This is a genomic window from Corynebacterium sp. UMB10321 (assembly GCF_030228725.1).
Lineage (GTDB): Bacteria > Actinomycetota > Actinomycetes > Mycobacteriales > Mycobacteriaceae > Corynebacterium > Corynebacterium pseudogenitalium.
In genome coordinates this window covers 57672-115342 of sequence record NZ_JASOZC010000005.1, presented here as the reverse complement: position 1 = coordinate 115342, position 57671 = coordinate 57672, and the positions used below count along the sequence as shown (strand labels likewise).

Annotated in this window: 53 protein-coding genes and 3 tRNA genes (2 of these 56 cut by a window edge); 20 read left to right on the top strand and 36 right to left on the bottom strand. The window is 58.5% G+C overall.

Features of this window, described 5'->3' with window-relative positions:
* The 3 genes in view from QP752_RS06630 to QP752_RS06620 are tightly spaced (at most 11 nt apart) and all read right to left on the bottom strand, a layout consistent with a single transcriptional unit that may run on beyond the window.
* On the bottom strand, nucleotides 1-808 hold the 5' portion of the coding sequence (locus tag QP752_RS06630) for a DAK2 domain-containing protein (protein ID WP_284804981.1). Its footprint begins 755 nt before the window's first position; the window shows 808 of its 1563 coding nt (coding positions 1-808); it begins with the start codon at nucleotides 806-808; its stop codon lies beyond the left edge, outside the window.
* A gap of 11 nt (nucleotides 809-819) precedes the next feature.
* Entirely contained in the window at nucleotides 820-1464 is a 645-nt protein-coding gene (locus QP752_RS06625) for a uracil-DNA glycosylase (RefSeq protein ID WP_070362555.1), read from the bottom strand.
* On the bottom strand, nucleotides 1461-2426 hold the full coding sequence (locus QP752_RS06620) for a thiamine-phosphate kinase (protein ID WP_252931524.1): 966 nt from the start codon (nucleotides 2424-2426) through the stop codon (nucleotides 1461-1463). Before QP752_RS06620 ends, QP752_RS06625 begins: the two co-directional genes overlap by 4 nt.
* Before the next feature lie 31 nt (nucleotides 2427-2457).
* Here QP752_RS06620 and QP752_RS06615 point away from each other — a divergent pair, with 31 nt between their 5' ends.
* Nucleotides 2458-3429, top strand: a complete 972-nt coding sequence (locus QP752_RS06615) for a DUF3515 domain-containing protein (protein WP_252931523.1) — start codon at nucleotides 2458-2460, stop codon at nucleotides 3427-3429.
* Here the strand turns inward: QP752_RS06615 and QP752_RS06610 are convergent.
* Together QP752_RS06610 and QP752_RS06605 are read right to left on the bottom strand one after the other, a co-directional pair.
* On the bottom strand, nucleotides 3426-4499 hold the full coding sequence (locus tag QP752_RS06610; protein WP_284804979.1) for a D-alanine--D-alanine ligase family protein: 1074 nt from the start codon (nucleotides 4497-4499) through the stop codon (nucleotides 3426-3428). The genes QP752_RS06615 and QP752_RS06610 overlap by 4 nt on opposite strands.
* Nucleotides 4500-4511: 12 nt before the next feature.
* On the bottom strand, nucleotides 4512-5510 hold the full coding sequence (locus tag QP752_RS06605) for an NAD(P)H-dependent glycerol-3-phosphate dehydrogenase (protein WP_070363533.1): 999 nt from the start codon (nucleotides 5508-5510) through the stop codon (nucleotides 4512-4514).
* 128 nt (nucleotides 5511-5638) lie between these two features.
* Between QP752_RS06605 and QP752_RS06600 the strand changes: the two genes are divergently transcribed.
* From QP752_RS06600 to QP752_RS06590, 3 genes are read left to right on the top strand one after another with little or no spacing between them, the layout of a single operon-like run.
* Nucleotides 5639-6646 (top strand): NUDIX hydrolase, encoded by a 1008-nt coding sequence (locus QP752_RS06600; protein WP_284804977.1) that lies wholly within the window; start codon nucleotides 5639-5641, stop codon nucleotides 6644-6646.
* 35 nt (nucleotides 6647-6681) lie between these two features.
* Nucleotides 6682-7128, top strand: a complete 447-nt coding sequence (locus QP752_RS06595) for a YbjN domain-containing protein (protein ID WP_070976395.1) — start codon at nucleotides 6682-6684, stop codon at nucleotides 7126-7128.
* Between the two features lies 1 nt (nucleotide 7129).
* Nucleotides 7130-7591 carry a hypothetical protein gene (locus QP752_RS06590; RefSeq protein WP_070362560.1) on the top strand — a complete coding sequence of 154 codons (462 nt, stop codon included), beginning with the start codon at nucleotides 7130-7132 and terminating at the stop codon, nucleotides 7589-7591.
* Here QP752_RS06590 and leuD read toward each other — a convergent pair.
* Entirely contained in the window at nucleotides 7575-8171 is a 597-nt protein-coding gene (leuD, locus tag QP752_RS06585) for a 3-isopropylmalate dehydratase small subunit (RefSeq protein ID WP_284804976.1), read from the bottom strand. The genes QP752_RS06590 and leuD overlap by 17 nt on opposite strands.
* A 19-nt stretch (nucleotides 8172-8190) precedes the next feature.
* On the bottom strand, nucleotides 8191-9633 hold the full coding sequence (gene leuC, locus QP752_RS06580) for a 3-isopropylmalate dehydratase large subunit (RefSeq protein WP_284804975.1): 1443 nt from the start codon (nucleotides 9631-9633) through the stop codon (nucleotides 8191-8193).
* Between the two features lie 60 nt (nucleotides 9634-9693).
* On the opposite strand from leuC, the gene QP752_RS06575 reads away from it, so the two are divergent.
* Nucleotides 9694-10386: an IclR family transcriptional regulator gene (locus QP752_RS06575; protein WP_284804973.1), complete on the top strand. Its 693-nt coding sequence runs from the start codon at nucleotides 9694-9696 to the stop codon at nucleotides 10384-10386.
* Here QP752_RS06575 and QP752_RS06570 read toward each other — a convergent pair.
* The 7 genes from QP752_RS06570 to gltX all read right to left on the bottom strand — a co-directional run bounded on the left by QP752_RS06570 (nucleotide 10367) and on the right by gltX (nucleotide 14944).
* Nucleotides 10367-10666, bottom strand: coding sequence for a hypothetical protein (locus QP752_RS06570; RefSeq protein ID WP_070362564.1), 300 nt, complete (start codon nucleotides 10664-10666; stop codon nucleotides 10367-10369). The two genes, QP752_RS06575 and QP752_RS06570, sit on opposite strands and share 20 nt — an antisense overlap.
* A 30-nt stretch (nucleotides 10667-10696) precedes the next feature.
* Nucleotides 10697-11497, bottom strand: coding sequence for a carbonic anhydrase (locus tag QP752_RS06565; protein ID WP_284804970.1), 801 nt, complete (start codon nucleotides 11495-11497; stop codon nucleotides 10697-10699).
* 130 nt (nucleotides 11498-11627) lie between these two features.
* Nucleotides 11628-11700: transfer RNA gene (locus QP752_RS06560), tRNA-Glu, on the bottom strand.
* A gap of 39 nt (nucleotides 11701-11739) precedes the next feature.
* Nucleotides 11740-12999 carry an alpha/beta hydrolase family protein gene (locus tag QP752_RS06555; protein ID WP_168161638.1) on the bottom strand — a complete coding sequence of 420 codons (1260 nt, stop codon included), beginning with the start codon at nucleotides 12997-12999 and terminating at the stop codon, nucleotides 11740-11742.
* Nucleotides 13000-13082: 83 nt separating this feature from the next.
* Nucleotides 13083-13155 (bottom strand) — tRNA-Glu (locus tag QP752_RS06550).
* Between the two features lie 28 nt (nucleotides 13156-13183).
* Nucleotides 13184-13255, bottom strand: a tRNA-Gln gene (locus QP752_RS06545).
* Nucleotides 13256-13444: 189 nt separating this feature from the next.
* Nucleotides 13445-14944 carry a glutamate--tRNA ligase gene (gltX, locus tag QP752_RS06540; protein WP_070362568.1) on the bottom strand — a complete coding sequence of 500 codons (1500 nt, stop codon included), beginning with the start codon at nucleotides 14942-14944 and terminating at the stop codon, nucleotides 13445-13447.
* 91 nt (nucleotides 14945-15035) lie between these two features.
* On the opposite strand from gltX, the gene QP752_RS06535 reads away from it, so the two are divergent.
* On the top strand, nucleotides 15036-16151 hold the full coding sequence (locus QP752_RS06535) for an isochorismate synthase MenF (protein WP_284804967.1): 1116 nt from the start codon (nucleotides 15036-15038) through the stop codon (nucleotides 16149-16151).
* Nucleotides 16152-16157: 6 nt separating this feature from the next.
* Here QP752_RS06535 and QP752_RS06530 read toward each other — a convergent pair whose 3' ends face one another.
* From QP752_RS06530 to QP752_RS06500, 7 genes are all read right to left on the bottom strand, one after another.
* On the bottom strand, nucleotides 16158-16949 hold the full coding sequence (locus tag QP752_RS06530) for a fumarylacetoacetate hydrolase family protein (protein WP_083329507.1): 792 nt from the start codon (nucleotides 16947-16949) through the stop codon (nucleotides 16158-16160).
* A 36-nt stretch (nucleotides 16950-16985) separates the two neighbouring features.
* Nucleotides 16986-18449: a cell wall-binding repeat-containing protein gene (locus QP752_RS06525; RefSeq protein ID WP_252931513.1), complete on the bottom strand. Its 1464-nt coding sequence runs from the start codon at nucleotides 18447-18449 to the stop codon at nucleotides 16986-16988.
* A 64-nt stretch (nucleotides 18450-18513) separates the two neighbouring features.
* On the bottom strand, nucleotides 18514-19530 hold the full coding sequence (locus tag QP752_RS06520; RefSeq protein WP_256008511.1) for a 3-isopropylmalate dehydrogenase: 1017 nt from the start codon (nucleotides 19528-19530) through the stop codon (nucleotides 18514-18516).
* A gap of 72 nt (nucleotides 19531-19602) precedes the next feature.
* A complete protein-coding gene (serA, locus tag QP752_RS06515; RefSeq protein ID WP_070362573.1) occupies nucleotides 19603-21189 on the bottom strand; it encodes a phosphoglycerate dehydrogenase in 1587 nt (528 codons plus the stop codon).
* Nucleotides 21190-21245: 56 nt separating this feature from the next.
* Nucleotides 21246-22160 carry a hypothetical protein gene (locus QP752_RS06510; protein WP_256008510.1) on the bottom strand — a complete coding sequence of 305 codons (915 nt, stop codon included), beginning with the start codon at nucleotides 22158-22160 and terminating at the stop codon, nucleotides 21246-21248.
* The gene (locus tag QP752_RS06505) at nucleotides 22126-24009 is read right to left on the bottom strand and encodes a DUF262 domain-containing protein (RefSeq protein ID WP_256008509.1); all 1884 of its coding nucleotides are present in this window, start codon (nucleotides 24007-24009) and stop codon (nucleotides 22126-22128) included. Before QP752_RS06505 ends, QP752_RS06510 begins: the two co-directional genes overlap by 35 nt.
* A gap of 21 nt (nucleotides 24010-24030) precedes the next feature.
* A complete protein-coding gene (locus QP752_RS06500; RefSeq protein ID WP_070362575.1) occupies nucleotides 24031-24939 on the bottom strand; it encodes a cation diffusion facilitator family transporter in 909 nt (302 codons plus the stop codon).
* A 99-nt stretch (nucleotides 24940-25038) separates the two neighbouring features.
* On the opposite strand from QP752_RS06500, the gene QP752_RS06495 reads away from it, so the two are divergent.
* A complete protein-coding gene (locus tag QP752_RS06495) occupies nucleotides 25039-25443 on the top strand; it encodes a hypothetical protein (protein WP_070362576.1) in 405 nt (134 codons plus the stop codon).
* 71 nt (nucleotides 25444-25514) lie between these two features.
* Here the strand turns inward: QP752_RS06495 and ilvC are convergent, their stop codons facing one another.
* From ilvC to QP752_RS06480, 3 genes are read right to left on the bottom strand one after another with little or no spacing between them, the layout of a single operon-like run.
* Nucleotides 25515-26528 carry a ketol-acid reductoisomerase gene (ilvC, locus tag QP752_RS06490; protein ID WP_070362577.1) on the bottom strand — a complete coding sequence of 338 codons (1014 nt, stop codon included), beginning with the start codon at nucleotides 26526-26528 and terminating at the stop codon, nucleotides 25515-25517.
* A gap of 60 nt (nucleotides 26529-26588) precedes the next feature.
* Nucleotides 26589-27107, bottom strand: a complete 519-nt coding sequence (gene ilvN / locus QP752_RS06485) for an acetolactate synthase small subunit (RefSeq protein WP_070362578.1) — start codon at nucleotides 27105-27107, stop codon at nucleotides 26589-26591.
* Between the two features lies 1 nt (nucleotide 27108).
* Nucleotides 27109-28983, bottom strand: a complete 1875-nt coding sequence (locus QP752_RS06480) for an acetolactate synthase large subunit (protein WP_256008507.1) — start codon at nucleotides 28981-28983, stop codon at nucleotides 27109-27111.
* A gap of 241 nt (nucleotides 28984-29224) precedes the next feature.
* Here QP752_RS06480 and QP752_RS06475 point away from each other — a divergent pair, with 241 nt between their 5' ends.
* From QP752_RS06475 to ilvD, 3 genes are read left to right on the top strand one after another with little or no spacing between them, the layout of a single operon-like run.
* A complete protein-coding gene (locus QP752_RS06475; protein WP_256042138.1) occupies nucleotides 29225-30658 on the top strand; it encodes a mechanosensitive ion channel family protein in 1434 nt (477 codons plus the stop codon).
* A 23-nt stretch (nucleotides 30659-30681) separates the two neighbouring features.
* Nucleotides 30682-31209: a PH domain-containing protein gene (locus QP752_RS06470; RefSeq protein ID WP_256008505.1), complete on the top strand. Its 528-nt coding sequence runs from the start codon at nucleotides 30682-30684 to the stop codon at nucleotides 31207-31209.
* A gap of 3 nt (nucleotides 31210-31212) precedes the next feature.
* A complete protein-coding gene (ilvD, locus tag QP752_RS06465) occupies nucleotides 31213-33051 on the top strand; it encodes a dihydroxy-acid dehydratase (protein ID WP_070362582.1) in 1839 nt (612 codons plus the stop codon).
* 13 nt (nucleotides 33052-33064) lie between these two features.
* On the opposite strand, the gene QP752_RS06460 is transcribed toward ilvD, so the two are convergent.
* Entirely contained in the window at nucleotides 33065-33880 is an 816-nt protein-coding gene (locus tag QP752_RS06460; RefSeq protein WP_070479172.1) for a DoxX family protein, read from the bottom strand.
* A gap of 165 nt (nucleotides 33881-34045) precedes the next feature.
* On the opposite strand from QP752_RS06460, the gene QP752_RS06455 reads away from it, so the two are divergent.
* Both QP752_RS06455 and QP752_RS06450 read left to right on the top strand, forming a co-directional pair.
* Complete coding sequence (locus QP752_RS06455; RefSeq protein WP_070362584.1) at nucleotides 34046-34507, top strand: MarR family winged helix-turn-helix transcriptional regulator; 462 nt, start codon at nucleotides 34046-34048, stop codon at nucleotides 34505-34507.
* Nucleotides 34508-34855: 348 nt separating this feature from the next.
* Nucleotides 34856-36289 (top strand): hypothetical protein, encoded by a 1434-nt coding sequence (locus QP752_RS06450; RefSeq protein ID WP_070479174.1) that lies wholly within the window; start codon nucleotides 34856-34858, stop codon nucleotides 36287-36289.
* A 77-nt stretch (nucleotides 36290-36366) separates the two neighbouring features.
* Here QP752_RS06450 and gatB read toward each other — a convergent pair whose 3' ends face one another.
* The 5 genes from gatB to gatC form a co-directional block, all read right to left on the bottom strand.
* Nucleotides 36367-37866, bottom strand: a complete 1500-nt coding sequence (gatB, locus tag QP752_RS06445) for an Asp-tRNA(Asn)/Glu-tRNA(Gln) amidotransferase subunit GatB (protein ID WP_070479176.1) — start codon at nucleotides 37864-37866, stop codon at nucleotides 36367-36369.
* Between the two features lie 22 nt (nucleotides 37867-37888).
* Nucleotides 37889-38893, bottom strand: coding sequence for a bile acid:sodium symporter family protein (locus QP752_RS06440; RefSeq protein ID WP_070479177.1), 1005 nt, complete (start codon nucleotides 38891-38893; stop codon nucleotides 37889-37891).
* 90 nt (nucleotides 38894-38983) lie between these two features.
* A complete protein-coding gene (locus tag QP752_RS06435; RefSeq protein ID WP_070479179.1) occupies nucleotides 38984-40015 on the bottom strand; it encodes a 6-phosphofructokinase in 1032 nt (343 codons plus the stop codon).
* Between the two features lie 199 nt (nucleotides 40016-40214).
* Nucleotides 40215-41696 carry an Asp-tRNA(Asn)/Glu-tRNA(Gln) amidotransferase subunit GatA gene (gene gatA / locus QP752_RS06430; protein WP_256006515.1) on the bottom strand — a complete coding sequence of 494 codons (1482 nt, stop codon included), beginning with the start codon at nucleotides 41694-41696 and terminating at the stop codon, nucleotides 40215-40217.
* A 2-nt stretch (nucleotides 41697-41698) separates the two neighbouring features.
* Entirely contained in the window at nucleotides 41699-41998 is a 300-nt protein-coding gene (gatC, locus tag QP752_RS06425; protein ID WP_070362590.1) for an Asp-tRNA(Asn)/Glu-tRNA(Gln) amidotransferase subunit GatC, read from the bottom strand.
* Between the two features lie 189 nt (nucleotides 41999-42187).
* Here gatC and QP752_RS06420 point away from each other — a divergent pair, with 189 nt between their 5' ends.
* Complete coding sequence (locus tag QP752_RS06420) at nucleotides 42188-42853, top strand: amino acid-binding ACT domain protein (RefSeq protein ID WP_070362591.1); 666 nt, start codon at nucleotides 42188-42190, stop codon at nucleotides 42851-42853.
* Here the strand turns inward: QP752_RS06420 and ligA are convergent.
* The gene (ligA, locus tag QP752_RS06415; protein ID WP_070362592.1) at nucleotides 42850-44898 is read right to left on the bottom strand and encodes an NAD-dependent DNA ligase LigA; all 2049 of its coding nucleotides are present in this window, start codon (nucleotides 44896-44898) and stop codon (nucleotides 42850-42852) included. The genes QP752_RS06420 and ligA overlap by 4 nt on opposite strands.
* A gap of 50 nt (nucleotides 44899-44948) precedes the next feature.
* Between ligA and QP752_RS06410 the strand changes: the two genes are divergently transcribed.
* On the top strand, nucleotides 44949-45632 hold the full coding sequence (locus tag QP752_RS06410; RefSeq protein WP_070363535.1) for a 3'-5' exonuclease: 684 nt from the start codon (nucleotides 44949-44951) through the stop codon (nucleotides 45630-45632).
* Here QP752_RS06410 and QP752_RS06405 read toward each other — a convergent pair.
* Complete coding sequence (locus QP752_RS06405; RefSeq protein WP_284804957.1) at nucleotides 45629-46474, bottom strand: methionine synthase; 846 nt, start codon at nucleotides 46472-46474, stop codon at nucleotides 45629-45631. The genes QP752_RS06410 and QP752_RS06405 overlap by 4 nt on opposite strands.
* Nucleotides 46471-47562 (bottom strand): tRNA 2-thiouridine(34) synthase MnmA, encoded by a 1092-nt coding sequence (gene mnmA / locus QP752_RS06400; RefSeq protein ID WP_256060357.1) that lies wholly within the window; start codon nucleotides 47560-47562, stop codon nucleotides 46471-46473. Before mnmA ends, QP752_RS06405 begins: the two co-directional genes overlap by 4 nt.
* Before the next feature lie 100 nt (nucleotides 47563-47662).
* Between mnmA and QP752_RS06395 the strand changes: the two genes are divergently transcribed.
* From QP752_RS06395 to QP752_RS06370, 6 genes are all read left to right on the top strand, one after another.
* Nucleotides 47663-48844 (top strand): sensor histidine kinase, encoded by a 1182-nt coding sequence (locus QP752_RS06395; RefSeq protein ID WP_284804954.1) that lies wholly within the window; start codon nucleotides 47663-47665, stop codon nucleotides 48842-48844.
* Nucleotides 48841-49545 carry a response regulator transcription factor gene (locus QP752_RS06390; RefSeq protein WP_070362596.1) on the top strand — a complete coding sequence of 235 codons (705 nt, stop codon included), beginning with the start codon at nucleotides 48841-48843 and terminating at the stop codon, nucleotides 49543-49545. The genes QP752_RS06395 and QP752_RS06390 overlap by 4 nt, the downstream gene beginning before the upstream one ends.
* A gap of 82 nt (nucleotides 49546-49627) precedes the next feature.
* Complete coding sequence (locus QP752_RS06385; protein WP_070362597.1) at nucleotides 49628-50542, top strand: ABC transporter ATP-binding protein; 915 nt, start codon at nucleotides 49628-49630, stop codon at nucleotides 50540-50542.
* Nucleotides 50539-51285 carry an ABC transporter permease gene (locus QP752_RS06380; RefSeq protein ID WP_070479188.1) on the top strand — a complete coding sequence of 249 codons (747 nt, stop codon included), beginning with the start codon at nucleotides 50539-50541 and terminating at the stop codon, nucleotides 51283-51285. The genes QP752_RS06385 and QP752_RS06380 overlap by 4 nt, the downstream gene beginning before the upstream one ends.
* A 2-nt stretch (nucleotides 51286-51287) precedes the next feature.
* Nucleotides 51288-52037 carry an ABC transporter permease gene (locus tag QP752_RS06375; RefSeq protein WP_083290951.1) on the top strand — a complete coding sequence of 250 codons (750 nt, stop codon included), beginning with the start codon at nucleotides 51288-51290 and terminating at the stop codon, nucleotides 52035-52037.
* Between the two features lie 16 nt (nucleotides 52038-52053).
* Complete coding sequence (locus QP752_RS06370; protein ID WP_284804950.1) at nucleotides 52054-52863, top strand: spermidine synthase; 810 nt, start codon at nucleotides 52054-52056, stop codon at nucleotides 52861-52863.
* Here the strand turns inward: QP752_RS06370 and QP752_RS06365 are convergent.
* The 3 genes from QP752_RS06365 to QP752_RS06355 form a co-directional block, all read right to left on the bottom strand.
* Nucleotides 52860-53921 (bottom strand): glycoside hydrolase family 25 protein, encoded by a 1062-nt coding sequence (locus tag QP752_RS06365; RefSeq protein ID WP_070362600.1) that lies wholly within the window; start codon nucleotides 53919-53921, stop codon nucleotides 52860-52862. The two genes, QP752_RS06370 and QP752_RS06365, sit on opposite strands and share 4 nt — an antisense overlap.
* Before the next feature lie 305 nt (nucleotides 53922-54226).
* The gene (locus QP752_RS06360) at nucleotides 54227-56494 is read right to left on the bottom strand and encodes a hypothetical protein (protein ID WP_284804947.1); all 2268 of its coding nucleotides are present in this window, start codon (nucleotides 56492-56494) and stop codon (nucleotides 54227-54229) included.
* Between the two features lie 633 nt (nucleotides 56495-57127).
* Nucleotides 57128-57671: the final stretch of a cysteine desulfurase family protein gene (locus QP752_RS06355; protein ID WP_070363537.1), read on the bottom strand. It continues 581 nt past the right edge of the window; the window shows 544 of its 1125 coding nt (coding positions 582-1125); its start codon lies off the right edge, out of view; it ends in the stop codon at nucleotides 57128-57130.

The following is a 57671-nucleotide window of genomic DNA, read 5'->3' as shown; positions in this document are numbered from 1 at the left end:
TGCCACTGCGCTCGTTATTGCGAGCGATCACAAGGCAGTCGCCCATGGTGCTCAGTTCGCCCTCAAGGACATCCATGTCGCCTTCGAAGAAGAACATGACTTCCAGGTTTGCCTTGCCACTTGCGTGTGAGATCACGTGAGACGTTCCGTGTGTGGCAGGCTGCGCTACCTCGTAGGGTTGGCCGTCGAGTTCGTATACAAGTGATTCCAGGAGGATAACGAGGCCGGTGCCTCCTGCGTCGACGACGCCCGCTTCCCGTAGCGCTTCCAGCTGTGACGGGGTACGTGCGAGTGCAGTTTGCGCAGCGTCGGCGGCAGCCTGTGCGATGCTCAACGCGGGTGCTTCTCCCCCTGTTTCCTGCAGCGCTTGCGTTGCCGCAGTCGACGCTGCCCGCAGCACCGTGATCACGGTGCCCTCTACCGGCTCGGCAATTGCGCGGTCAACAAACTGCACTGCTTGGGCAAGCGCGTTCGCGATGAACTGCCCGCTTCGAGTATCTTCATCGGCGGTTTGCGCGACGCCTCTGATGACCTGGGACAGCACAACACCCGAGTTGCCACGCGCGCCGCGAATGGCGCCAACAGCAAGCGCTTCGGCTACTTCCTGCATCGACTGAGCATCAGACCTTTTCGACGCCTCTTCGACAGCCGCCGCCATCGTCTGCGCCATGTTGGAACCAGTGTCCGCGTCCGGGACGGGAAACACATTGAGCTGGTTGATCTCGTGTCGGCGACGTTCGAGTTCTGCCGCTGCCCGACGAGCCCAGGACAGGAGCCGTGGTCCATCGAGTGCAGTTGCTGTTTCCATGGTCAGACAGTCTACAGTGCCCAGTCGACAGGTGAGGCACCCTGTGCAATGAGCGCCTGATTTGCCCGACTGAATGGCCGCGACCCGAAAAATCCCCGGCGCGCCGACAGCGGCGACGGATGTGGGGACTCAATCGTTGGCGTACTCCCGAGGAACTGTTTCGCCGTTTGTGCGTCTCTGCCCCACAGGATCGCAACCAACGGAGTATTACGCTGAGCGAGCTTTGCGATTGCGTGTGCGGTCACTGCTTCCCAGCCCTTCCCGCGGTGTGACGCCGGCGCGCCGGGCCGGACTGTGAGTACTCTGTTGAGCAGCATGACTCCGTTTCGCTGCCAGGAGGTCAAGTCCCCGTCGGCTCGTGGGGGGATACCGAGGTCATCGTTGAGCTCCTGGTAGATGTTTACCAACGATCGGGGCGGTTTCACGCCTGGCTGCGTCGAGAATGAGAGACCCATGGGGTGGCCGGGCGTCGGGTACGGATCTTGGCCCAAGATGAGCACACGGACATCTTCAAATGGGGTCGAAAACGCACGGAGAATGTCTTTTCCGGCAGGCAGGTACGCGGGTTCACCGCGGAGAAAGTCTCCCATCGCGTGGATGGCAGGTTCTACTTCCGCCAGCGGTTCCTGCCAGGAAGGGTGGACGGGTAAGTTCATGAAAAAGGCTCCCATTCATGGCGCGCGGTGTGTGCGACGCCGTCGATTTCCACGCCGACTTTGCGTGTGACCGTACCGATCGAACGATACCCCACGGGTGCGTCCCCATCGATCGTGCCCAGCAATGTGTGGTCTTCTCCCCCGTTGAGTACCCAGTCCCATGGGTCGACGCCTAGGAACTCACCGGCTTCTCGCAGCTGATCACTTGGGGCTACAGCGGCGCGCGAGATGTTAATCCCCACGTTCGAGGCCCGGGCTATCACGCCCAGATCGTGCAGTAGCCCGTCGGAGTTGTCTGTCATGGCTGTAGCCCCTGCTGCTCGTGCAACAACCCCGCGCCCAGGAGTCAGTTGCGGGCAACGGTGCGCATGTACGATATCCGCAAGCCGTTCCGGGATTTCCCGTCCGGACTCCAGTAGTGCAAAGCCTGCAGCAGAATAGCCGATTTTCCCGTGCGCTATCACTCGCTGCCCCGGACGCGCTTGGCTCAAGCGCAGTGGCGGCAAACTGCCTCCTAACGAACCAATCGCGGTAATCGCGATCGTCAGTTGGTTCCCACTCGTGATGTCCCCGCCGACGAGTTCGCTCGAGTATCGCTCCAATTCGAGATGGATCCCTCGTGCAAGCTCACTCACGACGGCGAGCGGGGTGTCCGGAGGCGCCGAGAGCGCGAGTAGCGCGGCAACGGGGCGAGCACCCATCGCCTCGATGTCGGCGAAGTTTTGCACGATGGCTTTGCGCCCCAACAAAGCAGGGGTGGTCGTCGAAAAGCGAAAGTGCTGTCCCTCCACAAGCATGTCCGTTGTTACGACTGCGCGGCTATTCGGCGTGTGCGATTCGAGCACTGCTGCGTCATCACCGTTGAGCGGCGATGGCGATGCACCAACGATGGCGTCAATCGTTGCTTGTTCTCCCACCTCCCGGAGCGTCGGGCCGTGCGTGGGAAAGCCGACGTTACTCACCAAAGTGCGCCTTTCAGTAGACTTGTACGCCATGAAAGATTCCACTGGCGCGTTGCATGATTCACAGATTAACCGTACAGCGGTCTACATCAGTTTGGGCCTCGCAGTGGCGCTTGTTCTGGGCGTCATTGTGGGTGCTCGGTATTTTTTCCAGCAGGTGGCACTGCAGCCTGTGGCGATGACTGAGCTGCCTTCCCCCGAGGCTGATTCACCCGAGTGCGCTGCGCTCGTGGACAGCCTTCCTGAAAAGGTGCTTGGGCACAAGCGTGCGGAGCTCGCCGCCCCGGCTCCGGCAGGTGCTGCCGCGTGGCAGTCCTCTTCAACTCGACGCGTCACGCTGCGCTGCGGCGTGGAAATGCCCCTGCAGTACACCGAGTACACCCCGGTGTCCTCCCACAATGGTGCAGAGTGGATCAGAATTGACGACGCCACCCCAGGCTCAAGCATGGTCACGTGGTTTAGCGCGGACCGTTGGCCGGTAGTCGCCGTGACTACCGACGCGGAGGGACTCGGCAGGGCAGATACGCCAGTGGACGAGATTAACGTGAGTGCGCTGCCGCAGCGCGATCTTCCCCGCAACCCGGCGCCGCTCTCTGAGCTGCAGCCAGCGACGCATTCAACGGACGGGAGTGGAGCAAACGCATGCGGCGGATTGCTTGCTGCGCTTCCTGAATCGCTCGTCGAAGGCTATAAACGGCTTCCTGAGAACAAAGTGGCTTCGCCGCAAACTGCAGTCTGGACGCAGCTCGGCCACGAACCGATTGTGCTGCGTTGTGGTGTGAACGACCCGGAGCACTACGAGGCCGGAGCGACCTTGCAACAGATCAACGGGATCCCTTGGTTTGAGGACACCATCACTGCAACTGGTACCACCTCGTCGACGTGGTACGCGCTCGGGCGAGAGGTCAACGTTGCGGCCTTTGTGCCCTCAGGTGAGGGCAATGAGGTCATCACCACGCTGACCGAGCTCGTCGAGAAGCACGTCCCCGAACGCAAGTCTTAGTCCGTTGCGCCGTCGGCTGCCCGCAGCGCAGTGCGGACCAGAGTGTCGAGCAGTTTCGGGTAGTCGATGCCGCTTGCGTTCCACACCTGTGGGTACATCGAAATTGCGGTGAACCCCGGCATGGTGTTGATCTCGTTGAGCACAGGACCCTTGTCGGTGACGAAGAAGTCCACGCGTGCCAATCCCTTACAGTTCAGTGCATTGAATGCACGGACTGCTTGGTCCTGCAGGGTAGCTATCAAAGAGGCGTCGTAAGGCGCGGGGATTGTTGCTGTAACTCCCTCTTCCATGTACTTCGTTTCGAAGCCGTAGAAGCCTTCTGCGGAGGCATCAGTTCCATTGAGTTTGGCCGGCACGGAAGCCTCGATGCGGCCATCGGGAAACTCCAGAACTCCAACCTCGACTTCGTCGCCGACCTGCTCCGATTCGACGATCACTTTCGAGTCGCACTCGTACGCTTGATGCAGTGCGGCATCGAAGTCTTCCCACGTGGTCACCTTGGACACACCAATCGACGATCCACCGTTAGCGGGCTTGACGAACACTGGAAGGCCTAGGCGCTGCTTATCCTCATCGAGCAGCAGTTCACCTCCGCGGAGAATCACTTCCGGAGTCACTGTAATTCCGGCAAGTGCCACGAGCTTCTTCGTGTACTCCTTGTCCATGCCACTCGCGGACGCCAAGACGCCTGGCCCCACGTACGGGATTCCCGAAAGCTCGAACATGCCTTGGATTGTGCCGTCTTCACCAAACTGCCCGTGCAGGACCGGGAAAACAACGTCGACCTGCGCGACGGTCTCGCCGGTGGCGACATCAGTAAACTCACCGCGGCGCGAAGGGTTAATGCTCAACGCGATCTCTGCACCACCACGAACTTCGGGAAGCGCCTCTCCGCCAACTGGGTCGATTTCCCCGCGCACCCAAGTACCATCCCAGCGAATACCTACTGGAAACACCTCGTACACCTCGGGGTCGAGGTGGGCCATGATGGAGCCGGCAGAAATACAAGAAATTGAATGCTCGGTGGAACGACCACCGTAGACTACTGCAATACGAATCACAGCTGACACATTACCTGGTGTCTACTCCGACTTTTTCGACCGACCCATCAACGCAGCAATCGTCTCCTCCACCGTCACACCCTGGTGACACACCGCGAAAACGGCTTGTGTCAGCGGCATGTCCACGCCGTGGCGCTCGGCGAGCTGATAAATGCTGCGTGAGGAAATAACCCCCTCAGCAACCTGGCCCTTCGTCGCAGCCTTCGCTTCTTCAATCGTGGCACCCTTCCCCAGCGCAGAACCGAAAGTTCGATTACGAGACAGCGGCGAGGAGCACGTGGCAACCAAGTCCCCCATGCCCGCCAGGCCTGCGAACGTCCGGGCGTCGGCACCCAACTCCTGGCCTAGACGCGTACTTTCAGCCAAACCACGGGTAATAAGCGTTGCCAGCGTGTTCTCCCCTAGCCCCTGGCCAGAAGCCATGCCACAGGCAAGCGCGATGACGTTCTTCGTCGCACCTCCGATCTCACAGCCGACAACATCAGTGTTCGTATACGGGCGCAGGTACGACGTCGCACACGCCGCCTGCACGAGCTTCGCACGGTTGATGTCACTGCAGGCGATGACGGTGGCCGCCGGCTGCTCCTCAGCAATCTCGCGGGAAAGGTTTGGCCCGCTGAGCACCGCGATTCGGTTCTCCTCTGCGCCGGTAACCTCAGCGATGATCTCCGACATTCGCATGTATGTGCCGGTCTCAATGCCTTTCGAAATGGACAACAGCGTGGTGTCAGTACGCAGCAGCGGGGCCCACACTTCCAGGTTCTGGCGCATGGTTTGGCTCGGCACAGCAAAAATAGCGATATCGGCAGCCTGCAGTGCCGCTTCCGCGTCAGACGTTGCGAAGACCCCGTCCGGCAGCGCAATCCCCGGCAGGTAATCGGGGTTCTCCCGACTCTCCTGCATGGTCTTCGCCAGCTCATCCCGGCGTGCCCACAGCTGCACCATGTTGCCGGCATCGGCAAACACTTTGGCCAAGGTTGTCCCCCAGGAACCTGCACCCATTACCGCTACGTTTACCACTTGTGCCACCGCCATTCCTGTCTGCATGAACCGTTTCACGCTAGCACTTTTCTACCGCCAATATCCACAATCAGCCCGCTGACCTGTCGCTGCAGCGAAAACCTGCAAAGTGCGTAAAGATAGAAAGTATGTCACGTTCAACGAAGCTCCACGAACAACACAAAGACCAATTCGGAGAAATGTTCATTACCGGACGCCACCAAGAAGTCCCCCGCCATCCGCGTCGAGAGTTCAAGAAGACAACACTCGCCGCGGGTGCTGTGCTGTGGCGTGGCGATCTCGAGCATCCGGATTCTATAGAAGTCGCTTGTATCCACCGCCCACACTACGACGACTGGTCGCTCGCCAAAGGCAAGGTGGATCCGGACGAGTTCCTTGTTACCACCGCCGTTCGCGAAATTCAGGAGGAAACTGGCTACGAAGTCCGGCTGGGAAAGTTGATTGGCAAAACCGTGTATCCAGTCAAGAACACGACGAAGGTTGTGTACTACTGGACCGGCAAGGTAGTCGGCGGCGAGTTCACCCCTAACAATGAAGTCGACGAGATTCGCTGGCTCAAGATCGACGATGCGACGCAGGTGATGAGCTACGAGCTCGACAGGCAAGTATTGCTGAAAGCTGCGAAGCGCTTCGCCACCCCCGCTGACACCCGAATTCTGTACGTGCGCCACGCTCGTGCGAACTACAAGGAGGCCTGGAAGCACGACGATAGTCGTCGGCCGCTCGATAAGAAGGGCAAGCGCCAGGCGAAGGCGCTTGTGCCGCTGCTGCAGGCGTTCGCTCCTGAGTCTCTGTATTCTGCCGAGCCGTTGCGTTGCGAGCAGACACTGATCCCACTTGCGAAGGCACTCGGTAAAGACATCACGATTGACGCCACCTTCGGTGAAATCGCGTGGCAGGAGAACCAGGTAGCCGCCCGCGCAGATTTTGATGCGCTCATCAAACGCGGTGGCACACACGTTGTGTGCTCGCAGGGCGGGGTCATCCCTGAGATGATTGCTGCGCTTTCGGCCGACGGTCGTCTGCCGATCGATTCGCCGATCCTGGCGAAGAAGGCGTCGGTATGGGTACTGTCCTTTAACGATGGGCAACTCATCGGCGCCGACTACATGCCATCTCCACTACCGGTGCTCTAAGGACACTTCGCCTAGAAAAAGAAAGGACTGCCCAGTTGCAGCCAGTTACCCAAGAACGAATCGAAGCGGCACTCGATGCGCTTGAATTGCAGTATTTCCGCAGTTCCGAGGACGGCCTCACCCGCACCGCGTTTCCGTCGATCATGTGCTTCTTTGAAGTCAAGGACATCGGATTCAAGATCACCAGCCAGTGGCTTGGAACCGCGAAGATGAATGCAGATAAGAGCAATCTTCGTCTCAGCATCAATGAGTTGAACCGCTCACTGCCCCTCGTTCGTGCACATCCGATTCAGCGCGAGGACGGTGCTCTGGTTGCGCTATTTGAGGCACCGTTTTTCTCCTCCGACGGTTTCAGCGACGAGCAGCTGCAGTCAATGCTGCAGTTTTACTTCTCCATCATGCACTACGCGGTGGAAGCGCTCGACGAAAACTTCGCGCATCTCAAAGACAAGCACCCGTACAAGCAGGAGAAGGAACAGTAAAATGCAACAGCTACAGCCGTTAAGTCTTGATCGTCTTCGCAAGCTGTTTGACCAACGCGGTTGGGAGTACCGGGAGCCTACGCAGTACAACTCTCTCATTACAGCATTTTCCGGTATCGGCTTTGAGATGAAGCTGGTCGATACAAGTCTGCATTTCGTCTCTACTGTCTCAATCGATGCTGTCGACGCAAGTCGTTTCGACGAAGTGCTCACGTGGTGCGAGGACTACAACAACGCCCACGCATTCCCATCGCTCGTCGTAATGAAAGACGAGAAGCGCGATGTCTCCGCTCTGGGCGTTGCGTATGTCATGCCGGGCTATTGGGAGTACAGCGACCAGCAGTTCGCGGACCACGTTTCGTCTGCTATTCACGGCATCACAACGTCGGTCCGCGACTTCTTATCGACGTTCGCACCTTCAGCTCTCGAACGTCTCGGCACCCCTGCTACCGAAGAGAAGTAGCGGGGTAAAACGGGCGACGCTGCTGTTCGTATTCCTCGATGGCTTGCTCGTTTCGCAGCGTCAGCCCAATATCGTCGAGGCCTTCGCTCAGGCGCCAACGCGTGTAGTCGTCGACGTCGAACGAGTAGGTACTCTCCCCGACTGTGACGGTGCGGTCCGGCAATGAAACAGTAGCGACAGTGCCTGGTGCCTGCTCGAGCTGCTTCCAGATCAGTTCGATGTCAGACTCCGACATGATGCCAGCTAGAAGGCCCGCCTTGCCCGCGTTGCCTCGGAAGATATCAGCAAACCGTGGGCTAAATACCGCCCGGAACCCGTAGTCCTGCAGAGCCCACACCGCGTGTTCGCGGGAGGAGCCAGTGCCGAAGTCAGGGCCGGCGAACAGTACCGACCCTTCCTTGTATGCCTCGTTGTTCAGCACAAAGTCAGGTTCGTTGGTACGCCAGTTTGAAAACAGGCCGTCCTCGAACCCCGTGCGGGTCACGCGCTTGAGGTAGCGGGCGGGAATAATCTGGTCGGTGTCCACATTTGACCGCGTCAACGGAACTGCGACGCCACTGTGGGTTGTGAATTTTTCCATGATCGTGTTCAGCTCCTGACTACTGTGCGTTGGCGGTGGAAGTGATGTCTGCGGGTGCGGCGAGGTGACCGAGTACTGCTGTAGCTGCCGCAACTTCGGGCGAAACTAGGTGCGTCCGACCCCCAGGTCCTTGGCGGCCTTCGAAGTTTCGGTTGGACGTCGAAGCGCTGCGCTCTCCAGGGGCAAGCTGGTCGGGGTTCATACCCAGACACATAGAGCAGCCCGCGGTACGCCACTCTGCACCGAACTCATCAAATATTACGTGCAGGCCTTCTTCTTCCGCCTGCTGCTTGACCTTGGCAGAGGACGGCACAACCAGCATGCGGGTCCCCTCTGCGATTTTTTGGCCGCGCACAACCTCTGCAGCGGCGCGCAAGTCTTCGATGCGCGCGTTCGTGCACGATCCCAGAAAGACTGTATCAATCTTGATGTCACGCAACGGCGTGCCGGGGGTCAACCCCATGTACTGCAATGCTTTTTCCGCGGCCTGCTTCGCGCTGTCATCTCCGAAGTCCTCAGGGTCAGGAACAGAGGCGCTCAGCGGCAAGCCCTGGCCGGGATTGGTACCCCAGGTGACGAACGGGGTGAGCGTCGAGGCGTCGATCTCTACGACGGTGTCGAACTTCGCGCCGGGGTCAGTTGGCAGCGTCTTCCAGTACGCCACTGCGTCGTCCCAGTCCTTCCCCTTCGGCGCGTAGGGACGTCCCTTAACGTACTCAAATGTCGTCTCATCGGGTGCCACCATGCCGGCACGGGCGCCTGCCTCGATGGACATGTTGCAGATGGTCATGCGCGCTTCCATTGAAAGTTTCCGAATGGCTTCGCCGCGGTATTCGATGATGTGCCCTTGGCCACCGCCAGTACCAATCTTGGCGATGATTGCCAGGATCAAATCTTTCGCACTCACCCCAGGTTGCAGCGTTCCACTGACCTCAATCGCCATCGTCTTGAACGGTGCCAGCGGCAGCGTCTGGGTCGCCATGACGTGCTCTACCTCAGAGGTACCGATACCCATGGCGATCGAACCGAACGCGCCGTGCGTCGACGTATGCGAGTCGCCGCACACAATCGTCATGCCCGGCTGGCTAATGCCCAGCTGCGGACCAACGGTGTGGACGATGCCCTGTTCCTCATCGCCCATTTCGTGCAGCACAACGCCGAACTCTTCACAGTTCTTTCGCAGCGTCGAGACCTGGGTGCGCGAGGTCGGGTCGCTAATTTCTGTCAGCTCGCCAGAAACGATGCCCGTGGTTGGCACGTTGTGATCTTCGGTAGCAAGGTGCAGCTCGGGGTGTCGCATGCGGCGCCCGTTGAGGCGCAAACCATCAAATGCCTGCGGTGACGTCACCTCGTGCAGGAGTTGAAAATCGATGTAGAGAAGATCAGGCTGACCGTTCTCTCCACGGGTGACCACGTGGTCACGCCACACTTTTTCCGCCAGCGTTAATGGCTTTTGGCCCATCTTGCTCCTCCTCAACAGTCGCAACCACCTCCCACCGAGTGAGATGGTAGAATCCATGACGTGAGACAGTATAGCGAAGACTCTGGAATTAAAGTGCTCGATCGCTCGATTTCCATCGTACGAGCGGTCGCAGGCGGCGACAAAACCCTCGCCGAGCTCAGCGAAGCAACCGGACTGCCCCGAGCGACGACTCACCGAATAGCCACTGCACTGGAAGTGCATAACGTCCTAGCAAGGACAGAGGACGGACAATGGACGATCGGCCGCGCACTCTCCCACTTTTCAGGGCACTCCTCCCCCCGTTTGCTCTCTGCCGCCGCACCAATCATGCGCAACCTCGTTGAAGTCACTGGCGAGTCCGTGCAGCTCTACAAGCTCAGCGGAGACACTCGCACCTGCATCGCGGCAGAAAAGCCCGAGAGCGGCCTCACCTACACAGTTCCCGTGGGCTCGCAGCTCTCACTCACCGCAGGCTCAGCTGCCCGTGTGTTCGCCGCCCACTCACTTATCGACGCCTCTCCGTTTCCCTCGCAAGACCTCGAGGCGATCCGTGAAACCGGACTCGCTGAGTCAATCGCAGAGCGTGAAGTTGGGCTGGCGAGCCTGTCTGCGCCCATCACCAACCCAGACGGATCAGTCATCGCTGTCCTTTCCGTTTCCGGGCCGGCCGAGCGGCTCACCCCCACCCCAATCGAAAAGTGGGGCCCCGAGCTGTATGAGGCTGCTCAGGAGCTCACCGAGGCCCTGCGGTAACCCTTGATTGCTGGCGGCGCTGCCCGCCAGCAACAAGTCCAGCACGCTTCGCTCTCACCGTTCTCATTCCGAGATACACCCAGGCGGCCACAGCACACCCCGACAGAACCGCCGGCAACGGTTGGTGCAGCAACGTATTCGACGTCGTGGCCGCTGCAAACGCTGCGAGGTTGAGCCACACGTCATACACAGGGGCGATGAACTGGTGGTTCAACACATGCAGGGCTGCGATGATCAGCCCGCACGCGAACGTGATGGAGAGCAACACTGTAATCAGCACGTGACCAGCGTACTCCCTATCACTACTTTGTTAGCTCGTGGCGTCCAACGTGAGCTCACGGCCATTTTGGTCCTGAACAGGACGAGCATTCTTGCCGATCAGCGATTCGAATGCTTGCAGTTGCTCAGCTGAGGCAGTTACCGGCTGCGTCATTACGATCCAGCGAACGTTTTCAGAGCAAGGTGGCGTCGTCAAAGAGCCTCCATACGTGATGTACTCATGTGATGCTGGAAGAGCATTCGCGATGTTGATCTCCTCCTGAGAGATATGTGAGGTATCCACGTTCTCTGGCGCATTATCAAGCAGATACTGCACTAGCTCGTTCGGTGCACCTTCCTCAAGCAGAATTCCGAGGACTGTAATGTCACCTGCCGCATTCTTGTGTACAAAGTGGATCTCGCCAGGAAGCTGCTTACCGTCGACCTCGTGCTCTGCAGGAGTGTGCATGTGCAGCTGCGCGAGCTCCAGATCTTCACCGTCGAGAGTTACCTTCTGCGTTGTCGACGGCGTGTACTGCAACGTGTGTCCGTTATTCAGAACTTCACCCGTGCTGGCAGCATATGCAAACTCTATGTCTGCCAAGTCTTCAGGGGTAGCGTCACTCAAGTTGATTGGGCTTTGCTCCTTGCCATTTCCACAGACCTCGAATTCGGTCGAAAGGTCGCCCCAGTGCTCTGGAGCACCGTCTCCTTCGTACCCCCAATGGACCTCACTCGTGGCAGCCGCCTCAGTTGAAGTCGACGGCGCATCCGTCCCAGCTTCAGAGCAGCCTGTCAGCGCTAAAACGCTGGCGCTCATAGCGGCGAGCACAGCATACTGTGTTTTTCTCATTCTATGTTCACGTTCCTTTCATCTTTGAGTTTGGCCTCCGATGATACGTGAATCCCATAGCGTGTAAACTGCATGCCTTTGAGGTACCGAAAAAGAAAAAGCAGCCAGTGCTTGCACTGACTGCCATTTGTACCCCGTACGGGATTTGAACCCGTGTTACCGCCGTGAGAGGGCGACGTCCTAGGCCGCTAGACGAACGGGGCGCGCTCGCTTTTTGCGACTCGTTAACAATAAACGTCGCCCTATGAACTCTCCAAATCTGCAGGCCACGCGCCGCTTTCCCGCAACGCGCCCTCGATGGTTGGCCATGACGCTCGCAGCATATGCTCAAACACTCCCCACGTATGGGTTCCCTCAACGATTTCATGCCACGTCACGTTGAGCCCTTGCTGCTGTGCTGTCTCAGCGAAGTACTTCGAGCATGCATACGAAGTTGCTTCGATTACCATGGGCGCTCCGAGCCTCTTTGACGATGCCTCCTCGTCAATCGCGCCGGGCACGCCCTGTGCAGCCCCCAGCCATAGCGTGGTCCCGCGTAGTCGCTCCAGGTTAAGAATTGGCGAGTGCCGCCACCACGCCCTGTTCGACGACGTCCCCCACATATTGACCGGGTTCCCCTTGTTCATTGTCACCCCTGACGATGTGTAGATACCGCCGAGCACGCCGGTGGTCGCCGGGCAGCCCGAGTAGGATGCGGCCGCCACGAACCGATCCGGAGCATTCACGGCGATGTCCAGCGCAGGGCCACCAGACATCGAGATGCCGGCGATGGCGTCGTGCCCGTTGCCGTGGAACTGGGCGTCGATAAGTGGCGGTAACTCACGAGTCATGTAGGTGAGCCACTTGTTCGTACCTGTAGCCGGGTCCTCTCGATACCAGTCGGCCTGCATTGAAGACACTGACCCCTTCGGTGTCACCACATTGACGAGCTTGCCAGCGAAGAACGCTTGATAGTCCGAGGAATTCGCCCAGCTGTAGCCGCCCGCAGCGCCGTCTGCCCCCATCATGAGGTAAAACGTTGGTCGAGGCGCGGTGCCACGCGGCAGCAGCACATCATTCGTCACCTCTCGCTGCATCGACGGCGACCACACCGTGAGTTCCCACAAGTCCCCTTCAACTTGGCGCATAGACCGCAGCTCAGCGGGCGGCGCTTCATGCGCTGGAAACGTTGCTGATGCATCTCCTCTCGACGAACCAGTGGAGCTTCCCGGATACAGCTGGTACATCGATGACCCCAGCTCTCCCCTGCCTAACGCAACCAACACCGCTGCGGGGATGGCGAGCAATGGCACTGCGGAACTCAGGCTGAGAACCGCCAACACCACGCTTGCGGCATCAAGCACGCTCGACCCTGACCGCGAAGGCTCGCCTGTGAAGATCGACGACAGCGGATTGTTCTGGGCTGAACTGGCCTCCGCTTCAGCTGGCGGTACCTGCGCCTGGGCAAGCAGTACTACCACCGAGACTGCTAGGACACAGCGTTTTCGTACAGGGATCGGCATAGGGAAACTGTACCAACCATACTGACGGACCGACCAAGGTAAACAAAGCAAAACAGCCAGTGCAACGCACTGGCTGTTACTTGTACCCCGTACGGGATTTGAACCCGTGTTACCGCCGTGAGAGGGCGACGTCCTAGGCCGCTAGACGAACGGGGCATTAGGACACAGAACCAAAGTTCTGTAGCTGGCCTACCTGGACTCGAACCAAGAATGACGGTACCAGAAACCGTTGTGTTGCCAATTACACCATAGGCCATTGTTTTTCTTCACCCACAAGACTAAACTGTTTCTTTCGTTTTGTCTTGCTCGCTCTGAACAACGATGACTACTATAACCATAAAGCCCAATACGGCACAAATCGCCTGGTCATAATAGAAAAAGAGGTATCGCAAACCATGCGATACCTCTTCAACTTCGCCAATGCTCGTTAGGCCCGTTAGGCCCGTTAAGCCTCCGGCGCAGTGTACGGAGTAACCTCACGCGCAGCGCGCAAGCGCGCCATCGTGGACTGCTTACCCAGCAGCTCCATCGACTCGAAGAGTGGTGGAGAAACCTGCTCCCCGGAGATTCCAACACGGAGCGCACCGAACGCAACGCGTGGCTTCAACTCCAGTTCTTCGATCAGCGCGGTGTGCAGAGCCTTCTCAATAGACTCAGTAGTCCAGTCATCTTCGGCAACGGCGTCGAGTGCCGCAATGCCGGCGTCGAGAGGCTGAACAGCAGTGTCCTTGAGGTTCTTCTTCGCCGCTTTCTCGTTGAGGACAAGATCTGCATCCGGAGTAACAAGGAACTTCAGCAGTCCATACGCATCTGACAGGACCTTGATACGGGTCTGAACCAACTCGGCGGCGAGTGCGAACTTGTCAGCCGGGTAGTCGGCTGGGAAGTCGGTGAACTCGGTCAAGTAGTCGCGCAGACGCTGTTCAAAGTCTTTCGGCTCGAGTAGGCGGATGTGGTCAGCGTTGATCGCTTCCAGCTTCTTCTGGTCAAAGCGTGCGGGGTTGCCAAGCACATCAGAAACGTCAAATGCCTCAACAAGCTGATCAACGCTGAAGATGTCTTCATCAGAAGACAGCGACCAGCCCAGCAGCGCGAGGTAATTGATCATGCCCTCCGGGATGATGCCGTTGTCGCGGTGATTAAACAGGTTCGATTCCGGATCGCGCTTGGAAAGCTTCTTATTGCCCTGCCCCATCACAAACGGCAGATGCGCAAACTCAGGAGTGAACTCAGCGACGCCGATACGCTGGAGCGCCTCATACAGAGCAAGCTGGCGCGGAGTCGAAGAAAGCAAGTCTTCGCCACGCAGGACGTGCGTGACCTGCATCAGCGCGTCATCAACTGGGTTGACCAGCGTGTACAGCGGCGCACCGTTCGAACGTGCAACAACGTAGTCTGGCTGCGTCTGCGACTTGAACGTCACTTCGCCACGCACCAAGTCGTTCCAGGTCCAGTCCTTGTCCGGCATGCGCAGACGCCAAACTGGCTTGCGGCCTTCAGCCTCATATGCAGCGATCTGTTCTTCAGTCAGGTCGCGGTCGAAGTTGTCGTAGCCAAGCTGGGGGTCGCGCCCTGCCGCCTTGTGCCGCGCCTGAACCTCCTCGTTCGTGGAGTAGGCCGGGTAGACCTCTCCGGCTTCGATCAGCTTGTCCAGGACTTCCTTGTAGATATCCATTCGCTGCGACTGGCGGTAAGGCTCGTGTGGGCCGCCTACCAAAACGCCTTCATCCCAATCCAGGCCCAGCCACTTCAAGGAGTCGATGATTGCCTGGTAGGACTCTTCCGAGTCACGTGCGGCGTCGGTATCTTCAATGCGGAAAATCAGCGTACCGCCACTGTGTCGTGCCTGTGCCCAGTTGAACAAGGCCGTACGCACCATACCGACATGGGGCGTACCTGTTGGAGACGGACAAAATCGGACACGCATCTTTGCTGGTTTATTCATGTGCTTTATCGTAGCGCCCCTGCCCCATCAAGGCGCATATGGCAGGCCCTTAGTACGGGCTACGGGACTGCGCCTAGTAAAATATGACCACATGTGTTCAGCCCGCCCCACCACTGCGCCCGACTTTCTGCTTTCCCGAAGCACCGGTTCAGTGCGCACGCAAGGTGCCAATCAAACGTTCTCAGACGCATGGAAAGCTATCGACGCCCTCGAGTCCGGCGACGTCGAGATGGTGGTAGGCGCCCTCCCATTCGATAAAGACACGCCCGCGGCGCTGACAGTGCCCGAATCCATAGTCCGGGAATCTGGCACGCTCGAGCCTCATCCCTACTATCGAGTCGGCCCAGGCTCAAAGCTGCACGCGTCGCTTATCGACGTCGATCCCACCCCGGAAGAACACCTGCGCCGGGTTGAAGCAGCGGTCTCCACGATCCAGGGGTCCATGTTGGACAAGGTGGTCCTTGCTCGTGCAGTGGACATCGCATTCGATCCACCCGTCGATCCTCGCCTGGTCGCCGCGCGCCTGATTGACCTTTCTTATACCCGCGACGGGTTCATTGCAGACCTCACACCGAGCGGGCGTGTCGGCCACTTCTTCGTGGGCTCATCACCTGAGGTTTTGGTGCGCCGCAAAGGCAATATCGTGAGTTCGTATCCGCTAGCAGGATCAGCTGCCCGTGTCCCACACGACCCTGCGGCTGATGAGGCGAATGGTCAGGCACTCTTTGCTTCCGCCAAGGATCGCGACGAGCACGCGTACGTGGTCGAGCACATCCGCGAGATTCTGGCGCCACTGTGTTCCCAACTCGACATTCCAGACGGACCACAACTGGATAAGACTTCAGAAATGTGGCATCTTGCCACCCCAATCCGCGGCGTTCTGAAAGACCCTGCGCCAACAGCGCTCGACCTTGCGCTTCGCCTCTACCCCACCCCAGCTGTTTGCGGTACCCCGCAAACCGCGGCGGAGGCGCTCATCACCACCGCAGAGACCGACCGAGGGTTCTATGCTGGCACCGTCGGCTATACCGACAAGAACGGCGATGGCGAATACATGGTTGCGATCCGCTGCGCGGAGGTCAACGCCGCGGGCACTCAGGCTCGCGCCTGGGCTGGCGGCGGGCTCGTCGCAGATTCCGTCCCGCAAGATGAGCTCGACGAGACCACAGCCAAACTGCGCACCATCATGCGTGCGCTCGGCCTTTAGCCCCAACTAGGCGCGCGCCACCGGGTTAGTCAGCGAGCCGATACCTGGGATCTCAATCTCAATCACGTCGCCCGGGACCATTTCCGCGGTCCCCGCAGGTGAGCCAGTTGCGATGACATCGCCCGGAAGCAACGTGAATGACTCGCTGACCCACTCGACGATTTCGCCGATCGACTTAATCATCTGGTCCGAGTTGGAATCCTGCTTTGTCGCAGTCTCCCCCTCATGTGTGAGGTGCGCCTTGATCGGCAGCGAATCAAAATTGAAGCGCTCAAGATCTGTCTCAATCCATGGCCCTAGCGGAGCGAAGGTATCCATGCCCTTCGCGCGTGCCCACTGCCCATCGGAGAACTGGAGATCGCGCGAGCTGACGTCGTTAATAATGGTGACACCACGCACTACCGACTTCCACTGGTCCGCTTTCACGTTCTTACACGGCACGCCGATGACGAGTGCAAGCTCTCCCTCGAACTCAACGCGGGTAGCGAACTTGGGGATGCGAATTGGCGCGCCGGGACCGACAACTGCTGTCGGCGGTTTGATGAAAATCGTCGGCGGCAAATCATCCGCGGTCTGTTGAAAGACTTCCTTGACGTGGTCCGCATAGTTGCGGCCGACTGCCACAATTTTCGACGGCAACGTCGGTGCAAGCAGCCTCACCTCTTCAAGCTTCCACTCTTTGCCGGTGAACTCAGGGTCGGTGAATGGCGTACCAGCAATAGCACGCGCGGTCGTCGCCGCTTCATCAATGACAGCGAAGGTCATGCCTTCGGGTGTAGCAATTCGTCCAAAACGCATAGGGACGAGCATACAACCCCGAAGGCTGCTCGCACTTTATTGGTAGCTCACGAACCACGGCCGAGGTTGGACGTCGTTGTATGTCTGCTCCGGGCTAAAGGTTGGGGTGTCCTCGTCGATAAAGTTCTTCCACGCCATGAAGTAATCAGGACTCAAACCTTGACGCAGGACGTTCCAGGTATCAAACTTCTGCTCCGGCACGCCATGACCGTCCGCATGGAGCACCCACGCCAATTCCGGCTGGTCAGTTCGGATATTTTCACGATCCGGGTACATATCCAGCCTGAACTGGTGCAGGATGAGCATCTTTTGTGGCAGTTTGTGCTCTCGAACGAGGGCCGCAAGCCAATCAGCAACAGCATTAATCTCGCCCGAAGTTGCCGACCCGATACGGGACAATGGCTGCTCGCCGGGATTCAGCTTCCACTCGGCATCGAGGGCCAACCCCACGTTCGGCCGAAGCAGGAGCTCTTCGTAGAGGCGGGCCTGGTGAAGGAAATCACCCTGACCGGGTTGGAGGTCGAGCACTGCGTAGCCACCAGCCTCAGTGATCGCATCGATGTATGGTACGAGGTCCTCGATCGCTGTCTCGTTGGAGTAGTCGCCGTCAGCGCCGGGAGATTGCGAAGCCACCGTGACAATAATCTCGAACGCAGGGATCACCGGCTGCCCGTCCAACGGTTGGTACTGTTGCGCATACGATGTTGCTAGCTGCGCCGCTTCAGCGGGAGGCTGCTCCCCCATAACGCCGAGTGCTGGGCCCGACGGGTGCCCGTACAGCGCAATCATGCGCCGTCCGGGAAAGACAAGACCGCCACCTCCAGGTAATTCACCGTGGGTCGCGAGCGTGATCTTGTCCCGGTACATTTCGGTGTTGCCCCATTGCAGTCCAAGGGCGAGCGTGTCTTGCTCCAGCACTGTGCGCATAGCATCTGAGGTGACACGTGGATCCGGGAACTGCAAGACTTCGAGTTCCGCACCTGCCGCCCGCGCGGACACGGCGGCTCCAAGCGACGTCTCCTCCGTCACCAGGACCGGTGGCAGTGTGAGTGCCCCAGGTTGCTGTGGCTGCGTAGCCGCAACTGTGGCGATATCACGCTCAGGGTTGTCGCTTTGCAGCGGCTCCACGCCCGCTTCCTCTGATGGCGTGATGACTTCGGTGGCGCCTAGTCGTTGAATCTCTGCATCAACGGCCTCGTCTGTACCTGGCCAACGCACTAACAAAGGGATGCCACGTTCCAGGGCGATTGCCGCACCAAGCAGTTGCGACTCCCGCTCCTTACCCGCGACAACCACAGCGTCCGACGCTGGATACAACCGCTTCGAAACTTCCGCGCCGGTCCCGTCTGGGTCTTGAATAACCTCGGCACCGGACATCTCCAAGGCTTGCGCGCCCTGCGCTCCTTTTTCGGCGTCGCCAGTTGCGCACGCACTCAAGCTTGCCGTTGCAACACCGAGCGCAACGATGACGCTGCCAACACGATGCCGGGTCGAAGCCATCTTCAATGTCTCCCGCCTTTCCTACACGGAGGTCCTGTTTGAATCTGGCCTCAACCCTACGTGGTTACCTCAGCGCGGCAGCAATCCGGTCGCCAACCTCAGTCGTCACAATGTCAGCCCCTTCGCGGCCCGTCACTTCCTTTTCCACGGCCGCTTCAATTTTCTGGGCATTGTCTTCATCGCCGAGGAAGCGCAGCATCATCGCGACGGAGAGAATCATCGCGCACGGGTCGGCGATCCCCTGACCTGCAATATCCGGTGCAGAACCGTGGACTGGCTCAAACATCGAAGGCGTGACCTTTGCCGCGTTGATATTGCCCGAGCACGCAAGGCCCACACCACCTGCAACTGCGCCGGCCAAGTCAGTCAAAATATCGCCGAACAGGTTATCCGTCACAATGACGTCGTACTGCGAAGGGTCGCTGACCATGTAAATAGTCGCCGCGTCGATGTGGTGGTAGTTCGTGGTCACCTCTGGGAACTCCTGCGCGACCTCGTCGAAGACTCGCTGCCACAAACCACCAGCGTTGACCAGGACGTTCGTCTTGTGCACAAGAGTCAACTTCTTGCGGCGCTGCTGAGCAAGCTCAAAGGCGTAGCGCACGACGCGCTCAACACCGTAATAGGTGTTTTGAGAAACTTCGGAGGCAACCTCATGCTCGGTACCTTCGCGCAGCGTGCCACCATTGCCGGCATAGAGCCCCTCGGTTCCCTCGCGGACAACTACAAAGTCAATGTCACCCGGCCGTGCCAGCGGCGAGGTCACACTCTTGTACAAGCGCGACGGGCGCAGGTTGACATAGTGATCCAGCTTGAAGCGCAGTGGCAACAGGAGCCCGCGCTCAAGCACACCAGCGGGAACCTTTCGCGGGTCCCCGACTGCGCCGAGCAGGATTGCGTCATGTTCACACAGCGCCTCGAGGTCACCGTCGGTGAGTAGCTCGCCGTTACGCAGGTATCGACGCGCGCCAAGGTCAAAATCCGTGGTCTCTACGTCCGAGCGAACAGCATTCAGAACTTTGAGCCCCTCTGCCATCACTTCAGGGCCGATGCCGTCCCCACCAATAACAGCAACCTTCATTTTTGGGATTCCTTTCTCACCAGACGGACAGTGCGTTTAGTGTAACACTGTCCGCCCGTGAGGGAACCGCCTTTAGGAATCCAAATCGAGCTGGATCGAAGTGGCGTCGATAGACTGCGCGATCTGCTCCTCGAGCTGCTCTGGAACTTCCTTATCCACGCGCAGGATGAGCACTGCACCGTCGCCCTTCGTGGTGCGAGTCAGCGCGGCAGCATCGATATTGATATCGTGCGCACCAAGCTGCGAACCCACCTTTCCGAGCGCTCCAGGGACATCGGTGTAGCGGAAGAACAAGTTGCGGCCTTCCGCACGCATGTCTACACCGCGACCATTGATGCGAACGATCTTCTCAACGCCCTCCAGGCTCGTCAGCGCGCCAGTCACCGTAGCGGTCTGCCCTTCTGCCCCAACGGCCTGGACCTCGAGCGCACTGCGGTGCGTCAGTGCTTCAGTCTCTGTCTCGACCGTATAGCTCAATCCGCGGGCCTCAGCGATAGCAGGTGCGTTCACAAACGTCACAGGCTCATCGACGATGCCCGAGAACAGACCGCGCACAGCAGACAGGCCCAGCAGGTTGACTTCCTCCGTGGACAGCTCACCGCGAGCCGTCACCTTCAGCGATACCGGAGCCTCTTCCAGTAGCTTGCCTGCAAGCAGCCCAAGCTTGCGCGACAAGTCGAGCCAACGAGCTACCTCCTCGCCCGCGTTGCCACCAGCAACGTTGACAGCATCAGCGACGAACTCGCCGGCCAGTGCCTTCAACACAGAATCCGCAACGTCAGTACCCGCGCGGTCCTGCGCCTCAGCCGTAGATGCGCCAAGGTGCGGCGTTACGACGACCTCTTCGAGTTCGAACAGCGGCGAATCCGTGCACGGCTCGGTTGCATACACGTCGAAACCTGCACCACGAATGTGGCCAGACTTGATGGCGTCAGCAAGCGCCTGCTCATCAACGAGGCCACCGCGGGCCGCATTGATAATGATCTGTCCCGGCTTGGCCTTAGAAAGCAGCTCCGCATTGAACATGCCTGCAGTTTCTTTCGTCTTTGGCAAGTGGATCGTCACAAAATCTGCACGAGCCATCAGCTCCTCGAGCTCGACGAGCTCGACACCCATCTGCGCTGCACGCGCAGGGTTCGCGTAAGGGTCGTATGCGACGATCGTGGTTTCGAACGCAGACAGACGGTGCGCGAACAGCTGGCCAATGTGCCCGAAGCCGACAATGCCTACGGTCTTGCCGAAGATCTCGGTGCCTTTAAACGCCGAACGCTTCCACTCACCATTACGCAGCGTGGAATCAGCTGCCGGAATCTGGCGAGCGGTAGAAAGCAGCAGTGCGATTGCGTGCTCACAGGCTGAGTGAATATTCGAGGTCGGGGCGTTAGCAACCATCACACCGTGCTCGGTTGCCGCCGGAATATCAACGTTGTCAAGACCAACACCAGCGCGGCCGATAATCTTAAGGTTTGCACCTGCTTCGATCACCTCACGATCGACCGTCGTTGCGGAGCGAACAAGCAGTGCGTCCGCGGCGGGGACTGCCGCGAGCAGCGCCTCACGGTTTGGGCCATCTACCCACTGGACTTCCACCGCGTCGCCAAGTGCGTCAACGGTTGACTGGGAAAGTTTATCGGCGATGAGGACAACAGGTTTCGACATAAGAATGGGGTCTCCTGAGAATCAAACAGAGTGGATACCCCGAACACCTTAATAGGTCAGTTACCGGTTGTCCTGCGGTTAGCCTGATACTTTTCTTCCGCTTGCGAAATCCTGCGCGATAGCTCGTCGCTGGTCCCGAAATCGGTTCCAAGTGCAACGAGCGGGCCGTCCGCTAACCCTGCAAGAGCAAATAGTGTTTCAAAGGATGCTCTCGGGTCCGGCTCATCCACGAAGACAACCTTCGCCCCAAAGCTGCGCGCATTCGCAATCGCGGCAATCGAAGTATTCGCCGTCGCCACAACCAACGGAGCCATATCGGCATCCCTGCGGGAGAGAATCGGGAATGGTCTTGCCTGCGCCCCCTTCATCACGGCAGGGTCCGCCCATGCGGCTCTCAGCCAGGTCGGCTCACGCGAGCGCAACTTCGCCACTTCCTGCGCAGCAGACTCGGGTGAGGATATCAATCGTTCCTCAAACATCAGCGACGTCATCGGGCCTAAAGCTCCCCGCCCACCCGGGTCGCGGTACACACGCATCCGTCCAGTGGTTTGCGCCAGTGGCACATCACCAACCGTAAGCACCGTATAGGTATGTAAACGCTCGGTTTCTTGCAGAATCTCGTTGTGTCGGTTCGGGTCGTAGACCAACATCGGGGCGTGGGCAACAACGGCGATTGAGGCAGCTCGCAGCTGTGCTTCTACTGAAGGATCCGACACCACTAGCGTCTCGGAAGCACGGAAGAAATACTGCAACGATGCAAGCCCCGTCCGGTCTGCTAACACGACAGGATGCTGCTCAAACATCGCTGATACATGGCGCGACTGGTTGACTTTCCTCGCCTCTCCCAGCGGGCCTAATTGTTGCTCTGGCGAGCAAGCAACAAGCAGCGTTGCCGCGCACAACAATGCGAGGCAACGCTGCCGTATCCCAACCTGCTTAATCCTCTTCGCCTTCCGGCTCTTCCTGCTCAACTTCTGGCGCCTCAAACTCAGGATCTTCAGCAGCTGGTGCAGGTTCTGCTTCTGGTTCGGGCTCTTCAGAGAAATCAACCTCTGACTCAAGTGGGCCATCAATATCGCGGATCACGGCCTTATCAAGCGCATACTCGACAATCCCGACGAAACGTTCGCGACGATCCGCCAAGAACTCCGTCCACTGAGAGTTCAGCAAGAAAATTGGCGTCATCTCATGTCCTTCGAGGACTTCATCAAACTCGTCGTCGTCCATGAGCGACTTCGACTGCAGGCGCGGAATGTAGCGCTTCGGCTGATTGTCCTCAATCAGCACATCCGTGCGCTTGCCCATCGGGGTGCGGTTGAGCACCGACTGCGCAACGACTGGGTCAGCGCCAATGTCGTCACAAAACGCAGGAGGGAACACAGTGTTGAAGTACGGCTGCAGCTCCGCAAACGTCTCCCGGTTGAACGGCTTTCCTGTCCTCCAGTCGAGCGCGCCGCGTGCCATCAGCAGTGCGTACAGTCCGCGGTAGACACCGCTTTCCTCCGTCGCCGTAAGCAAACGAGACTCCGAGAACGTGGCGTCGGACACTGTACGTGGCGTCGCGTCAGTCTCTTGCAGCACCCACGGGGTGACCTCGGTAACGTCGAGGCCCGCACGGATCGTCGGTGCGTGCGCACCGTAGAGCTCTCCAAACACCCCCGACCAGTACCAGCGGTTGAGACGGTCCTTCGACTCCTGGCTACGGTCCCACTGCGGATGCTCTGCCAAACGCGCCAAAATCGTAGCCAGTGGCACAATCTGCGAGGTGTACGGGACCTGATCCACGCTGAGAATACAACGCTCAGCCATAAACTCAGCCGCCGCCTTAAACGCATCCGCCATTTCTTGCGCATGCTGGCGGTAGTCATCGAGGGAAAGGTTCAAGATGTCGCCGCGGTGTCCAACAGCGTGTCCATGCCGACTCGTCAGCAAAAGTGACATCGCGCGGAGGAATTCAATGCGCCCAATGTCATCCAAAGCTGGGTACTCGCGCAACTGCTTTTCGACGCCCCGCCAATGCTCAGCAAGCAAAAAGTCAGGATCTTGCGTAGCAAACATGGCCGTCAGCAACTCGAAAACATCCATCTGGACACCCGCCGAGTTTGCGTGGGCGAAGATTTGGCCAACGCCAATCTGCGAGGTCTCCCGGTCAATGCGGATCACTGGAACATCGTAGGCCGGCATCCAGCGCATGACTTCGTTCAGGAAGAGCTTGACCGCGTCGCGCATTTCATGATCCTCGGCATCCGCCGCCATGTCTAAAAGCAGGTCATTGCCCTCTTTCCAGAGCAACAGCGACACCGGCACGACACCGTGCTTCAGCATGTCCTCCCGGTTCCGGATGCCCTCCGGAATATCCGGTCCAAAGTGCGAACGGATCTGGCCTTCTTCGTCAACAGCGAAGACTGCTTCAACCGGCATTGGATCGGCAGAGACGGCCGTCCGCACATCCACAAAGAACTGGCGGTGAATGCGTCGACCAAGGAAGTCTACGGTCGGGACGATGCCGTCGCCCTTAAATGCGTGGTACAGCGAAGTGAGGCGCTGCTGGCCGTCGAGAAGCAACAACCCCGGTTGCGGTTCCTTGACGCTCGGCTCGAGCCCTTCGAGCGGGCGCGGGCGAAATCGCATCGGTGTCCCGCGTGTATCCAACGCGAGGAACGAGCCGATTGGATAGCCGCGCAAGACTGAGGTAACCAGGGTGCGAATGCGGTCAACATCCCAGATATACTCGCGCTGAAAATCGGGTAGCTGCAGCTCTCCGCGCTCAGCCCGCGCGAAGAGATCCTTGAGTGAATAGCTTGGCGTAGTAAAACCCATAAGTCATACTTTAGAACAGAATCAACAAACATTCTCGTGGCCGCGGTGTTCGGGCAGCTCCACCTGGATCGTGGAATGCTCAATCCCCAGCTCACGCAATACTTCTTGGGCGTCGTCGAGAACACGGGCTCCTTGCTCACCAGGGTGCTTAACCACGTGAACCGTCGCCAATACGGACACCCCATCGAGCGACCACAGGTGCAAGTCATGGATATCCACCACACCGGCAATTGCTCGCAGGGCCGGTTCGACGCTCTCAACATCGAATCCCGGAGGGACCTGCTCCAGTAGCACCTGGAGGGAGTGACGGAGCAGCGACCACGCCCGTGGCAACACCAACGCCGCGATCAAGAAGGAAGCGATAACGTCCGGCAGCTGGCTGCCAGTAAAAGCAATCACCGCACCGGCGACGAGCACCGCAACCGAACCGAGCATGTCCACAAGTACGTGCAAAAACGCGCCCTCAACGTTGACGGAGTTTTCCCTTTGGCTATGCAGCACCCACGCAGATACCGCGTTTGCGACCAAGCCAATGAGGGCGATCACCATCATCGGTGCCGTGTCAATCTCAGTAGGTGCAGAGATTCGACGAATGGCCTGCACCACGATCCAGACAGAAATCACAAGCACCGTCAGCGCGTTGGTCGCCGCGGCCAGTACTTCAACGCGCCGATATCCATACGTGGCCTTCATCGAGGCTGCCCGCTTCCCTATCACCACGGCGATCACCGCAATGATCAGTCCAGCAGCGTCCGACAGCATGTGCATGGCATCGGCCATCAGCGCCATCGAACCGGTGAGCCAGCCACCGATCAATTCTGCGAAAAAGACCACGCTGGTGACTCCCAGCGCGATCAGCAGGGCACGCAGTGGCGCGTCGCCGACGTGATCGTGGTCGTGAGTGTGAGCGTGGTCCTGGCTATGCGACATGCCGTAATTCTAATCCACCTTTTAATATCGGTAAAGCGGGCAACTTCGGAAGCAATCAGAACGATTTTTGCTAGCCTGGACCAAAAAGAAAGGAAACACGTGACTCAGCAACCACACGAAACCCCAAACAACCCCCCACTCGAGATACCAGAGGAGCGACGCCACCTTCCCGCTCCATCCGAGCCAACTCCGCAGAACGGCGGTTGGTGGAAGTGGCTCCTTGGCATCCTCGTCTTCCTCCTTCTCGCATGGCTACTGTGGTCCCTGTTCGCCGGCGGCCAAAGTGAAGAAGAATTCAACAACAACCAGCCCAGCGTGACGGCAACTGAAACCGTCGATATCACCACCACGATGACAGAAGACACCACGGAAACGGTTGAGCCTGCTACCGAGACGAACACTGACGCTTCCGAACCGACAGTGCCGGAAGAAGTCACTACCACAGTGAATCTCGACGAAGTCCTTAGCGACGCACCCGAATCCGAGACGGCACCAGCGCAATAGCGCAAAGCACAAACAAAACTGGGAGCGGCCCTTCTGTTGGGTCGCTCCCAGTTTTTACGTTATGAGAAAGCCTAGGCGGTCTCATTCAGCGGGTTCTGCACCCAGCTCATCATCGAGCGCAGTTCCTTGCCGGTCTTCTCAATCGGGTGCGAGGAGACCTTGGCGCGCAGGTCCTCCAGCTCCTTGTTACCGTTCTTCACGTTCTCAACGAGGCGCTTGGTGAAGGTGCCATCCTGGATATCACGCAGCACGTCACGCATGCGGTCCTTAACGCCCTCGTCGATGAGGCGCGGACCAGACAGGTAGCCACCGAACTCTGCGGTATCGGAGATGGAGTAGTTCATGTTCGCCATGCCGCCTTCGTAGATCAGATCCACGATCAGCTTCATCTCGTGCAGGCACTCGAAGTACGCCATTTCTGGCTCGTAACCAGCCTCGACGAGGACATCGAAGCCCGTCATGATGAGATCCTCCAGGCCACCGCACAGAACGGCCTGCTCTCCGAACAGGTCGGTGACGGTTTCAGCTTCGAAGGTCGTCGGGATGACACCGGCACGAGCACCACCGATTGCTGCAGCGTACGAGAGTGCCAGGTCGCGGCCATTGCCCTCCGGGTCCTGCTCGACAGCAATCAGGCACGGCACGCCCTTGCCTTCTGTAAACGTACGACGCACCAAGTGGCCCGGGCCCTTCGGCGCAACCATGCCCACGATGATGTCGTCCGCTGGTTCAATCAGGTTGAAGTGGATGTTCAGGCCGTGACCGAAGAACAGGGCGTCGCCAGCCTTCAGGTTTGGCTCAATATCGTTGCGGAAGATTTCTGCCTGGGAAGTATCCGGTGCCAGCAACATGATGACGTCCGCCCATGCGGAAGCATCAGCGTTGCTCTTGACCTCGAAGCCAGCCTCCTTGGCCTTTTCCGCGCTCTTCGAGCCCTCACGCAGGCCGATCACAACATCGACGCCGGATTCACGCAAGTTCTGCGCGTGCGCGTGGCCCTGCGATCCATAGCCGATTACTGCAACTTTCTTTCCCTGGATGATGGACAGGTCTGCATCCTGGTCGTAAAAAACTTCAATAGCCATGAGTCGGCTCACCTTTCTTTATGCGTATGGAGAAATATATCGGAGTTAATAGCGTCGCGCTTAGGATTGCGATGCCATTGTTTCGGCGCCGCGCGAAAGCGCGACATCACCGGAACTCGCAAGCTCGCGAATTCCGAAAGGCTCGAGTACTTCAAGCAACGCCCGCAGCTTTGCGGGCGTGCCCGTCGCTTCAATCACGAGGGACTCGGGCGAGACGTCGACGACACGTGCGCGGAAGATGTTCGCGGCATCCACGACCTGCGGCCTGTTACTGTTGTCCGCGCTCACCTTGACCAGCATCATCGATCGGGCGACGGTGGCGTCGTCGTCAAGCCTCTGGACTTTAATAACCTGGACGAGCTTGTTGAGCTGCTTCTGGATCTGCCCAACGGAGTACTCGCTCGCATCGACCACGATGGTCAGCCGGTTGATGCCTTCGGTCTCAGTGCTTGCCGACACAAGCGAGACCATGTTGTAGCCACGGCGCGTAAACAGAGCGGATACGCGCGTAATGATGCCATCGACATCCTGCACAAGCACCGACAGCCTATGCCGAGTGATTGTTTGCACTGGTGCCATCTTATTTCGCTCCCTCTGTTTCATCTTCGAGTGTCGTCAACACTTCGTGAATTGCTTCTGGGGTTTCCGCGGCGGATTCCTCCATGTCGAAGAACGGCCGCATCCCGAGCGCGTACTGCATGTCTGAGTTCGAAGCGCCCGCAGCGACCATCGGCCAAACCTGTGCGTCCTCGCCGACGATGAACTCAACTACGACCGGCCGATCATTGATACCGCGCGCCCACTCAATCGCGGGGACGACGTCCTCTTCCTTCGTGACGCGAACAGCCTGCGCCCCGAGTGCCTCAGAGAGCTTCACAAAGTCAGGGACGTATGCCTCTTCCCCACCGAGCTTGGTGTGCGAGTAGTTGCCTTCATAGAACAACGTTTGCCACTGGCGGACCATGCCGAGGTTGCCGTTGTTAATCAGGCAGACCTTGATTGGCAAGCCCTCCATCGCCGCGGTGGTGATCTCCTGGTTCGTCATCTGGAAACAACCATCACCGTCGACGGCCCATACCTCTTTATCGGGCATCGCAGCCTTCGCACCCATAGCGGCTGGCACCGCATACCCCATGGTGCCGGCGCCGCCGGAGCTCAACCAGTGACGAGGTTTATCGAAGTCCAGGAACTGCGCTGACCACATCTGGTGCTGGCCAACGCCGGACGCGTAAATCGCATCCTTTCCGACGGTCTTCGACAGCATCTCGATCACAAACTGCGGAGAAAGCTTCCCATCGTCTTGCTTGTCGTACCCACGCGGGAACCGCTCCTGGAGATCCTGAAGCCGCTCCATCCAGGCGTCTATCTTCGGCGCCGGAGTATTCGGCGAGCCTGTAAACGCTGCAGTGAGCTGAGCAAGCACCTTCTTCGCATCACCGACGATCGGCACATCAACTGGACGAATCTTCCCGATCTCCGCCGGGTCGATGTCAGCGTGAATCGTGTCTGCGTGAGGCGCGAAGGTGTCAACGTCACCGGTCACGCGGTCATCAAACCTGGTTCCGATTGCGATCAGGAGATCCGCTTCCTGCAGGGCACCAACCGCCGGCACGGTGCCGTGCATGCCAGGCATGCCCATGTAGCACGGTTGGTCCTGCGGGAATGCGCCCAACGCCATCAAGGTAGTCACCACTGGGATGCCAGTGGCCTCGACAAGCTCAAGCAGCTCCTTGTTCGCAGCAGACTTGACGACGCCACCACCGATATACAACACCGGCCGCTTCGCCTGCGAGATTCGCTCCGCAGCCTTCATTACCTGTTCGCTGAGCGGCTCGTCAGCGGGAACATACCCAGTCTCGAGCAGTTTCGGCGGCCACGAGAACTCCATGAGCTGTGCCTGAACATCCTTCGGGATGTCCACGAGCACCGGACCCGGACGGCCACTAGATGCGATGTGGAATGCAGTTGCAATCACACTCGGGATCTCGTTGACGTCCGTGACCATGATGTTGTGTTTCGTAATCGGCATAGTGATGCCACGAATGTCCGCCTCTTGGAACGCGTCGGTTCCGATCATTGACGAACCTACCTGGCCGGTGATGGCGACCATCGGCACAGAGTCCAGATAAGCGTCACCGATCGGTGTGACAAGGTTTGTGGCCCCCGGCCCGGAAGTGGCGATGCACACACCGACCTTTCCGGATGCCACCGCGTACCCTTCGGCAGCATGGCCTGCACCTTGCTCATGTCGAACCAGCACGTGCCGCAGCTTCTTCGCTGCAAACAGTGCGTCGTAGAGAGGAAGCACCGCGCCACCGGGGAGGCCAAAGACAATCTCGGTACCTAGCTCCTCAAGACTGCGAACGACAGCGTCGGCACCGGTGATGAGCGGCGCGGTGCGCTCATCACCAGGCTGCGTCGATGCATTCGTCGGGGGCTTGTGTGAAGCAACCACGATGTCGAGCTCCTTAGTGTTTCAATTAACAGCAAATATCGAATCAGATCTAAAACAAAAGCCCCCGACCAAGCCGTGTGGCTGTCGAGGGCGCTTGAGTTCGCGACTGACTAGGCAAGCAGTCCGCTACGGCAAGCGCCGGTGCGGAATAAGAATGACTAGTACACGCGAAATGATCATGCGTTGAATCATACACATTCCACAGGGAAATGTGAGGGATTCGGATTAATATTCAAAAACTATGCCGTTGTCATACATAGCCGAACAGATCTGGCGCTGGTTCGCCGAGACTGGCATCAATCTCGCGCTCCTGCTCACCCTCGCATTTTTAGTACCACGAGCAGGGCGTTTCCTCAACCGTCACGCTGAGCGGCAGGTCAAAGAGTCTGGTGAGACGGACGAATCGAAGGGCCGCCTAGCAATCGTGGGCGTCGGGGTATACATCGCCCAGATGGTTGCCTACTTCTTGATTTTCGTCTTTGCACTGCAACAACTCGGCTTTTCACTCGCCGGTGCCGCGATCCCCGCAACGGTTGTATCGGCAGCCATCGGTTTTGGCGCACAGAATATCATCGCGGATTTCCTGGCGGGTTTCTTCATCCTCAGCGAAAAGCAGTTTGGTGTGGGCGACTACGTCGCATTTCAGGGCAACGGGATTGACGTCTCCGGTGAGGTCATTCAGATTACAATGCGCGCAACTCAAATCCGCACCATCGAGCAATCGACCATCTCTATTCCGAACTCGACGGCACGCATATGCATCAACCAATCCAACTACTGGTCCAGCGCGGTCGTCGTCATTCCTGTCCCACTGCTCGGTTCAACGTCTGCGGAAGAAGCGTTGAAGAGGACCCTCGCCGCGGCGCAGCGCGCGATTGCGCAACCCGACATTGCCGACGCCACCATCGACGAGGTCGAAGTACAACCCGCAGTAGCGGTGAACGCCCCCGCAACTGTCGGAAGCTCATGGACCGTGGATATGCGCGTGATGGTTCGCACTCAACCATTGATGCAGTGGAAGGTGGAGCGCGCAATCCGCATGGCGATCCTCGACGAGTTTTGGAACGAGTACGGCGCGGCAACAACATTCGAGGGCGCACTGGTGCAAGGTTTGGAACAACCGACCAGGCACTTCGATGCGCAAACGCCCACAGAGCGTATTCCAGAGTCCTTTCCTCAGACGCAAAAGCTGCCGGCGACAGACCCAGTGGCCCAAGATCCGGCAGCAGTTGATGACTTGACGCTTACTGATGACGACGCACCTGAACCGAAGCGCGTATTCCGCGGAATTATGCGTATGTCCACAGCGTTCCTCCTCGCGGGGTTCGCCATTTTGCTCATTGTCCGCGGCCTCATGTTGCAACCCGCGGAGGAAAGCAACGCAAATTCCGGTGTTTGGGCGCCACCTGCCCGGCCGGTTGCATCCACGAGCGCCCCCATGCCTGCCACCCAAGAAGAGATCCCCACGTCCGACGTCACCACTACTATTCCAACAGCCACGCCAACCACCGAAGCAACCACGCCTTCATCCACAACGACCGAGTCGGAATCATCTGATTGGACGTCCGAAACATCCACATACGAACGACCGGAACCGGTGGCCACGCCAGCTACTCAGGAAGAGACGGCGACGGACGAAGTGGACGTCGATAAGGAGCAACTCCCGCAGCCGTAACAAGATTGGCTAGCATAACTTGCATGACTGACTCGCCCACCACCTTTCGCCCTAGCAAACAACACGTCATTGCGGTTGTCCTCATGACAGGCATCGCGTTGATCGGAATTTCCTGGGCTCCGCTCATTCTTGGCTGGCTGCTGCTCATTCCGCTCGCGTGGTTGCTCTGGATCTTCACCGCCTCCACCACGATCAGCGAACGTGGCATTGCTCTGCGGTACATGGTGAAGCCAAACGTGACCATCGCCTGGTCTGACCTGGCGGGAATTGCATTTCAGGGTGCGAAGGCGAAGGCCACAACTCTTGACGGGGCATCGCACACCATGCCCGGCGTGACCTTTAATATGCTACCGGAACTTGCAGAAGCTTCCCGGGGCCGAATCACGGACGTCATCACGCAGGCGCAGGAAGCCGCCGACGGAAAATATGAAATCATCAACAAAGACGGCAATAAAGTATTAATGTCGCGAGAAGCCTACGACGAATACGTCAAGGCACACCCTGATCTGCCCGGGCCACGGCCCGAGCCCGCGCCACGTACAAAGGAGTAAGCCGTGATCCCTCTCCGCTCACGAGTCACAACCATTGGCCGCCAAGCTGCAGGCGCACGTGCACTATGGCGAGCAACCGGTACAGAAGAAAATGAGTTCGGCAAGCCGATTGTTGCCATCGTCAACTCATACACGCAGTTCGTTCCTGGCCACGTGCACCTCAAAGAGGTAGGGGAAATTGTTGCGGAAGCTGTACGCGCCGCCGGCGGTGTGCCGAAAGAATTCAACACCATCGCCGTCGACGACGGTATCGCCATGGGTCATTCCGGTATGCTCTACTCCCTGCCCAGCCGCGAGATCATCGCGGATTCGGTGGAGTACATGGTCAACGCCCACACCGTCGACGCAATGGTATGCATCTCCAACTGTGACAAGATCACACCGGGCATGCTGAATGCTTCTTTGCGGCTCAACATCCCTACGGTTTTCGTCTCCGGCGGCCCGATGGAATCAGGCAAGCCAATTAACGTTGGTGGCGTCGAAAAGCCAGCCTCCGACCTTGTTGACGCCATCGCGCTTTCCGCAAACGATGCTGTCTCTGATAACGAACTCGATGCCATCGTCGAAGGCGCCTGCCCTACCTGTGGATCGTGCTCCGGCATGTTCACCGCTAACTCCATGAACTGCCTTACCGAAGCGCTCGGCCTTTCACTGCCTGGCAACGGCACCACTCTGGCCACGCACACAGCGCGCCGTGAGCTGTTCGAAAAAGCTGGCGCCACCATCGTTGACCTGTGCAACCGCTACTACGGAGAGGGCGACACCTCAGTGTTGCCGCGCGAGATCGCAACCGTGCACGCGTTCCGCAACGCAATGGCCCTCGACATGGCCATGGGTGGATCGACGAACACGATTCTGCACATCCTTGCGGCCGCGCAAGAGGGCGAGGTGAACTTCTCACTCGCGGATATCGACGACCTGTCCCACCACATCCCGTGCCTGTCAAAGGTTGCTCCAAACGGCACAGCCCACGTCGAAGATGTCCACCGCGCCGGAGGCATCCCAGCAATTCTCGGCGAGCTCCACCGCGGCGGACTGCTACACGAGGACGTGCACTCAATTGTCTACGACTCCCTCCACGAGTGGCTCAAGGACTGGGATATCCGTGGCACCGGCGTATGTGAAGAAGCCATCGAACTCTTCCACGCCGCGCCGGGTGGCAAGCGAACCACGCAGGCATGCTCGCAGTCAGCGCGGTGGCCGAGCCTGGATACCGATGCCATCCGTGGCGTGATCCACGATGTCGACCACCCGTTTACTTCTGACGGCGGCTTGGTCGTCCTGCGTGGCAACCTTGCTCCGGACGGCGCGATCCTCAAAACTGCAGGTGTTGAAGAAGGTCTCTGGGAGTTCTCGGGACCGGCGCATGTTGTGGACTCGCAAGAGCAGGCGGTGTCGATGATCTTGGCACACGAAGTACTTGAGGGTGAGGTTGTCGTGATCCGCTACGAAGGACCCGCGGGTGGGCCAGGCATGCAGGAGATGCTTCACCCCACTTCCTTCTTGAAAGGTGCCGGACTGGGCACGAAGTGCGCCCTGATTACCGACGGCCGATTCTCCGGCGGCACGTCAGGACTTTCCATCGGACACATCTCACCCGAGGCTGCCCACGGTGGCCTCATCGGCCTGATCGAAAACGGCGATACCGTTTCGATCTCAGTGTCTCGACGCGAGCTCACCCTCGATGTCGACGAAGACGTCCTGGAAAAGCGCCGTGAAGCAATGGAAGCCTCCGAGCACCCGTGGACACCAAATCGTGTCCGCGAAGTGTCGAAGGCTCTCAAGGTGTACGCAAAGATGGCAACGTCCGCCGACAAGGGCGCCGTCCGCCAGCTCGACTAGCGGGCAGTCGTGGTTAGGCGAGCGGGTTTACCCCGGCGCCGAACCACCACAGCGCACCAGCTGCGGCTAACCCAAGGACTGCGAAAATCCAGGAGCTTGCCAGTGGTCGGCGCGCCCACGAGCGGGTCGCGTCGACGCCGTACAGGCCAGGGCCAGCAAACTGCAGCGCGAGCACCACACCGAAAAGCACTGCTGCCAAGACTGTTGCTGGTTCCCACTCGAACACGTTCAGGCCAACTCCGCTCACAACAATGCTGTGTAAAACGGCAAAGCCAGTAACTGCGATGCCCACCATCGCTGCAACTGGCGTCAACAGCCCTAGCAGCAAGAAGACACCTGCGGCGAGCTGCAACGTCGGCAGGATGATAGCCAGGCCGTCGGTAAATGCGTAGCCCTGCGCAGCAAATTCTGCTTCCAGCCCACCGATACCAGCCGAATCGCCTAGACGGAAGAACACCGCAATCGCTTGCAGGATGAGCGCGAGCCCGAAGGTAAGGCGCGCAATCAGCAAGCCAAAGTCGAGCGTACCGCGCTTTGCGTGCTCAACCTTCTCCTCTTCCAGGTCAGAGTCAGCGGCAACATCTGGTTGCGCATAGGTCGTCGGCACCGAATCGAGCGTGTTGTTGGCAACAACCGTTTCGGTCGCCGGTGTGACATCGAAGCCGCCCGGAGCGTCGGCGTTTGGAAACACCTCAGTGGGAGCAGCCTTCCCCGTCATCGAATAGATTCCCTGAGCCGAGTCGCCTCGAGCCGATCCCTGAAACTCAGGAATGCCTTCGAGTCCACTTACATCCTCGGGTGTAGCATCGCGCAAGTTTTTATCAGTCATGCCTAGCAATCTAGAACAAATCTGCCCGATTACGAGGCTGTACGTCGGCGCGCCACAAAACTTCTTGCCATAAAAGACGCCACCTTCGTTCAAACGTAGCCCCGGAAGCTGGGACTCTGAACAAAATTAGGTTGAAATCTGTTGTAGTTACTAACATCTCATCACATGCATCGATTCAGTTGGCTTGATGAACACGACACTGAAATTTGGCTCACTATGTGGGCAATGATCTCGTGGATCCCTGCCCGCCTTGACGAAGCACTCAAGGCCAATGAAAGCATGAATCTGTCTGACTACCTTGCACTGGTAGAGATCGCACAAGCTGACGATCAGAAGATCACGATGAGCCAACTCGCGAAGGCAACACAGATGTCTGCATCACGCTTGTCCCATATCGTCGCACGTTTGGAGAGACGTGGGCTCGTGGCACGAAGCCAAGACTCGACGGACCGCCGCACCAACATCGCCACGCTCACCAAAGACGGCGTCGAGTTCATCGTGCGGTCCACGCCTGGTTACCTTCAGAAGCTGCGCGAGCTCGTATTCGATTCCATTACGCCGGAAGAGGCCGACCAACTCAACCGAATCATGAAGAAGATCGTCGCCAAGGCAGGACCAGACCATTAGGGCACGAGCCTAGCCAAGGTAACAGTTCCATAACGCTTTGGCGTGCATCCCATTCTTTTTGACGCCAGCTTCTCTCTCCACACGTCTCCGCACCTCCCCCGTCTGATCACCTGGCAACTTCTCCCTTACTACCAGGCGGTTTATTCGATAGTCGCAACCCACGCCCACCAAGGCCGAACGCTTATCAGCGCCACCCCCAGAGCCTTTAACACTACTGTTCCGTCCGTTTTGTGGTGTGCGCTGGAGAAATGCCTTTGATACCATCAACTCCCGTTCGGTGGACGTTGCAATAACGCCACCGCTAAGTTTTTATATCGATTTCTACATATTCAATAGGGACAAAATTTTATGCGTAAATCTATCCGTGTGGCACTCGCGTTCGTAGGGTTGCTCGTCGGAGCTGGCTTCGCATCCGGCCAGGAAGTGATTCAGTACTTCCTCGCGTACGGCTACTGGGGCCTTGTCGGCTCGATTGTTGCTGGCATCATTATCGTCGTCGTTGGCTCGACGCTCTTCCAGTTGGGTTCTTTCTACCTCGCTGACGACCACAGCGCCGTCTTTAAGAACGTATCAAAGCCACTTGTATCGAAATTTATGGACGTCGCCACGATGTTCACCCTTTTTGCGATCGGCTTCGTCATGGTCGCCGGTGCAGGCTCGAACCTTGACCAACAGTTCGGGCTCCCAACTTGGGTGGGCGCGGCCATCATGACCGTCCTGCTTGTCCTTTCGGGGTTCCTGGACGTCGACAAGCTCACGAACGTCATTTCCATCATCACGCCATTTCTTATCGTCGCGGTGATCGTGGCGCTGATGATCACGCTGGTGCACATGCCAGACAACATCAGCCAGATCAACGAGCTCTCCATGCAGAACGCACCTGCTACAGGTGTGGGCAACAACTGGTTGCTCTCTGCAGTCAACTACGCAACGCTTTGCATCATCATGGCTGTTTCGATGATCCTCGTCATTGCGGGCTCGCAGCTCAACCCTCGCGAAGCTGGCATTGGCGGATTGCTTGGCGGGTTCATCTTTGCAACCCTACTGGTCATCCTGAATTTCATCATTTTCATGAACATGGAAGGCGTCTACGGCGCCGACTTCCCACTGCTCATGGTGTTTGACAACATGCACCCAGCGGTCGGCTTCGTCGTCTCGCTGCTGATCTACTTGATGATCTACAACACCGCGGTAGGCATGTTCTACGCCATGGCGCGGCGTCTCGCTCATGGCCGCCAGGAAAAGTTTCGACTCATCTACTTCATCGTGGTGGGCATTGGCTTCGCGCTGTCTTTCATCGGTTTCTCGGCCCTCGTTGGTTGGGTCTACCCTGTCGTTGGCTATCTCGGACTTGTGCTCTCGATCGTCATGCTTATTTCCTGGTTCAAGGACCGCGGACGTATCGCGGCAGAGACCAAACGACGTGAGCGCCTCGCAGAGCTCGCAGAAACCGCGCTGGACCCAGCAGAAAGCGAACTGTCCGCGAAGGAGCGCGAAGAGGTCGAAGATCTGGTCACCGAGTCCCACGTTGGTGACACACACCTGTGGCAATCCGTCCAGGAGGAAGTCGCTGCGGATCTCCACGCTGATCCAGAGAATGAGTTCTCGCTCGACGACGCACCGGCACTCGACCCCGACTCCGAGGAGTACGACGGTGCACCTGGTGACACCGACTCACACGACGACCCAATCGACTGGGAGGCCTACTCAGAGATGTACGAAACTGGCACGTTCCCAGCCGTCACCGACGAGGACGTCAAGAACGCATCGAAGGGCAAATAGATCCGTTTCGTTGCAGTACATGGAGGAGCCCCCGCACCGGTTCGAATCGGCGCGGGGGCTCCTTTATGCGATGTAGCTTAGGACAGCTTCTTCGCGATCAGCTTGTTCACCTGACCAGGATCAGCCTTGCCCTGCGTTGCCTTCATCACGGCACCGACAATCGCGCCGGTTACCTTCTTGTTGCCGGCTCGGTACTTCTCAACGATGTCCGGGTTGGCAGCCAACGCGTCGTCGACAGCCTTTTCGATAGCGCCATCATCACGCACCACCTCGAGGCCACGAGCAGCGACAACCTCATCAACATGGCCCTCGCCAGCAATCACGCCGTCGATAGCCTGGCGACCCAGCTTGGTCGTCAGCTTGCCTTCTTTCACCAACTCGACCACACGAGCAACGTCCTTTGGCGTCACTCCAACTGCGTCAAGGTCCTTGCCGAGCTCGTTTGCCTTGCTCTGAATGTACGACACCCACCAAGCACGCGCCTCGTCAGGAGTCGTACCTTCCTCGACTGTATCCACAACCAGATCCAACGCGCCAGCGTTCACCAAATCGCGGAACTCCTTCTCAGGCAACTGCCACTCTTCCTGGATTCGAGCCCGGCGCACCCACGGAAGCTCCGGAAGCGTCTTGCGGATCTCCTCCACCCACTCAGGCTTCGCAATTACTGGGGGCAGGTCTGGGTCGTTGAAGTAGCGGTACTCAGAGGCCTCTTCTTTTGGACGCCCCTTCGACGTCGAGCCATCCTTCTCCTGGTAGTGGCGGGTCTCCTGCACAATCTCTTCGCCGTTGACGAGCGCCTGTGCCTGACGCATCATCTCGAAGCGGACGGCCTGCTCAACCGACTTCAAGGAGTTGATGTTCTTCGTCTCCGTACGGGTACCGAACTTCTCCTGACCGATCGGGCGCAGCGAAACGTTCGCGTCACAGCGCATCGACCCCTGGTCCATGCGTGCATCAGAGACACCGAGAGCCTTCACAAGCTCGCGGAGCGCGCCAACGTACGCACGAGCGACCTCGGGAGCACGCTCCCCTGCACCGATAATCGGCTTCGTCACGATCTCAATGAGCGGAACACCAGCGCGGTTACAGTCAACCAACGAGGCCGTCGCACCCGTGATGCGCCCCGAGGCAGACCCGAGGTGCGTCAGCTTACCGGTGTCTTCTTCCATATGCGCGCGCTCGATTTCAACGCGGTACTCAGTACCGTCATCGAGCAGGACGTCCAGGTAGCCGTCGTACGCGATCGGCTCGTCGTACTGCGAAATCTGGTAGTTCTTCGGCTGATCCGGGTAAAAGTAGTTCTTACGCGCGAAGCGCGAGCTTTCCGCAATCTTGCAGTTCAGCGCAAGGCCGATCTTGATTGCCCACTCAACGCCCTTTGCATTAACGACGGGCAATGCGCCAGGCAACCCAAGCGACACAGGGTCGACGTTGGTGTTTGGCGCCGCACCGAAGTGGGCTGAAGATGTCGAGAACATCTTGGTCTCGGTTGCTAACTCAACGTGTACCTCCAACCCCATAACCGGGTCGAATTTTTCCAGTACTTCGTCGTAATCCATCAGGTCGTACGCAGTCATAGTGCTCTAGTGTAGTGCTCTCCTAGTTCTCCGTGTCGCTTGGCGCGCCCATAGCACGTTTCCGCTGGTCTACGGAGCGACAGATGAACGCAAATACCGCACCGGAAAGGTTGTGCCACACAGAAAACACTGCCGCTGGAAGTGCCGCGACTGGGTTCATGTACTGTGCGGCAAGCGTGGCGGCTAGGCCGGAGTTCTGCATCCCAACCTCGACAGCCATTGTTCGAGAAGCGGTTTCCGGCTGACGCGTGACCTTTCCAGTCAGGTAGCCCAGCAGGTACCCCAGGATGTTGTGGATTGCTACACACAGCAGCACCAAGAGACCAGCCTCTGCAAGTTTCTCACGGGAGCCCTGCACGACAATCGCCACGATCATCGAGATCGCAATCACAGAGACCCACGGCAGCGCAGGCAAGATGGCGTCAACAAGCTGAGGCAGCACGAGGCGCACGACGAGACCGAGCACGATTGGAACGATGACCATCTTGACGATCGACAGCGCCATTGCTGCTGCACTCACTGGCATGTGCTGGCCTGCCAGCCACAGAGTCAACAGCGGCGTCATGATTGGTGCAAGCAGCGTCGATATCGACGTCATAGTGACCGACAAAGCTACGTCACCACGGGAAAGGTAGCTAACGACGTTGGATGACGTACCACCTGGTGCGCATCCAACCAAGATCACACCTGCCGCGATTTCAGACGGCAGACCGAGCACCACAGTGATAGCTACTGCAATAGCAGGCATGATGACGAACTGCGCAACCACACCGATGAGTACCGGGAGCGGACGCGAAAAAACGAGACGAAAATCAACTGGACGCAAGGTAAGCCCCATGCCGAACATCACAATGCCCAGGAGCCACGTAGTCCAACCAGAAATTGGGGCGACCGCGCCAGGTGCTGCTGCACCAAGCGCGAAGCCAATCAGTACTAGCACTGGGAAGCCCAGCGTTGCGAGGTATGCAGCGCGGTCCTGGGCATTCCCGCTAGATGGTTCTCTTTTCTCATCTACCGAAACAGTCATAGGTCACACTATAGACACACAAAAGGAGCGCCCGCGCCAGTTTCCGCAAAAATCTTTTGCACTGGCGCGGGCGCTCCACCCAAAAATTTCTTATCCAAACATGCTTCGTGCAGTCTTGTACCGGTGTTCCGGAACCGTCTTCAGGTGTGCCACTGCGGACTCGAGCGGCACGAGATCGATATCCTCACCGTGCAGGGCTACACAGGTATCAAAGTTGCCTTCGTGTGCGGCACGGGCTGCGTGCACGCCGTAACGAGTGGCAAGCACTCGGTCATACGCCGTTGGCGTACCACCGCGCTGGATGTGCCCCAGCACCGTAGTTCGGACATCGTAACCGAGGCGGCGCTTAATCTCGTCAGCGATGATCTGCCCCATCCCGTTGAAGGTCTTGTGACCGAACTCGTCTTCCTCACCGAGGCCTGCATCCATCGTGCCCTCTTTCGGGATAGCGCCTTCGGCGACAACGATGATGCCGTACTTCTCTCCCATCTGGAAGCGGCGCTCCATTGCCTTGCAAATATCTGCAATGTCGAATGGGTCCTCAGGGATGACCGTGTAGTGTGCACCACCTGCCATACCGGCATGGAGTGCGATCCAGCCGACGTGGCGGCCCATCACTTCGACAATCAGGATGCGGTTGTGTGATTCTGCAGTCGTATGCAGGCGGTCAATCGCGTCGGTAGCAACCGATACTGCGGTGTCAAAGCCGAACGTGTAGTCAGTCGCGGCGACGTCGTTGTCAATGGTCTTTGGAACGCCGACAACTGGAATGCCATTATCGGACAACCACTTGGCACCCTTGAGGGTACCTTCGCCGCCAATGGCGATCAGGGCGTCGATACCGGCGTCATCCATATTCGCCTTAATAGTGTCGATACCGGCTTTGAACTTGTCGGGGTGCAAACGGCCGGTCCCCAGGATGGTGCCGCCGCGCAGCAAAATCGAATCGATAAACGCATCGTCGTACAGGTCAATCCTGCGGTCTTCCATCAGCCCGACCCAGCCATCGAGGTACCCGACAACTGTCGAGCCATATTCCGCGCTGGCAGTTCGGACGATTCCGCGAATGACGGCGTTCAGCCCTGGGCAGTCGCCGCCGGAGGTAAGAGTGGCAAGTCGCATACACACAACCCTAGCGCTTTCAAGGCAAAAGGGCTTATTCCGCATGCCCAAAAATCTGATTTCCGCTGGTCACAGGCGTCAAATTGATGCTCCCATTCACACACAAATCCACAACATAGACGATTAAGGTGTTATCAAAATGAAAACGACCCCGCGGCAGTAACCTGCGGGGTCGTGGTGGATATGCCAGATAAGAAAGCTAGCGTCCAGCCTCAAACGCCGCACCAACACGGTACAGGCGCTCGTCTTCAAAAGCAGGAGCAATAATCTGCAAGCCAACGGGAAGACCAGTATCGCTTGCCGTCCCCGCCGGGACGCTCATGCCCGGGAGGCCTGCCAGGTTCAACGGCAAGGTGAAGAGGTCAAAGTTGTACATTGCCAACGGATCGTCGACTTTCTCCCCGATCTTGAACGCAGTCTGAGGAACGGCCGGGCCAGCGATGACATCCACCTTCTCAAACGCCCGACGGAAATCCTGCGCGATGAGGGTACGCACACGCTGCGCCTGCAGGTAGTAGGCGTCGTAATAACCAACAGACAACGCATACGTGCCGAGGATGATGCGACGCTTCACCTCCGGGCCGAAGCCGTCACCACGGGACGACGCCATCACATCTTCCGCAGAGTGCTTGCCGTCGTCACCCGTGCGCAGACCATAGCGCATACCGTCAAAGCGCGCGAGGTTCGACGAAACCTCGGACATCTGGATGATGTAGTACGCGCCCATGACGTCGTCGAAGCTCGGGCAGTCCACTTCGACGATCTCTGCGCCCTGACGTTCGAACTGTGCAAAGGCGGCGTCGATACGCTCAGTGACGCCTGGCTGGGTACCTGGGCGCGAGAACTGCTTCACGCGTCCGATCTTCACGCCAGACAGATCGCCCGAAGCGCCCTGTTCAGCGGCAGCTGCGAGCTCCTGTACCGGAGTGTCAACGCTTGTGGCGTCGAACTCGTCGTGGCCGCCAATAATCTCGTGCAGCAACGCCGTGTCGAGGACGTTGTTCGCACACGGTCCAACCTGATCCAGCGACGACGCACAAGCGATCACACCGTAGCGGGAAACACCGCCGTACGTCGGCTTCACACCGACGGTGCCTGTCAGCGATGCCGGCTGACGAATAGAGCCACCGGTATCAGTGCCAATACCAATTGGTGCCTGGCCAGAGGCAAGTGCAGCAGCGGTACCACCGCCAGATCCACCCGGAACACGCTCGAGGTCATGCGGGTTACGGGTGACCTGATAGGCGGAGTTCTCAGTGGAGGAACCCATCGCAAACTCGTCGAGGTTCGTCTTGCCCAGAATTGGGATACCGGCCTCGCGCAACTTGCGGACTACCGTAGCGTCGTACGGGCTGCGGTATCCCTCAAGCATCTTCGATGCAGCGGTGGTCGGAGCATCCGTCGTCACCAGCAAATCCTTCAGTGCCAGAGGTACACCAGCCAGCTTTGAAGCCGGTGGCTTACCAGCAGCGACCTGGGCATCCACCTCGTCTGCCGCAGCGAGAGCCTCCTCGGCGCCGACATGTAGGAATGCCCCGAGCTCGTTATCAGTCTCCGCAATGCGGTCCAGGAATGCCTGGGTAACCTCGCGCGACGTCAGCTCGCCGGATTGGATTTTCTGTGCAAGCACGTGAGCTGGAAGCGACACAATGCCTTCAGATGGAAGCGTGTACTCAGTCATGCCTACTCACTTTCTCCAAGGATCTGTGGAACTACGAAGCGCTCTTCATCAACTTCAGGGGCCTGGTCAAGGGCCTGCGCCTGCGTCAACGTCTTCTTCTCGACGTCCGGCCTCATGCCAGCGTCAATCGAGTGGGGGTGGCTCATCGGCTCCACCCCATCAGTGTCGACCTGTTGCACCTTCGAAACAGCGTCAACAATGGTGTCGAGCTGCTGGGCGATCTGGTCAAGCTCATCCTCCTGCAACGCAATTCGCGCGAGGCGTGCGATGCGGGAGACCTCATCGCGTGAAATCTCAGCCAATGTGAAGTCCAATCTTTACCGTAGGTTAGCCACTAAAACGTGTTCATTCTACGTTATCCCCAGAACCCGCATCGCACTAGGCAACACCACACCATCGCCCCATCCCTTTTCGCCTCATTTTTACAATTGCATGCATATATTCATGTAATTGGCAGCATGCTGTCCGTATGCAGTGCTATAAAAGAGCCTATGTCTTACCTCGTACGAGTGACCTTGCCCGACCTACCCGGCAGTCTTGGCGAACTCGCGGAAGCCTTCGGCGTAATCGACGCAAATATTCAGTCCGTCGACATCGTCGAGACTGATCCAAGCGGTACCGTCACTGACGACATTGTTGTCAGCTTGCCCACCGGAACGATGGTCGACGCACTCATTACAGCAGCTTCAGCCATCGACGGCGTTGAAGTTGATTCGATCCGCCCGTTCACTGGGCGCGTTGACCGCAGTGGGCACATCCGGATGCTGGCGAAAATCGCCGAGCTTGCAAACAATCCGAAGCAGGCACTCGACGAGTTAACCGTGATGATCCCCCAGGCAATGACCTCTTCCTGGGCCGTGGTGCTGAAGCACACCCCCGAAGGACTCGACCGCCTGTGCGCCTCCCAGGCTGCACCAGAAGATGACCAATCCCACCCAATCATGCCACCGCTCGAGCATGCGCGGGTGCTCGTTCCGGACAACGACGCGTGGACACCAGAGTCGTGGTGGCAACTCGATACCGCGCTTGCCATCACTCCCCTCGGCGCCTCCGAGTACATTCTCGTTGTCGGTCGCATCGGCGGCCCTGATTTCCTTGCATCAGAGGTAGCTCAGATCGGAGACTTGGGAACCATCATCGGTTCGATAATTTCCTAGTCTTCAACTCCTTCTGGCCCCTGTTCGAGCAGGCGGGTGAACTCTTCCTCGTTGAGAATCCTGAGGCCGAGCTCACGCGCCTTTTGCTCTTTTGAACCGGCATTTTCGCCGACGACCACAAAGTCCGTCTTCTTTGACACAGACCCCGATGCCTTACCACCACGCGACACGATCGCCTCTTTCGCGCCATCACGCGTGTATTCCTCGAGCGTGCCCGTCACCACCACGGTGATCCCCTCAAGGGTTTGCGGAGCAACGTCGGCGGCATCAACTTCCATCGTCACGCCAGCAGCTGTCCACTTTTCGACGATCTCGCGGTGCCAGTCAACGCGGAACCACTCTTGGAACGATTCCGCAATGATGGCGCCTACTCCGTCTGTTTGCGCAAGGTCCTCCAGTGGGGCGTCGACAAGCGCTTCCATGTTGCCGTAACGGGAGGCGAGCGCACGAGCTGCGGTCGGACCGACGTGTCGAATCGAAAGCGCGACGAGGACTCTCCAGAAATCGGCATTTTTCGCAGTGTCGAGGTTCTCCAGTAGCTTGCGGCCAGAGGCATTTACCGCACCTTTCTTCGTGGTGTAGACCTGTGACTTCTTGAGGTCTTCCTCTGTGAGATCAAACAGGTCGCCCTCGTCTTGGATCACACCAGTGTCAATCATGTCCTGCGCGCCCTTTTCGCCCAGCGCCTCAATGTCAAAGGCGCCGCGACTGGCGAGGTACTTCAGACGTTGCGCCAGCTGGGCCGGGCATGAACGCGTATTCGGGCAGCGCCAGTCCGCATCCCCTTCCTTCGCAGGCGCCAACGTTGCCCCGCAACTTGGGCACTCCGCGGGGAACACGAACTCCCGCTCCTCTCCAGTGCGAAGATCTGCGACGGGACCCAACACCTCAGGGATAATCTCGCCAGCTTTACGCACTACGACCGTGTCACCAATGAGGACGCCCTTGCGGCGGACCTCGGTCGGATTGTGCAACGTCGCCATGGCGACAGTCGTACCAGACACGAAAACCGGCTCCATTACCGCGTACGGTGTTACTCGGCCAGTTCGCCCAACGGAAACCTCAATATCGAGCAGTTTCGTCGTGACCTCCTCCGGCGGGTACTTGTACGCGATCGCCCACCGTGGCGCCCGCGACGTCGCTCCTAGTTGGCGCTGTTCCTCAACCGCATCGACTTTTACAACGAGCCCATCCATCTCGTGGATCGCGTCGTGGCGGTGCTGTTCCCAATAGCGAACGGCATCCACCACCGCATCAGCAGTTGCTGCGCGCTTTGTGTATTCAGACACTGGCAGCCCCCAGGCTGCCATCTGCTCGTAGGCTTCGTGCTGGGTCTTCGGGGCAAACCCCTCGCGCGCACCGATGCCGTGGCAAATCATCCGCAGTTTGCGCTTTTTCACATCCTCGGGATCCTTTTGACGCAAGCCTCCGGCAGCCGCGTTGCGCGGATTCGCGAACGGTTTCCCGCCCTCTTCGATGCGAGCAGCGTTGAGATCTGGGAAGTCCTCGGGCCGGATAAAAACTTCCCCTCGCACCTCGACTAGCGCCGGGGCATCGCCCTGCAGCTGGTGCGGAATATCTTCAATGACCTTTGCATTGGCCGTAATGTCCTCGCCCACGCGCCCGTCACCACGCGTAGCAGCGCGAACCAGCTCGCCGTTTTCATACACGAGGTCGATCGAAAGCCCGTCGATCTTGAGCTCTGTCAGATACGGGCCCGGCGCCTTTGCCAGCCAGTCTCGTAGCTCTGCCTCCGAGAAAACATTATCTAGGCTCATCATCCGCTCGAGGTGCTCGACATCGTCGAACGCACCGCCGGTCGGCGCACCGACCTGCATCGTCGGTGAGTCCGGAACAGCGAGCTCGGGGTGCTCTTCCTCAAGTCGCACCAAGCGCTGGAAAAGCTCATCAAACTCGGCGTCACTAATAACGGGTTGGCTGTTGTAGTACAGATCCCGATGGTGACGAACTTGGCTGGCAATCTCATCCCAGAGTCGACGCACATCGACGTCATTAGCAGGCAATTCGTTCACATTTTCGTTCATAACGTGCAAGTCTAGCGTCTCTGTCCGACACGGTTAGTAAGGTAATGTGCATGGCTTTCTTCGACGCATCCCGCATGATGTCCTTCGACCTCGAGACGACTTCTGTGAACCCACGCACTGCTCGTATTGTGACGTCCTCCCTTGTCACGATCGACGGTGCGCAGGCGAACGCGCACGAGGCGCTCGCGGACCCAGGGGTTGAGATACCCGCAGAGGCTGCCGCGGTCCACGGCATCACCACGGAGTACGCCCGCGCGCACGGCCGCCCGCACGATGAGGTCTTGCAAGAAACAGTTGACATGATTAAGCGCGGTTGGGAGGACGGCCTCACTCTCATCGTTTTTAACGCGCCGTATGACCTTTCTGTGCTGCGACAGCTCACCGGAGACTTCACTGTAACCGGCCCGGTTTTCGACCCTCTCGTCATCGACCGGGCGAAGGACCGCTACAGGAAGGGGAAACGCAACCTCGGCGCTCTGTGCGAGCTGTACGGAGTGAAGCTCGACAACGCTCACGATGCGACGGCTGATGCGACCGCCGCTGCGCGCCTTGCGTGGAAGCAGGTCCGCTCCACCTACCCTGAACTCGCCCAGATGAGCACGGACGAGTTGATGGAGTTTCAGGCCGTGGAGTACTACAAACTCCAAACAGAGTTGCGGGAGTTCTTCGAGTCGAAGGGGCGTGATGTCTCAAACCTCACGACGTCGTGGCCGATGATCGGGGATGCGAGTTAGCGCAGCCCTTCCGCCATTTCAGCGGCTTCACGGTAGTTCGCAGCGGCCTGTTTCAACGTATCCGCGGGTCGTGCCCACACGTCGAAGCTGCAGGCCCCAGGGTCGGTTTGGAGTTCGTCGAGCACGTTCCACACATCCCTTGGCCGCATGGGTGCAAGCGCGAAGCGGCTGCCGCGATCGAGCAGTTGCGCAAAGCGGTCTTTTTCGGCGGTTGATTGTAGGTCCGCAAGGTCTACGGTCTGCCAAGGGACGTTGATCATCATTGGCGCGTGGAGTAGGTACTTACCAAAGCCTGCGAGGCGCTCCTCCGGTTCTGGGTATGCCGGGATGCGTTCGGCATCAGTCGCACCACGCAGTGAGCCTCTCATCACGGCGTCGAGGCTTGGCTCGTCGATTTGCAGCACTGTCGGAGCTAATCGACGCCCCACATCTTCTCGATGATCGTCAATAGCCTGTGCAAGCGCCTCGGTCACATCCCGCAGCGCACCAGTGTCCGTGATCATGCGGTGTCCATTGCGCATCTCAATTTCTGCTGCAAGTGTCCAAGGACCGACAACCTGGACTTTGATCGCATCGAGCTTGCCGGCCCACAGCGATTCCAGGACATCCAGGTCGCGATCCATCTGGTCACGCACCGCCCGGTGCTGGGTGCCAACGCGCCATCCGCGCGGGCCGCGGTCGATGGGAATGTCGAGCAGCGCGGCCGTTCGCCCAATCAGGTCACTCCCGATCCCACGCTCTGGCAGCTGTGGAATGTGTGGCAGCGGTGATTCTGAAAGCACAACGTCCGCGGCAGTGACGAGGTCTGTGCCGGGCAACTCCCCGAGGCCGAACGCCGTCATGGTTGCACGCTCGAAGTCCCACAAATCGTGCCGGACCCCAGCACCACGTCACCGCGCCCGTCCGGGTCAGGCAAGTACAACACGGCAGCCTGCCCTCGCGCGACTCCCTCCAGGGGCGTCTCCAACTCGAGATGCATGCTGTCGCCCTCAACGCGTGCGTGGCAGGCGACGACCCCGCCGTGCGCACGGATCTGTACATTGGCCGCGAACTCACCTTGCATCGCCGGATGCAATACTTTCAGGCGGTCTGCGTCGATCTGCCATACCTTGAGCGCCTCGCGGGGGCCGACAGTAACCGTGCCCGTGGTGGCGTCGACATCGGTGACGTAGCGCGGCTTTCCGTCCTGGGCTGGCACGCGAAGGTTGAGTCCACGGCGCTGTCCGATGGTGTACTGGAACGCGCCGTCGTGCTCTTTGAGCTCGGTGCCGTCCTGATCGCGCACGATTCCTGGGCGCATACCGATGGACCTACCCAAAAATGCCTGGGTGTTGCCGTCCGGGATAAAGCAAATATCGTAGGAGTCCGGCTTCTGCGCGGTAGCGAACCCGAACGCTGCCGCCTCCTCACGAATCTGAGGTTTTTCCGTATCGCCGACTGGGAAGATGCACTTGTCAAGCTCATCACGCGTCAGCACTCCCAACACATAAGACTGGTCTTTCAGCGGGTCCACCGAGCGCCGCAGGTTCCCGTCTTCGTCGATAGTTGCGTAATGCCCGGTTGCAATGGCGTCGAAACCAAGTGCAATTGCGCGTTCGAGCAGGGCCGCAAACTTGATTTTCTCGTTGCATCGCAGGCATGGATTCGGGGTCTCACCATGTTCGTACGACCACACGAAATTATCAATAACCTCGGCTTTAAAGCGATCGGAAAAGTCCCACACATAAAATGGAATCCCGAGTTTGTCGCACACACGTCGAGCGTCCGCAGAATCCTCCAGCGAGCAACACCCGCGTGCCGACTCTCTGGTGGCCTGCGGGTCCTGTGAGAGCGCCAGATGCACTCCCACAACGTCGTGGCCAGCCTGGACAAGGCGTGCTGCGGCCACCGAGCTGTCCACGCCTCCACTCATCGCCACTAAAACTCGCATGTGGCGGAAGTGTACCCGCGAGTAGAAGGAGAAGGAAAGCGCCCGGCGAATCATACCGTGGCATGACGACAGCCCTGCGCAGGTCGATTAGGTTATGGATATGCCTCCCTTTACTGCCCGCATGCCGGTCCGCATTCGTGACGCAAGCATCGCTTTTGTCCTCGGCGTGTGTGCTTCGCTTGGTGTCCTGAGTGCCACGAGATCTGCATGGGCGGTCGTACCTCTCCTGCTGTGGGCTATCGTCGCCCCTTTTTCCCGCTGGCGATGGCCAACTGCAACTGTGCTCACCGCATTCGTCCTATTGGGGATGCGTGCATTCAGCACGAACCTCACGGTAGCGGTGATTGTCGTTGGGGTCTTCACTGCCTACATCATCCGTCGCAATGTTCGCCCAGTTCTTCGCGACTTCGCTGCCATTGCGCTCGTTACAGGAGACCTCGTGGCACTCTCACTCGTATCGCCCGTGCCTCGGAGCATGCCCTTTGAGCAGCAGCTTCCCTACCTCGCGTGGAGCGCCACGTTGCTAGTGGCGGCTGGACTCTTCGGCGAGCTACGCAGGCGGACCGAAGAAGCCGCAACCCGCGAGCTCGAGCAGGCGCTGCGGCAGCAACGGATCGAGCTTCAACAGGCTATGTCTGAGCAACGCGCGTTCCTTGCCCGCGAGATCCACGACGTGGTTACCCATTCGCTCACTGTGATTGTTGCGCAGGCCGATGGCGGACGCTACGGCGGGGACTGCGACAAAGCCCTTCGAGTAATCGGAGAGGTCGGACGGGAATCCCTGGCGCAAATGCGCGAAGTGGTCGCGCTACTTCGTGCGCCCGAGTCGCGGTCGGTGGAACCTTCACCAGTGTCTCTAGATTTCGAAGAGCTGGTTCGTACGAGTCGACTCGGCGGCCTGGATATCACTTACTCGCAAACGGGATCTGCACCAGAGCAGCTACCACTTGCTACGTCCCTTGCGGCCAGACGCGTGGTCCAGGAGGCTCTCACGAATGCGCTCAAACACGGCGACGGCGCTGCTTTGCTTGATGTGACGTGGGAGGAAAAACAAGTGGTAATCCGTGTGAACAATGGATTCGATGGCACTGCAGCAAGCCTTGTCAATGGCCACGGCTTGCGTGGGATGCGGGAGCGCGCCGCTCTTATCGGGGCAACTTTGCAGGCAGGCCCCACCCCCACCAACAGCGGGCGTGCAGAGTGGGTCACGCAAGTGCGAATCCCCTACGTTGAGCAAGGTCTCGCCGGAGTGATACACCCCGACACGCTGGAGCATGCATGAGCACAATTCGCTTAGGGATCGTCGACGACCAGGCACTCTTCCTCCACGGTATCCAGCTCGTCATCGACTCCCAGACAGATTTGGGCGTCGATTGGCTGGCCTCGAACGGCGCTGAGGCACTCGAGCAACAGGCATCCCACCCGGTCGATGTAGTGCTGATGGATGTGCAAATGCCCATCCTCGACGGCATTGCCGCGACGGCCGAGTACGCCAGCCGTTTCCCGCAAACCAAGGTCATTATCCTCACCACGTTCGATGACGAGGATTACGTCGTGGACGCACTGCGGGCCGGCGCCAGTGGGTTCTTGCTCAAGGACACACAACCCGAGGAACTTCTCGACGCCATCCGTACCGTCGCTGCTGGCGATGCCGTCATCTCTCCGCGCGCCACCAAACGCATCATTGCTCGGATCTCTCACAGCACGCGCCAAGCCGCACACGCCGACGAGGAGCTTTCAATTTCTGCGACTGACCGCATGGCGCTTGGCGAGCTCACTGCCCGCGAGCGCGAAGTACTCATCGCAATCGGTCGTGGCTGGTCAAACTCGGAGATCTCTGAGCGCATGTTCATTTCCATGCCAACGGTGAAGACGCATGTCGGGAGGATCTTGTCCAAGACCCAGTCGCGCGACCGCGTGCATGCGGCGCTCTTCGCCTATCGCACGGGCCTTGTCGATCGTTCCGATCTCCTCGATGGCTAAGCACCATCATCCCCCGGTATGACTTGCAAGATCGTACCAAGCTCCGACGCTTTCGGAGCCTCACTTGGCGATAGTGAACACCATGAACTCACCAATCATTACTACGAAGGGCCTGACGAAGGTCTACGGTGCGCACACAGTCGTCGACAAGCTTTCGCTTGAGGTTCCGCAGGGCGCCGTGCACGGGCTCCTGGGGCCGAACGGCTCCGGCAAATCAACCACAATGAAAATGTTGCTCGGCCTGACCACACCAACTGCCGGGGAGATCACCGTGCTGGGGCAGCCGATGACCCGCTCAACACGCGGCGAGGTACTCGCTAGCATCGGCTCACTCATCGAGTCGCCAGCGGCATACCCGCACCTCACCGGTGCGGAGAACATGAAGATTGTGACGCGTCTATTCAAAGCCGATTCTGCAAACGCGCAGCGCGCGGTACGACTTGTTCGCTTGGAAAAGCACATGGACAAACAGGTCAAGAACTATTCGCTCGGCATGAAGCAACGCCTCGGCATCGCAATCGCGCTCGTACGCGACCCTCAATTGCTCATCCTCGATGAACCAACCAACGGCCTCGACCCTGCAGGTATCGAAGAAATCCGCGAGCTTATCATCAGTCTCGCACGCGACGAAGGCCGTACTGTCCTCGTTTCAAGTCACTTGCTCTCCGAAATGGAGAAGATGGCCACCAGCTTCAGCATTATCAACCAAGGCAAGCTCATATTTCAAGGCTCGAAGCAGCAGCTTTTCGACGCCCACCTCCCCGACGTCTACGTCCAAACCCCACAGGCAGCCGTTGCCACCGAAGTTCTACGAGACTTGCAACCACGCATCGTTTCCGGGGGCGTGGCACTACCCGGACTTACCGAGGAGGCCGTTGCTACTGCATGCGCGCAGCTCGTCCATCACGGAGTCCCGATCTACCAGGTTCTGCGAAAGCACCGCAGCCTGGAAGAAATTTTTATTGGGATGACAGGACGCAAGGGGCTTAGCGCATGAGCATCGAATTCTTGAAGCTGCGTCGTACGCACATCTCGCTACTGGGCGGCGTGCTCTCCCTGGGCATCGTACTGTTCGCTTGTATGAGCTTGTTCTCAGACGGCCAAATCGACGCGTTCACCGCTGCCCCGGAGGCAGCATGGTCGGGCCAACTGATTGCGGTTGCGATGTCGCTCGCATTTCTCACCCCACTGCAATTGGCGCTCATTGCCAGTCGCGCCGTCGATAACGAGCATGCAAGTGGCGGGTGGCTGCTCAACGCGGTTGCTGGCGTCCGCAAGGGCTCGCTGCTGCGACGAAAGTTCCGAGTAGTGGCGCCTCTCATCGTCACGCTCAAGCTGATGGAGTTCACGGCGTGCATCGCGCTACCAGTATTGCTGGGTGCGCCGCTGCCTAGCGGAAGCACAGCTGGAGCCTGGGCAGTGTACGGAGTTGCAGCCGTTGTCACTAGCCTAGCGATCACCAGCGCCATGTTCGTGCTCGCAGCGGTCACTGAATCGCAAGTAGGAGTGCTGGCATTTGGCGTGGCGGGAGGCTTCCTCGGCATCACCTCGCTGCTTTCCCCTGTGTGGCTCGCTGAGATGAACCCCTTCGGCTATTTTGCAGTCCTACTCCCATACACCTTCGCTAACGAAGGCGCAGTTCCTACGCAACCAGGTTGGGCTTCGTGGTGTGTCTACGTCGTGTTGCTCGCTACAGGGTTCGTTGCAATAACGCGAATACTCGACAGGAAAGAAATCTAATCATGGACATGATCGTTAACGAGTTTTGTAAACTTCGGCGCACTTACATCACAATCGTTGCCGTCGCCATCCCACTCGTCTCCGTCGTCTTCGGTGCTGGCAACTACGCCGCCAACTCTGAGACTTTGGAATCCGGGTGGACGAGCTATTGGTCCCAGGCGACGCTATTTTACGGCATGCTTTTCATGGTGGCGGGTATTTCGATTCTCGCGTCCTCCACGTGGCGCGTTGAGCACCGTGGCGGCAACTGGAACACGTTGCTTACCTCGTCCAGATCGGCGGCGAGTCTGGTCACCGCAAAACTTGCTGTACTCATCGCGATGACCTCAATTATGCAGTGCGTGTTCATCGTCTTGAGCACTATCGGTGGTTGGGTCGCTGGCCTATCAGGCATGCCGCCGATGGCCCTACTCGCATCGTCCTTACTCGCTGTGGTTCCTGCGATGGCAGTGGCCGCGTGGCAAAGCTTCGCTTCAATGCTGGTCCGCAACTTTGCCATGCCAGTCGCCCTTGGCGTGGTGGCCAGCCTCGTCGCTTTTGGTGCAATTGCTGCCGGCGCCACAGTAGCGCAGTTTCTGCTTCCTCCCGTCGGCGTGGCCACGATGCTGTGGATGGGCGGTAACGCAGTCGCGGGCTCGGGTATCCTCGAGTGGAGTGCGGTGTCCGGCGTCCTCGCAAGCACCCTGCTGCTTACTGCCACAGCGTGGCTTGCGTCCGTCGTGTACCTGCACCATGTCGACGTGAAGGCGTAAGGTACTGTCACTGTGCATGGCAGCAAAAAGTGAATTCCATGAAATCGATACCGGCGTTGCGGAGGTTCTCCACGAACCGGACGGCTCCATGGTGCTCCTCGTCAACGGCGTGCCGAGCTCCCACATCGTCCCCGGCGACCCAGAACGGCTGGACTTCGAATACATGAGGTGGATCGCTGATTTTCTGAACGACCAACAGCTTGTCGACGTCCCCCTTTGGCCCAAACCACGCCTAACCCACCTCGGTGGCGCTGCCTGCACACTGCCCCGCTGCTTTGCTTCTAAGTGGAACGGCTCGCGCAACACTGTCGTGGAAATTGACATGTCACTTGCCGAGCTCGCCCGCGAACTTTTCGATATCCCCCGTTCACCCGTCGTTAAAATACGAGTCGGTGACGCCCGCGAAGTCACCGACAGCTTCAAACCCAACACCCGCGACATCATCATTCGCGATGTCTTCTCATCAGCGATCACTCCACGAAACCTGACCACGGTGGAGTTCTTCGAGCAAGCGCGGAAATCACTCAGCCCGTCAGGAATATATGTGGCAAACTGCGGCAGCCACGCGGATCTCAAACAAGCGAAGGAAGAACTGGCTGGCATGCTCGAAGTGTGGCCACACGTTGCCGCAATCGCGGACCCACCAATGCTGAAAGGCCGCCGCTACGGCAACATCGTCCTCATCGCCGCAAACACACCAATCGAGGCCAGCCCTTCGCTAAACCGTGAACTGCTCAAAGGCGCCGTGCCTGCGCAGTTCAAGCACGAAAAATGGGCCCGTAGCCTTGCTACGAGCCCTCGCTACGACGCGCCTACCGACGTCTAGTGCGCAGCGTTATCCAACAGGATCAGCAGGTCACCAACCTGGTAATCACCAATCATCATGTTACGCAGGTCATCCACGGGCAGTTCGCCCTGAGAAGCCAGGCGCTGGACAAGGCCAGCGATGTTGTTCGCGTCCTTAATATCAAAGCCGAATTTCGCAGCCTCCGACGCAACCTGTGATGCACCCAGGGCACCGGCGGCCAACGCGAGGATCGCGACGACCAGCGCCGTGCTGTTCTGTTCCAGAACCTCAAGCTGATCGGAGTCCGGCACCTGGAACGTCTCAAGGACGCCACCTGCGGAACCGAGATTGCCAGCGGCGAAACCGCCGAACTGTGCACCGGTGCCGTTAAACAAGTTCATATCGACAGTCGCCGGAATACCAGCGACCCGGCCGGAGTCGCTACGCTGCCAGAACGTCAACTTGTCCCAGCCACCGACCGGACGTGGCGGCTGGTTCTGGTATGCGGCAAGCCACAGCGGGTAGCTAGTAAACGCGTTGGTGTTGTTCATCCGCTCGTACCAGAAATAACGGTAGGTATAGAGCATCGGCCGCTTGCCCGATGCACGCTCCAACTCAGTGAGGAAGATCTGCGTCCACGCCGCGAGCTGTGTTGGACCAAGCCCCTCATCGACCTCAAGGTCAAGAACTGGTGGCAGCTGCTGCGCAGGGCCAGCGTTAATGACGTTTGCGAAGTGGCGAGCCTGCGCAATAGGGTCCATCCCCGGTCGCGCATAGTGATATGCACCGACCTTCAAACCTGCATCTGCAGCAGCTTTGACATCTTCTTCGTAAAACGAGTTCTTGTACGTCGTTCCCTCAGTCGCCTTGACGAACGCAAAGTGCTGCCCACCGACCGTTCCTGCCATCTTCCAGTTGATTGGCGCACCACCAGGGCGCTGGTGATCAGCCACATCAACGCCAGAGATCAGACCAGGGATTGATTGAGCATCCGCATGAGGACTCAACGATTGAGGTGCAAAAACAGTAAGCGCAAGGGCAAGCGTCGCGGCCACAAAAGCCGCGGTTGCAGAGCGAAGTCTAGGGGCTACATACATACGCGACACTCTAGTGCACACCAGTCACACCATTCACACGCGACACACACAAATCATCAGACGCTTCAGTACTATCTGCCTGTATGTTGGCTGGGCACCACATTCCCACCACACGCAGACACGACCAGCAAGTTCTCGTCACGACGGGCGGCAAAACCCGGATTCTGGTGCACCCCCTCATGCCACTCGAAAATAGTTCGTGCTGCCGGGGAACAATCCCACACCCCAGCCCGACACACAATAGAAAAACGGAGCCCTCGGCACCGGGAACACTCCCGGCACCACAGGCCCCACAGAACAACTAGCTAGAAGTGCAGACCACCAGACATCGCCGCGGCAACACCACCACCAATTAACAGCAGCAGCACCACAATCGGAGCAACAATCGCCGCAATATTCGTCTCACCCTCCGCCTGGATACGATCCTTGCTTGCCGCATCCTGACGATCATCCTGCACACTCGCCGCTGGGCGCTGCGCCGTCGTCAACTGCTGCGAAGACTCATGCTTACCAGCCTTCGCCGTCGTCGGGGCAGTCTGTGTATTCTGCTGCGGTTTACGAGGCGCACCAGCCATCGCATCACCATCAACATCAGCATCCATGACCGCGGCAACATCAAACCGGCCAGCAAACGCCTGCGAACCATCCTCATTGACCACACGCACATCCAACGGCAACGACGACGTCTTGACCACACCCACCGTCACCGGCAACTCCACCGTCGCCTCTCCTTGACCAGCAACCGTGACAACCTGCTCGGCCTTCCCAGACGGGTAGATCACCTCAAGGCGCATCCGGGCTGCATCCAACCCAGGATTTGCAACCTTCAAGCTCACCGTATTCTCACCACGGTGAAGCTGCGGGGAATCAGCAACAGCAACCTTGACAGAACCCTGCGCATCTTCTGCCGCCTGCATCGCTTCCTGCTGGGCAGCCAATGCCTTGGCATCAACCTTGCCACCGGCAGCACCGATCGTGGAGTTGTAATCCTTACCAATCTTGCCGGTGTTAATCATCAAGTTGTCCCAGTCAGCTGGCACACGGTAGTCACCTTTGTAGCAGTCCACACCTGGCTGGTTGCACACCTCCGGCAGTGGGCCACCGGAGACGGCTTCTTCATCCGAGTAGTTAAAGTGGGTGAACTGGTAGAGGTAGTTCATCACCGAGTAGTAGTTCGGCAGGTAATCCGACTGCGGGACCTCGTTGGCGAACTTCATCGAACCATTATGATTCAACCCCAAGGTGTGGCCCAGCTCGTGCATGATCGTGTTACGCAGCTGATCATCGCTGCGCATACGCTCATGCTTGGCAACATAAAACGAGTTATCCGCAACCAAAGCCAAGCCGGTACCCCAGTGGCCACGCTGCATCTGATCGCCAATAACACCAACCCGGAAGACTGCCGCACGCGCACCCAAAATGGTATCGATATTATCGACCAGCTTCATACCCGGGATGGTGCCCTCAAAGTAGTACGGGGCATAGGCTTCAGTCTGCCCACCATGACGCGTCGGATAGTTTGCAATGTTGGTGTAGGTATCACCGGCATCGATGTGCAGGTTGACCCCGTACTGATCGAAGCGGTCCACCAGCTGCTGCAAAATATCGCGGTGTGGGCGGTAGCTTGCCACCGACAGCTGCGCACACATGGCAGCATCCGCACCAGGTGTGTCGCACCCGGCCTGCTGCCACTGCGAATTCATCCAATTAAGCTGCAGGAACAAATCCGGTCGCTCTGGATCAGCACCCCACTCGTTCAGTGGCATGGCCGTACCGTCGCTTAGGGTAACCCCTTCGCGTTCCCAAACATCCGGCAGACCGTCACCATCAGAATCAACAGCACTGTCTTGGGTTGTAACCTCCATGTGCATGGCAGCAGTCAACGTGTTGCCTGCATCAATGCGCTCAAACCAACGCCCACGCTGGAAGCTTGCCCCTGCTGGATCCACAAACCCAACCTCACCGGCAGCCGTGGTGCGCTGGAACGCATCGGCTACACCAGACGAGGTTGCATTATCGAACGACACCGCAGTCTCATAGCCAAGCTGTGCCGGGGCAACAACAAACTTCCCATCATCATAGGAGCCGGAAAGCCCGACCTGGGAGTTAATCTGATTCGTCAGATCCGCCTGCACAAACGCCGAGGAATCCTTGTTGTTGGTCACCCGCACAATGACATCGACACGGTTGCCATCAAAGCGGTATTCACGCTCGACCGACACACCAGCGCCCTGGTCTTCACCGCGGTAGATGACCACCTGGGTGTTACCATCACGGTGCGTATCCACGTTAAGGCCAGACTCTAAATCCACTAGCGCACCATCGGCACGCAGGTCCACATACAGTGAGGACTCCTGGCTGCCAGCAATGGAGCGGGCATCCGTAAACTTCAACGTCGAAATACGACCCGGCTGTGTTACCGAGTTGTGAAAGACCGCACCCGGCCCGTCAGCGGTCACTGTGACCGACGAGTCAGCAACAGCCATCTCCGCGTGAGCAACCTGTGCACCATTAGCCGCAACGGCCAACACACACGCTGCTACGCATACCTTCCGTGCAATGCTGTTCATCATCGTTGTCACAATCCTTATACCTTCCATCACGCACCACCCAACCGGTGGAACATGAAACCCTTCGTTGTTCTGCCCCCAAGTTTATGCACCGCAACTATACATGGCTAATCAGCCCACAACGCCCCAACCAAACAGGCAAAAACACGCCTACAAAACCCGGATTGTTCAACACATCTAGCCCTACAACCTGCACACATAGCTTAAAAAACACTCAGGAACCATCGCAGCAAACCCAACATGTTCAACAAACCCACCGACACCTGTCGATGGGTGTTCAACAATCAACCCACCCGTATATTATGCGCTCTAGTGCAACAGTGGGTAAGAGAATACTTAACAAATCGGGATTACCAGGCACGACATGTGTCATTCGGCACGTGTCGCCGACGCTGTTAATGCACAACCTTTTTATACCTAAAACCTTTCGTGGTCTGGTGTAGCCAAACTTAGGCCCTATGGATGCGTTAGGCAGACCTTTTCGTGATCGTTGAACAGTTACTACCCCCGTGTTTTACCCCCGTTGGGTTGGGTCGAAAGTATGAAAGGCCCGAACCAGCATGATGCTTGTACTGGTTCGGGCCCGGCAAACAACGCCAACACATCGACGTTAACTCGCCCACTATCGCGTGAGATCTACATGTTCCCCGCCGCTCGCGCCTTCGCAACTACATCAGCGATGTTCTGGACAAAGTAGTCGACGTCCTCACGTGTGTTCGTTCGCCCCAGCGAAATTCGTAGCGCGCCCAAGCCGAGCGCTTCCTCCACGCCCATCGCCTCAAGCACATGACTCATTCGGGTCACACCACTTGCGCATGTAGACCCAGTTGATACAGCGATGCCCAACGAGTCGAGCAGCATCAGCATCGCGTCCCCGTGGGCACCGCGGAACATGAAGTGGGCATGCCCCTCCACAGCTGGCTCCTGGGTTGTTACCACCACGTCCGGGACCTCACGCTGTACACCTGCCACGAGTGCATCGCGAAGTTCCTTCACGCGTTCGCGTTCACGATCCATCTCAGAGCATGCTTCCGCCAGTGCTACAGCTGTTGCAGCGGCAGAGGCCACGTCTACCGTCCCTGGTCGCAGTCCACGTTCCTGGCCGCCACCGTGAATCGATGCGGTCGGCGCCGGCGAGCGTTTCGCTAGCAGTAGGCCGGTTCCGCGTGGCCCACCAAAC

Bases quoted from the DNA above. Each gene is read 5' to 3' on its own strand.
- QP752_RS06360 (WP_284804947.1), bottom strand. From the start codon at position 56,494: ATGATGAACAGCATTGCACGGAAGGTATGCGTAGCAGCGTGTGTGTTG.
- QP752_RS06375 (WP_083290951.1), top strand. From the start codon at position 51,288: ATGGACATGATCGTTAACGAGTTTTGTAAACTTCGGCGCACTTACATC.
- serA (WP_070362573.1), bottom strand. From the start codon at position 21,189: ATGTCGAAACCTGTTGTCCTCATCGCCGATAAACTTTCCCAGTCAACC.
- QP752_RS06565 (WP_284804970.1), bottom strand. From the start codon at position 11,497: ATGAGAAAAACACAGTATGCTGTGCTCGCCGCTATGAGCGCCAGCGTT.
- QP752_RS06505 (WP_256008509.1), bottom strand. From the start codon at position 24,009: ATGGGTTTTACTACGCCAAGCTATTCACTCAAGGATCTCTTCGCGCGG.
- QP752_RS06625 (WP_070362555.1), bottom strand. From the start codon at position 1,464: ATGAACTTACCCGTCCACCCTTCCTGGCAGGAACCGCTGGCGGAAGTA.
- QP752_RS06535 (WP_284804967.1), top strand. From the start codon at position 15,036: ATGTGTTCAGCCCGCCCCACCACTGCGCCCGACTTTCTGCTTTCCCGA.
- QP752_RS06395 (WP_284804954.1), top strand. From the start codon at position 47,663: ATGCCTCCCTTTACTGCCCGCATGCCGGTCCGCATTCGTGACGCAAGC.
- QP752_RS06450 (WP_070479174.1), top strand. From the start codon at position 34,856: ATGCGTAAATCTATCCGTGTGGCACTCGCGTTCGTAGGGTTGCTCGTC.
- gatB (WP_070479176.1), bottom strand. From the start codon at position 37,866: ATGACTGCGTACGACCTGATGGATTACGACGAAGTACTGGAAAAATTC.
- QP752_RS06380 (WP_070479188.1), top strand. From the start codon at position 50,539: ATGAGCATCGAATTCTTGAAGCTGCGTCGTACGCACATCTCGCTACTG.
- QP752_RS06410 (WP_070363535.1), top strand. From the start codon at position 44,949: ATGGCTTTCTTCGACGCATCCCGCATGATGTCCTTCGACCTCGAGACG.
- QP752_RS06520 (WP_256008511.1), bottom strand. From the start codon at position 19,530: ATGAAGGTTGCTGTTATTGGTGGGGACGGCATCGGCCCTGAAGTGATG.
- QP752_RS06525 (WP_252931513.1), bottom strand. From the start codon at position 18,449: ATGGCTTCGACCCGGCATCGTGTTGGCAGCGTCATCGTTGCGCTCGGT.
- QP752_RS06590 (WP_070362560.1), top strand. From the start codon at position 7,130: ATGCAACAGCTACAGCCGTTAAGTCTTGATCGTCTTCGCAAGCTGTTT.
- gltX (WP_070362568.1), bottom strand. From the start codon at position 14,944: ATGAATAAACCAGCAAAGATGCGTGTCCGATTTTGTCCGTCTCCAACA.
- QP752_RS06475 (WP_256042138.1), top strand. From the start codon at position 29,225: ATGCCGTTGTCATACATAGCCGAACAGATCTGGCGCTGGTTCGCCGAG.
- ilvN (WP_070362578.1), bottom strand. From the start codon at position 27,107: ATGGCACCAGTGCAAACAATCACTCGGCATAGGCTGTCGGTGCTTGTG.
- QP752_RS06365 (WP_070362600.1), bottom strand. From the start codon at position 53,921: ATGTATGTAGCCCCTAGACTTCGCTCTGCAACCGCGGCTTTTGTGGCC.
- QP752_RS06555 (WP_168161638.1), bottom strand. From the start codon at position 12,999: ATGCCGATCCCTGTACGAAAACGCTGTGTCCTAGCAGTCTCGGTGGTA.
- QP752_RS06600 (WP_284804977.1), top strand. From the start codon at position 5,639: ATGTCACGTTCAACGAAGCTCCACGAACAACACAAAGACCAATTCGGA.
- ligA (WP_070362592.1), bottom strand. From the start codon at position 44,898: ATGAACGAAAATGTGAACGAATTGCCTGCTAATGACGTCGATGTGCGT.
- QP752_RS06460 (WP_070479172.1), bottom strand. From the start codon at position 33,880: ATGACTGATAAAAACTTGCGCGATGCTACACCCGAGGATGTAAGTGGA.
- QP752_RS06500 (WP_070362575.1), bottom strand. From the start codon at position 24,939: ATGTCGCATAGCCAGGACCACGCTCACACTCACGACCACGATCACGTC.
- leuD (WP_284804976.1), bottom strand. From the start codon at position 8,171: ATGGAAAAATTCACAACCCACAGTGGCGTCGCAGTTCCGTTGACGCGG.
- QP752_RS06435 (WP_070479179.1), bottom strand. From the start codon at position 40,015: ATGCGACTTGCCACTCTTACCTCCGGCGGCGACTGCCCAGGGCTGAAC.
- QP752_RS06530 (WP_083329507.1), bottom strand. From the start codon at position 16,949: ATGCGTTTTGGACGAATTGCTACACCCGAAGGCATGACCTTCGCTGTC.
- QP752_RS06390 (WP_070362596.1), top strand. From the start codon at position 48,841: ATGAGCACAATTCGCTTAGGGATCGTCGACGACCAGGCACTCTTCCTC.
- leuC (WP_284804975.1), bottom strand. From the start codon at position 9,633: ATGGGCCAAAAGCCATTAACGCTGGCGGAAAAAGTGTGGCGTGACCAC.
- gatA (WP_256006515.1), bottom strand. From the start codon at position 41,696: ATGACTGAGTACACGCTTCCATCTGAAGGCATTGTGTCGCTTCCAGCT.
- ilvC (WP_070362577.1), bottom strand. From the start codon at position 26,528: ATGGCTATTGAAGTTTTTTACGACCAGGATGCAGACCTGTCCATCATC.
- QP752_RS06615 (WP_252931523.1), top strand. From the start codon at position 2,458: ATGAAAGATTCCACTGGCGCGTTGCATGATTCACAGATTAACCGTACA.
- QP752_RS06370 (WP_284804950.1), top strand. From the start codon at position 52,054: ATGGCAGCAAAAAGTGAATTCCATGAAATCGATACCGGCGTTGCGGAG.
- mnmA (WP_256060357.1), bottom strand. From the start codon at position 47,562: ATGCGAGTTTTAGTGGCGATGAGTGGAGGCGTGGACAGCTCGGTGGCC.
- QP752_RS06405 (WP_284804957.1), bottom strand. From the start codon at position 46,474: ATGACGGCGTTCGGCCTCGGGGAGTTGCCCGGCACAGACCTCGTCACT.
- QP752_RS06455 (WP_070362584.1), top strand. From the start codon at position 34,046: ATGCATCGATTCAGTTGGCTTGATGAACACGACACTGAAATTTGGCTC.
- QP752_RS06470 (WP_256008505.1), top strand. From the start codon at position 30,682: ATGACTGACTCGCCCACCACCTTTCGCCCTAGCAAACAACACGTCATT.
- QP752_RS06420 (WP_070362591.1), top strand. From the start codon at position 42,188: ATGTCTTACCTCGTACGAGTGACCTTGCCCGACCTACCCGGCAGTCTT.
- QP752_RS06385 (WP_070362597.1), top strand. From the start codon at position 49,628: ATGAACTCACCAATCATTACTACGAAGGGCCTGACGAAGGTCTACGGT.
- QP752_RS06440 (WP_070479177.1), bottom strand. From the start codon at position 38,893: ATGACTGTTTCGGTAGATGAGAAAAGAGAACCATCTAGCGGGAATGCC.